The organism is Snodgrassella sp. ESL0323, assembly GCF_013346865.1.
Taxonomy (GTDB): domain Bacteria; phylum Pseudomonadota; class Gammaproteobacteria; order Burkholderiales; family Neisseriaceae; genus Snodgrassella; species Snodgrassella alvi.
In genome coordinates this window covers 57,672-115,342 of sequence record NZ_JAAEDT010000015.1, presented here as the reverse complement: position 1 = coordinate 115,342, position 57,671 = coordinate 57,672, and the positions used below count along the sequence as shown (strand labels likewise).

Genomic DNA, 57,671 nt, shown 5'->3' with positions numbered 1-57,671 from the left:
AAAATGGACGACCGCAGTCTGCAGATTATTGCTGACATTGTGAAAAAACGTCCTGATCTGATTATTCTGACTGATGACGTATACGGTACATTTGCTGAGAACTTTGAATCTCTGTTTACTCTGTGCCCGTACAACACTATTTTAGTGTACTCTTTCTCTAAATACTTCGGTGCTACCGGTTGGCGCTTGGGTGTGATTGCCATGGCCAAAGAAAATGTACTGGACAAGAAAATTGCTGAGCTGCCTGAAGAAGAACGTCAGGTATTGCACAAACGTTATCTGTCTATTACTCCGGAACCGGAAAAACTGAAACTGATCGACCGTATGGTTGCTGATAGCCGTGCTGTTGCTCTGAACCACACAGCTGGTTTGTCTACACCACAACAGGTGCAGATGGTACTGTTCTCTCTGGCCGAAATGATGGATACCAAGAAACAGTATAAAGATGCTCTGATGGCTCTGATTCGCAACCGCAGTGCTGCCATGTACAAACAGCTGGGTATTAAACATGAGTTTAATGAAAACAGTGTGGATTACTACACTCTGGTTGATATGGAAGATACTGCACGTCAGCTGTATGGTGATGAGTTTGCTGAATGGGTTGTTAAAACCAAAAACCCGAATGAACTGCTGTTCAGAATTGCGGATGAATCCGGTGTAGTATTGTTACCGGGTAAAGGTTTTGCCGTACGTCACCCATCCGGTCGTGTTTCATTAGCCAATCTGAATGAATATCAGTACAAAGCTATTGGTGCATCTCTGCATAAACTGGCTTGTGAATATCATGAAGAATTTAAAGCCAGCAAGTAATTAATTTTACCCTAGCTTAAATCAGCGCCGCACTGTTTGTGCGGCGCTATTATATTTGCTTTGGCTATATCATAAATCAAAAATCTGATAAATGGAGATCCTTTTATAATTGGATATCTACCGGAAAAAACCGTATAGTTTAACCGGTTCATTCTGATTTTATTGTATATGGAGGAGAATAAAATTGCGGGTACATTTTATTATTCATCAGGATTATGAAGAAGCTGCAGCTTGTGAAGAATGGGCAATCAGTAGAGATTATCAGATTTCGCATTCACGCGTTTATCTTGGCGACAAATTACCCGAATCTGCAGCTGGTTTCGATATGCTGATTATTATGGGGGGGCCGCAATCACCAGTTACGACAATTGAGGAATGCCCTTATTTTGATACTAATGCAGAGCAAAGTCTGATTCTCAGTGCCATTAATAATGGTAAGGCTGTGCTTGGTATTTGTTTAGGTGCCCAATTAATCGGGCAGGCTTTAAACGGAATGTATGAACACAGTCCTAATAAAGAAATTGGTTATTTTCCAATTTATCTAACTCATGCAGGTATGGCGGATGAACTTATCTCTCATTTTGATAAAGAAATGCTAGTGGCACATTGGCATGGTGATATGCCGGGTCTGACCGAACAGGCACAAGTGCTTGCCTATAGTAAAGGTTGTCCGTGTCAGATTATCCGTTATGCACCGTTGGTATACGGTTTTCAGTGTCATCTGGAGCTGAATGCAAAAGCTATTGATAAATTAATTGCAGCTTCTGCATCTGAATTAGAGAAAGCAGCTGATTATCCTTTTATTCAGTCAGCAGAGGAAATCAGATATTTTGATTATTCTGTTATGAACCAGCAGCTTTTTATTTTTATGGATAAACTGATGCGGCTATATCAAAATAATATTGAATAGCTTAGCAGGAAGGTATGATTTAACGGTGAAAGAATCGGGAAACAGCTGTTTCAGCCTGAGCTTTAAGTGCCGGTGTGATGGCTTTTTGCAGTTGTCTGCATACCATGGTAATAACCGCAATATCATCAGTAAATCCTATTGGTCCGAGTAAATCGGGAATCAGATCTATAGGACTGAGAAAATAGAGCAGGGCACCCAATATCAGCATTTTACTGCGTAGCGGTGTTTCTGCTGATTTAAAAAGCAGATATAAGGTGTATAGCTGCACCATTACGGGCTTACCCAGAATTAAGGCATTTTTACTAAGCTTTGTGAAAAAGCTTTTTTCATTGAACTGATTATGTCCGATATTGACATTTTTATGTAACCAACTCATCGCTATATGCTTTCATTTGCAGATTATATCTGTATGGTTTATTTTAAAGCAGCGGGTGCAAGAACGACTTTTAGCCGTGCCTGATGGCGCTGTTGATAAAAACGGACATCAAACCACCAAAAAGCTGATTTTTTCACTGACCAGAATTGCTGCGGTAACCAGATGCCGTTGAGCAAATAAGCGCAGAACTGACCTATCCATGGTTGATGACCTACCCATATCTGTGTAGAAGAAGCAGCGTTCTGTTGTTGCAGAAAAGTAGCGAGATTAAGCGGATGGCTGTTAGGATTCAGTAATTTATTAATAGTCAAAGGCTGTTTAAGAAATTCTGCAGTTTGCTGTGCTCTTACTGCTTCTGAGCAGAAAACTTGAAAGTTATTCGGTAAATGCTGATGCAACCATTGAGCACTGGACTTTGCCTGCTGCTGACCTTTAATTGTTAATCTTCGTGCCATATCATTGCGGCTATCTTCAGCCTCGGCATGACGCCATAAAATTAAATCCATATCTTACTCCTTTGGATTATGGTTTCAGAGTGCAGTTAGCTGTTATGCTTATGCTACAATTATTTGGTTTGCCGACTTCTTTCTGATAGTAGTAGCATCAGTAGTGTTCTGGCAATGTGGCAGAGGCTATCTTTGTATTTTTTAATCATGCATTAACATTGAAAGACAGGTGTGAATCGATTTTTTGTAGAAAGGAAACTGCAAGATAAAAAAAACGGGCAGTTGGCTGAGCGCTTTCAAGTCTATATACAGTTAATGCGTATAGACCGGCCGATTGGTACGTTATTGCTGTTATGGCCAACCTGGTGGGCTTTATGGATTGCTGCAGACGGGTATCCGGACTGGTTAATCGTGCTGCTGTTTACAATCGGCACTTTTTTAATGCGCAGTGCCGGTTGCGTGATTAATGATTATGCAGACCGCGATTTTGACGGTGCTGTTGATCGTACCTGTCAGCGACCTTTTGCTTTAAAAAAGGTAAGTAAAAAAGAAGCGCTCATACTGACATTACTACTGTGTATTTTGTCTACATTCTGTTTGCTGCCTATGAATCGGCTTACCTGGCTGATGAGTATTCCCGCACTATTTCTAGCCATGACATATCCGTTTACTAAACGTTTTTTTCCTTTACCGCAATTATATCTTGGTCTGGCATTTTCGTTTGGGATACCTATGGCGTTTGCAGCGATAACTAATCATGTGCCGATGATTGCGTGGATTTTACTGGCTGCCAATACATTGTGGACTTTAGCTTATGACACTATATATGCCATGGCAGATAAGGAAGATGATTTAAAAATCGGCATTCATACATCTGCAATTACTTTTGGTAATCACGATATTACTGCTGTTATGTTGTGTCATGCAGGGTTTGATCTGCTGATGATTCTGGCTGGCTGGCAGATTCACGCAACTATCTGGTACTGGCTGGCACTGGTAATTGTATCTGTTTTGCAGTATTGTCAATGGCTCAATATTCGTACAAGAGACCGCAAAATATGCTTTATCATGTTTGTTCGTAATAACCGGATTGGTCTTATCCTGTTTATTGGATTGCTTCTGCATTACTGGATAGGCAAATCATGAGCAATGAAAACATTATCGGGTAGAAATAAGAGATAATTTTTGTAATTTGATTGTATTGAAATAAATTGTATCTGATTCAGCAAAGTAAATTAGTCCCCTTTCCGGATTAGCCGGCTGTACAGTGCAGTTTGATAGGAATTGAATATGAGCATGAGTTTAATTGGGGATATTTTACCGGTTTCACATGTGGTTCTTGATTTAAATGTAAGTAGTAAGAAACGTCTGTTTGAAGAAGCCGGTCAATTATTATCCGAAGAGGCAGGTTTGTCGCAGGAAGATGTTTTTAATTGTTTGTTTGCACGCGAAAAGCTGGGTTCTACCGCATTAGGTAAGGGTGTGGCCATTCCGCATGGGCGTACCGGTGCAGTAAAAGATACGGTAGGTGCGTTTTTCCGTCTGCAGACACCCATCGCATTTGATGCTCCGGATGAGCAACCCGTCAGTCTGGTATTTATACTATTGGTACCGGAAAATGCATCAACCAAGCATTTGAATGTTTTATCGGAACTGGCCGGAAAATTTTCACAAAAATCTGTACGCAATGCATTATTGTCTGCTACCAGTGCCGAAAGTGTGCGTGAAATACTGATAGCAGAACAGGTATAAGGAAACATTACTATGCCCAGTATTTCGGTACGGCGCTTATATCATGACAATCAGACAAAACTGAAACTTGCATGGTCTGCCGGCACAGCCGGTGCGGATAACCGTATCAGTATTGACGCCGATAAGCCGGTACTGGCGCTGGTAGGACATCTGAATTTTATTCATCCCAATCAGGTGCAGGTAATCGGGATTGCAGAAGTCGAGTATCTGAATAAAATTGAAGCCGGTGAAATCAAAACCACGCTTAATGAATTGTTCGATTTGACTATGTCACTGATCATAGTCGCAAATGATTTACCTGTGCCCTATATGCTGCGTGATTATTGTCATACGCATAATGTACCTTTGCTGACATCCAAAACAGAAAGCCCTTTTCTGATGGATGTTTTGCGAATTTATCTGCAGAGGGTGCTGGCAGCTTCTACAGTTAAATACGGCGTATTTCTGGATGTATTTGAAGTTGGTGTGCTGATAACCGGTCAGTCAGGTCTGGGTAAAAGCGAACTGGCGCTGGAGCTGATATCACGCGGACATGGTCTGGTGGCAGATGATGCGGTGGAGTTATACCGTATCGGGCCGGAAACACTTGAAGGCCGCTGTCCGGCTATGCTGAAGGATTTTCTTGAAGTGCGCGGTCTTGGTGTTTTGAATATACGGGCAATTTTCGGTGAAACTGCTGTGCGACCCAAAAAGCAGTTACAGCTGATAATCAATCTGGTGCTGGCCGATGATACCCATATGCAAAGGATTGACCGTCTGAGTATAAAAAGTGAAACTGAAAGCATTCTCAATGTATCTATTCGCAGTGTTACTCTGCCAGTAGCAGTGGGTCGAAATCTGGCTGTATTGGTAGAGGCTGCTGTGAGTAATTTTATTTTACAAATGCGTGGTCAGGACAGTACCAAGCAATTTCTGGATCGTCATAATTCAATGCTGAAAGAGGATGCGGTGAATCATGAGGATAGTATTGATTAGCGGATTATCCGGTTCCGGAAAATCCATTGCTTTACGTTTACTGGAAGATGTCGGCTTTGTCTGCGTTGATAATTTACCGGTAAAGCTGTTGCCCGGTCTGATTGAACACTATGCAGTCAGTCATGTAGCGCAACTTGGCGTAAGCGTAGATATCCGTTCACGCTTCAACCCTGCAGATGTATTGGAACTGGTCACACAGTTACGTACTTTGGGGCATCAGGTAGATTTGCTGTTTTTAACTTCTTCTGTAGCCGTTTTACTGCGCCGGTTTTCAGAAACACGCCGCAGCCATCCATTGGCACGTGAACATAAAACATTAAGTGAGAGTGTTTCTGCTGAACAGCAATACATGTTTACTTTGCAAAGCCACGCTTATGTAATAGATACTTCATTACTGAATGTCTCGCAATTGCGCCGTCAGATTCAGCAATGGTTGCACTTGCCGGTAGCGCCAATGCGTGTTGTTCTGGAGTCTTTTGGTTATAAATTTGGTGTACCTGCCGGTCTTGATTTCGTTTTTGATGTGCGTTTTTTACCTAATCCCTATTATGATTTCCACTTACGTCCGTATAGTGGTCTGGATGAACCTGTAAGGACATTTTTTTCCGGACAGCCGGTTATGGCAGAAATGATAGATGATTTATCCGGTTTTCTATTGCGCTGGTTACCGCAAATGGAAAAAGAAAGTCGCAGTTATGTTAATATTGGCATCGGCTGTACTGGTGGTCATCATCGTTCTGTTTATATTGTAGAAGCACTGGCAAACAAGTTAAATGCTTATTCAGTATTGATTCGGCACAGACAGTTAGAATTAAGTAATCATTCTGAAAAAACGGTATAATACGCATTATGCGTTATTCAGGCAGCCTGATGTCAGGCTGCCTGAATGTTTTCAGTTTTGATATTTTTGATTTCAGACAAGGACAATTTATGGCTATTCAGTGGTATCCCGGGCATATGAACAAAGCCAAAAAAGTCATTGCCGAACGGATAAAGAGCGTGGATATGGTAATTGAAGTGCTGGATGCCCGCCTGCCTGCTTCCAGTGCCAATCCTTTGCTGGCAAAACTGTCCGGGAATAAACCAAAATTAAAAATTCTGAATAAGCAGGACTTAGCTGATCCCGAGCGCACAGAGTTGTGGCTGGCTGATTACCGTTCCCAGTCCAATACTAATGTCTTGGCACTGGATGCATCAGAAAAGCAGGCTGCTAACAGAATTATTGCGGCCAGCCGTGCACTGGTTCCTAATCGCCACGGTTTGGACAGACCACTGAGAGTGCTTATTTGCGGTATTCCCAATGTAGGTAAATCTACCTTAATTAATGGCATGCTGGGTAAACGCAGTGCTAAAACCGGTAATGAACCGGGTATTACTAAGGCTGAACAGCGACTGATACTGGCTGATGATTTCTGGTTATACGACACGCCCGGAATGTTATGGCCGAAAATTATAGTTGAGGAAGCCGGTTATAATTTAGCTGCCAGTGGTGCCGTGGGTCGTAATGCCCTGGATGAAGAGGTGGTAGCACTGGAATTATTGGATTATCTGCGCCGGCATTATTTGCCGTTACTACAGCAACGCTATCAGGCTGACCTGAGCGAAAGCCCGCACTGGCTTGATGATCAATGGTTAGAATGGGTAGGTAAAAAGCGTGGTGCATTATTAAGTGGCGGGCGCATTGATTACCAGAAAGCTGCTGAACGCTTGCTGACCGATTTTCGTGACGGACTAATCGGTCGTATTACATTGGAAACGCCCAATCAGTGGGCAGTTTGGTTGAAAAAAGGTCAGCAGCATGAAGCACAGCTTAAGGCAGAACGGGCAGCCAGAAAAGCTGCGCGCAAAGGTTAATCTTTATAGATTATTTAAAACGGATTTCAATTTAAGTATAGAAATATATGACTATGAATCAATCTGTTTCTATCGAAGCATTAATTGAAGCTGCATTGCTGACCCAGAGTGAGGCATTAAGTGAAAAAATTTTGTCTGCACTTACTGATCCGCCTTTATCATCAGATGAGTTAACCAGCATACTGGAAGCACTGCAAATACGCTGGCAGGAAAGGGCACTTAATCTGGTGCATAGTGCCGAGGGCTGGCGCTTTCAGGTTATTCATGCTGCCTATCCCCGTTTGGCCAGTCTGGATGTTCAGCGCACCCCCCGTTATTCCCGGGCTGTACTGGAAACACTGGCCATCATTGCCTACCAGCAGCCGGTAACGCGAAGTGATATTGAGGCTATCCGTGGTGTTGCTGTCTCAAGTAATGTTTTACAAACATTACAGGATCGAGGCTGGATAGAAATTATCGGACAGCGTGATAGCCTGGGAAGACCAAATTTATGGGCTACCACAGCTGGCTTTCTGAGTGATTTGCAGCTGGAAGATTTAAGCCAGTTACCACCATTAACTGAATTGGGTGAGCTTGTCTTACCTGATTTAAATGAACCTGCCGTAGATCAGTCTACCGCAGAAGAACTGTCTGAAGACAGATAGGAGTATATGAATGAATCAAGCCAAGAAAAAATTAACTAAACGTCAAATACGCGACGGAGTAGCCAGTAAAAGCAATAAACATGTTTCTGGGCGACACTCCGGTAATAAGACCAAATCAGCTCTCAGACAGCAAAATAATACTGGTGGTAAAGCGGATAGTTCTGTAATTACAGCTAATACAAAAACGAAAGTACAGCGTGCCAAAAAACTGGTGCAGCGTACGCCTAATCAAGAAATTCAGCAACGGGCAAGGATGCTGAAAGACCAGCGTATCAGTTTGGAAAAAATGGAACCTGTGAGACTGCAAAAAGCACTTGCCGCTTCTGGTGCCGGTTCAAGACGGGAAATGGAGCAGTGGATTAGCCAGGGGCTGGTACGTGTTAACGGTAAAGTGGCTCAATTGGGAGACAAAATCACGCCGGATGATGAAGTCAGTGTGCGTGGTTCTGCTATTAATATCAAATGGCCGGATCGTTTGCCGCGCATTATGGTTTATTACAAACAGGAAGGTGAAATTGTCAGCCGTGATGATCCGCAGCGACGGGTTAGTGTATTTGATCGCTTGCCTCAAACTGCCAGCAGTCGCTGGGTAGCCATTGGTCGTCTGGATATCAATACATGTGGGCTATTGATATTAACCACTTCCGGCGAGCTAGTTAACCGGTTTGCTCATCCGAGTTTTGAAGTAGAACGCGAATATGCTGTCCGTGTTCTGGGTGAACTGAGTGAAGAACAGAAACAGAGTTTGCTCAATGGTGTTGAACTGGAAGATGGTATTGCTCAGGCTCAGCATCTGTGGGAACAGGGTGGTGAAGGAGCGAATAAATGGTATAACATCATCATTAAAGAGGGTCGCAATCGTGAGGTAAGGCGTTTGTTTGAAAGTCAGGGGTTGACTGTAAGCCGTCTGGTTCGCGTGCGATTTGGACCAATTGCCTTACCTAATAGACTGAAACGTGGTCAGTATTACGAACTGAATGAATTTGAAGTAGCCAATATTATGAAATGGGCTGGTTTATATCAGTCTGAGTCTTCAAAGAAACGGTAAATATAGAGCTTTTTTAGTTGATATATCGCTCAATTATATGTTATATCTAATTAATCAGTGTATATTTTTTTTTACATTAAGTTGAATATGGGTTGATTTGTGTCAATAAATAGTGTCTTTTTTTACACAACCTGATTAAATGCTTTGTGTTCTTTTGCTAATCGGCGCAATATATATTGCAAATTAATTATTGCATTATTTGCTTGGTTGTCCACATTCAAGAAAATGGAGTCATAATGATTTCACCAATGAAAGTGCCTGAAATTGAACATCGCACATTTGAATTGACACATTACGATGGTATAAAACGCACGGTATATTGTACTGATGTAGAAACAGAGTTTCCTGATGGCTGTCTGATTACTTCAAGAACAGATCTGAAGGGAATTATCACTCATGCAAATGAAGTGTTTGTACACATGAGTGGCTGGTCGCGCGATGAACTGATGGGTGCCGAGCACTATATTTTACGCCATCCTGATATGCCCAAAGTAGCTTATAAAGATTTGTGGGATACTGTAGAGCAAGGAAAAAAATGGCATGGTTATGTAAAAAACCTGCGTAAAGATGGTGGTTTTTACTGGGTTTACGCTACGATAGTACCTAATATCCGTGATGGTGTTATTGAAGGCTATACCTCTGTACGACGTAAACCTTCCCGCAGTAAAGTATTAGAAATGCAGACATTATATGAAGGTCTCATGAAAGAAGAGCGGGGTAACTCATGACTATCAATTTTTTAATTGCCCCAGATTTTCCTCCTGAATACTATGCCGGATGGCATTTTCTTAATACTCGCCTGCAACGGCTGATTGATGCTCCAGTGCATTTATCTATGGCCAGCAATTCTGAAGAAGAACAGCAGGAAATTGACAATGATAATGTTGATATTATCTATGCCAATCCGTTCAATGCTTCCAAGCTTATTCGCGAACTTGGTTATTTGCCGGTAGTAAAGCCTGTCAATCGTTTTGATGAGATGGTTATTGCCAGTAGTGCTGACAGTGATATTAAGTCACTTGCAGATATCAAGCCCGGTATGTCAATTCTGTGTACCGAGAATTATGATGTTAAATTAATTGCTTTGCGACTGTTGGAAGCCGTAGATATAGAAGAAAAAGATTTAACATGGATTAAAAGTGAATCTTTTGCAGCTGTTGCACGCGGACTGATACAGAATCAGGGTAATATTGGTTTATTTATGTCCTCTGCTTATCATAAACTGACCTCTATTACACGTAGTCGCTTAAACCTGTTAATTGAAAGTAAAATCAAAGATTTGTATCATTTGATTTTATTGCATCCGCGTAATGCAGAAATGCTGGAAAACTTACAGAATGCATTTAGTACCATGCATGATACTCCGGCTGGTGAAATGCTGCTGGAGGACTTGGGTTTAAATGAAGGCTTTGAAGTATTGAAAAAAGAAGATGTTGAATTATTAATCGATCTGATTGAAACATTACGCGATTAAAGCTTTCAAAAGCAATTTTATTTTATAATTGTTGACGCAACTTGTTTATAAAACGAGTTGCGTTGTTTTTTGATTTAAGTAATTGTAATTTGTGTGGGCTGTATTATTTTGCAAACTAAAAGTACTGTACCAAAATTATTTTTGGCGCCTATGCAGGGTTTAATAGATGCGCCAATGCGCGATCTGTTAACACGCATTGGCGGATTTGATGTTTGTGTTACTGAATTTGTGCGCATAACTCATACCATTCATGGTCGCTCTATCTGGCTGAAATATATGCCTGAACTGGCAAATAATAATCAAACTCAGGCCGGTACTGCTGTAGCCGTACAGATATTAGGAAGCGATGCAGAAAATATGGCACTGAATGCTCAAAAAGTGGTTGAACTGGGTGCTACACATATTGATTTAAATTTTGGTTGCCCGGCTCCTACTGTTAACCAGCATCAGGGTGGTGCAGTTCTCTTGCAGTATCCGGATAAAATTGAACAAATAGTAGCCAAAGTACGCAAAAGCCTGTCAGATAAAATTATGCTGAGTGCCAAAATGCGTCTGGGTTATGAAAATAAAGATCTGGCTCTAGATTGTGCACAGGCCATAGAACAGGGTGGTGCAGAGCAGCTAACCGTACATGCACGTACAAAAATCGAAGGATACCGGCCTCCCGCTCATTGGGAATGGATAGGACGTATTAATCAAGCAGTTTGTATTCCGGTTATTGCCAATGGTGATGTATTTACACTGGCTGATTATCAGAAAATCCGTGCTGTTAGTAATTGTACAGATGTTATGCTGGGGCGCGGGGCAATTCAATGTCCGGATCTGGCGCGGCAAATTGCTGCCTATAATCATGGGCAAGTAATATCTGCTCTATCATGGCAAGAAATTCTGCCGTGGATTAATGATTTTTTTAATAGTTGCTGTGATAAAGCCGCCGAGGGTTCTGCTTATCCGGTATCCAGACTAAAGCAATGGCTGGGCATGCTTAAATTAAATTACCCTGAAGCAGGAAAGTTATTTACCCAGCTGCGTACTTTAACAGCCGTTAATCAAATCAGTCAGGTTCTTAATCAGCAATTAGAAGAAAGCCAAAATATTGTATGAGTTATAAAATTATACAATCTGCCAGTAATAATGAACTGAAGCATTTGTCCAAATTAATTGCTCAGTCTCATTACCGTCGTCAGCATCAGCTTGCTGTACTGGAAGGTGTTCATCTGGTTGAAACATTTATTCAGGCTGGATATTTAATTCAGACATTATATTTACCGCAACAGCGTATTCATGACCCGGAAATTTCTGATTTACTTGCAACAATTCCGGCACATCAGGTTGTACTGGTTGCGAACAATCTACTGGATAAAATCAGTGATTTAGTTAATTCAAGAGAACCTGTAGCAATAGTGAAGCTACCGGAGGTTGTATCTGCATCAGATATTCAGGATGTTATTCTTTTAGAAAGAGTACAGGATCCCGGTAATACCGGTACCATTTTACGCAGTGCTCTGGCTGCCGGTGTTCATAATATTGTACTGAGCAAAGATAGTGTTGATGTCTGGTCGCCTAAAGTATTACGTGCAGCAATGGGCGCGCATGCCTATTTGAATATACAGACTGTTTCCGATTTAACAGCATGGTGTACAGATTATGCCTATCCGTTGTATGCTACGGTATTGAGTCCTGAGTCTCATAGTCTTTATACATTAAATCTGAACGAACCTGCCGGCTGGATATTCGGCAATGAAGGAAGCGGACTGAGTGCAAAAATGCTACAAGCTGCTTCCAGACGCGTAATTATTCCCATGACTGGTCAGACTGAATCACTTAACGTGGCTATGGCTGCAACTATTTGTTTATTTGAACAACAGCGGCAGCGGCTTTTGGTAAACACCCTACCAAACAATTAATATTTTTATTTTTCAGGTCTGATTTGCAGATACCGGAATGAAACTAGGGCAGTTATCAGCAGCAAACCCGGCGGACAAATGCTCTGTTTGATGTTATCCTGCTAATCTTGCAGAACGTAGATATATAAGATATTTCAAGCATGAATAAACGTATTGTAACGATTGTTGCTGCCTTAGTGGCGGTTGTATTACTGATTTTACTGGGTTTGCCATACTATCTGGGTATTAAAGCCCAGCAAAGTCTTGACGAACAGCGTGCTTTACTAGCCAAAAATTCTTTTCTACTGATTGAAAAGCAGAACTATGAACGCGGCTGGTTTAGCTCAACAGAGACTATGCAGATTCGCTTTAAACCCAGTTTTTTTGCCGGTGTACAGCAACAGTTACCGGATAATGTACGCACGGTACTGCAACAACCGATTACTTTGGTTAATCATGTACATCATGGATTATTTGCCGGCAGTATTCGTCCTGTACGGGCTCATGTAGAAACTGAGCTACAGTTCACGCCTCAGGCAAAACAGATTCTTGATCGTTTTTTTGGTCAGAATGCGCCACTACAGCTTGAAAATACTATTAATCTAAGTGGAAGCGGACAAATGCACGTTGTAATTCCGAAATTCAATTATGAAGAATTATCCGGAATTAAAATCAATTGGCAGGGGCTGGATTCTACAATTGATTATGCTAAAGATTTTAATAGTTATGATAGTCATACCGTCAGTCCTGGTCTGGATGTGATTCTGGCGACTAAAGGACATACGTCTTATCAGGATTTAAAGCTGAATAGCCATACAGAACATGGTAAAACATCACTGGCTTTAGGTAATAGTGATCTGAGTATCAAAAACATTACATTTATCTGGAATGATGTATCAGATAACAGTATCCGTTTAGATCAATTGGTTAATCTGGTAACCAATTTGCAGATAGGTGCATTTATTAGTCCGGCTGGTAGCAGTATTCCTGCCAAAATTAACATTCAGGATCTGAAACTGGCTACTTCTACTCAGGAAAAAGATCAGTGGATTAATAGCAATGGTAAATTTGGTTTTGCTAAATTAGAGTATGGCAATGATGTTTATGGTCCGCTGGATATTGATGCATCTGCCGAACATCTGGATGCAGCCAGTCTAGTAGCGATTAATAATAAAATTACTCAGTTATCCACTCAGAATCTGAATAATGAGCAACTTCGCGCAGCAATTGTATCTGCTGTACGTAATGAGGGGCAGGGATTGTTTACTCATGACCCGCTTATTAAACTGAACAGTTTTAAATTGCAAATGCCGCAGGGCTTAATAGATATACATGGCAGCCTTGGTTTCAAAAACCTGCTTGCCTCTGATATGCAGCAGTTTGGATTAATGCTGAACAAAACTGAATCAGAGATGGACTTTGCCATTCCTCAGGCAATAATGGAAAATTTTGCTATCAGTCAGGCACGTGCCTTTTTTACTGTGGATGCCAGTGCTGGAGGTCCGGAAGCTCTTGAAGATATTGACCAGACAATCCGCTTGATGATTGATAGTGCAGTTAAATCCATGCAAACCAAAGGCTATATACAAATCAACAATGGAGTTATTAAAACTCATCTGAAATTAATGGGTGGTAAGCTTTATCTGAATGGCAAAATGTGGAATAACGAATCAGAATCTGAGCCGGATTATGCTGAATTACCGGCAGCGTCTGAAACTGCTTCTGTATCTCAAGCTACCGCTAATCACTAACTACCATTAGTATAAAACCTCTTAATCTTGCTGATTAAGAGGTTTTTATTAATTTATATATCTAATCTTAGTATAGATAATTATTGACCTCTCAAAAATAAAGCATCCAAATCCTGCAAGCGAAGTTTTACCCATGTTGGGCGACCATGATTACACTGATTAGCACGTTCTGTATTTTCCATATCGCGCAGTAATGCATTCATCTCCGGTAAAGTTAATTTACGTCCCGCACGTACTGAACCGTGACAGGCTAAAGTGGAAAGAATGCGGTTTTCCCGTTCCCTGATGACTTCGCTACTGCCAATTTTCATTAAATCATCCAAAACTTCTTGTACCAGCATCTTAATATCGCTTTTTACCAACATAGCGGGTACGGTATGCACCACCAATTGCTGATGATTTTCAACCGAAATATCCAGACCATAATCTTGTAAAGTAGCGGCATATTCATTTGCCAGGGCAATTTCTTCATGGCTGGCATTAAAGCGGATTGGAATCAGTAATGTCTGACTATTTACTTTACCCGTTGCATCGCGCTGTTGCTTCATTTTTTCATAATTTACCCGTTCGGCACTAGCATGCATATCGACCAGAATAAGTGCGTCTTCTGCTTGTGCCAGAATATAGATATCAAGTAGCTGGGCAATAGCATATCCCAGTGGGGGAATTATCGTTTCATTTACCTGTACTGATTGATAAGTAGAATTTATACCGCGTACTTGCTCCAAGTTGGCCAGTTCATTATCAACTTCTGCTGATTGTGGGATACTGATTGTATTGTTTTCAAGTACTGGTTCTGATTTATATAATTCAGCATAAGTATTCAGAGCACTCTGTGATTCTTTTAAACTCAGATTGCGCTGAACTGGTGTATGGCTTCGCTGATATGGTGCCGGAGAGTGTATTGCAGTATTGATTTTATTAGAACCAAATACTTGTTGAACTTCAGCCGGCTGTTTTTGCATAATATCTTTGAGTGCTGTTTCCGGCTGAGATACAGAGGTGGTATGGCTGGCATTCGTAGAAGCCAGACATTTATTCAAAGTATGAAATACAAGCTGATGTACAGCCTGACCTTGGCGGAAACGCACTTCAGTTTTGGTTGGATGGACATTTGCATCAACTTCGGTAGGAGGCAAGGTAAGAAACAGGATAAATGCAGGTGTTAAAGCCTGATGTAAAACATCGTTATATGCCTGTTTAACTGCATGCAGAATAATTTTATCCCGTACAAATCGTTGATTGACAAAAATATATTGCTGGCTGGTTTTGCCATGTGTAAAAGTAGGTTTACCAATAAGTCCGTGTAAACGCATTTCATTGAGTTTTTCATCAACACTCAGGCTGGCAGCGGTAAAATCTGTTCCCATAATGGCTGAGCAGCGCTCTTGCAGGGATTGCGCAGGCAATGAAAGTATATTTTTATTATTATGTTGTAAACTGAATGCTACTTCAGGATGAGCCAGTGCCAGACGTTCTACCATGGTACGGCAATGGGCAAACTCAGTTGCAGGAGATTTAAGAAACTGACGCCTTGCCGGTGTGTTGAAAAAAAGTTCAACTACATCAACAGTTGTTCCAATGGAATGTGCAGCTGGTTTAACATCACTGAGTTTGCCGTCTTCTGCATAAATCTGAGTTGCGTGATTATCCATATCTGTACGGCTGGTTAGAGTCAGGCGGCTGACTGAGGCAATACTGGCCAGACCTTCACCACGAAAACCCATGCTTACTACTTTTTCCAGATCTTCCAGAGAACTGATTTTACTTGTTGCATGGCGATGTAAAGCTAGCGGAATATCTGTCTTATCTATGCCCTGGCCATCATCAGTAACCGACAATCGTTTGATACCGCCGGTTTCCAGCTGAATATCAATATGGCTGGCTCCCGCATCCAGACTGTTTTCAATTATTTCTTTCAGTGCATTGGCCGGACGTTCAATCACTTCTCCGGCAGCTATCTGGTTAATTAAATGATCGGGTAATACATGTATCTGACTCATAACATGCCTGTAATATCGTTATTAACAGCAGAAAAGAATATTTAATTTTGCTTTGAAGCTGCAAATCTGTGGCGCAGTATTTCTATAACAGCCGGCAATAGAGAAACAGCAATGATAATAATCAGTGCCAGAGAAAGATTCTGTTTAATGAATGGCAGATTACCAAAAAAATACCCGGCATAAGAAAACAGCACAACCCAGAGGATAGCACCAATACAGTTATAGCGTATAAAATGACCATAATGCATATGTCCCATTCCGGCTACAAATGGTGCAAATGTACGCACTATTGGGACAAAACGGGCAATGATAATCGTTTTTCCGCCATGCTTTGCATAAAATTCCTGTGTTTTGTGTAAATAAATTTGTTTGAATATTTTTGAATGCGGATTTGCAAACAGATGGGCACCAAATTTTTTTCCGATTGAAAAATTTACGGCATCACCGATGATAGCGGCAGCCAGTAACAACACAACCATAAAATGCACATTCATTTCGCCTATAGCAGCGATTCCACCAGCTGCAAACAACAAGGAATCCCCAGGCAGAAACGGAGTAACTACTAATCCGGTTTCACAAAAAATCAAAGCAAACAGAATTACATAAATCCATATTCCATATTGAGTCACAATAAATTGCAGGTGCTGATCAATATGTAAAATGAAATCTATCAGAGTTGAGATTATATTCATGAAAGATAGCAAAGAAATAAATGGTGGTATTTTAACGCAAAGCATTCGGAAACAGCAGGTATATGCATGCTAAAATTAAAATCATAATCATCAGCCCTTCCTTTCAGGCTGATTCTGACTAATTTACACTGATGAATATGCTATGAGCCAATATGTATACTCAATGCTGCGCGTAAGTAAAACCGTGCCGCCACAAAAACAGATTATCAAGGATATTTCTTTATCTTTTTTGCCCGGTGCCAAAATTGGTTTGCTGGGACTCAATGGTGCTGGGAAATCCACTGTTTTAAAAATTATGGCCGGAGTAGATACCGAATTTGAAGGTGAAGCCATTCCAATGAGTGGTATCAAAATCGGCTATTTACCACAGGAGCCCCAGCTTGATGCTGATAAAACAGTAAGAGAAGAAGTGGAATCCGGTTTGGGGGATGTGGCTGGCGCACAGAAAAAACTGGAAGAAGTATATGCAGCTTATGCAGAGCCGGATGCTGATTTTGATGCGCTGGCTGAAGAGCAGGCACGGCTGGAAGCTATTATCGCGGCAGGGGCCGGAGATAATTTAGAACATCAGCTTGAAATTGCTGCTGATGCACTGCGGTTACCAGAATGGGATGCACGGATTGGTAATTTGTCCGGTGGGGAAAGACGCAGGGTTGCATTATGTAAATTGCTATTAAGTAAGCCGGATATGCTGTTACTGGATGAACCGACTAATCACCTTGATGCAGAATCAGTAGAATGGCTGGAACAGTTTCTGGTTCGTTTTCCGGGTACAGTAGTAGCTGTTACGCATGATCGCTATTTTCTGGATAATGCTGCAGAGTGGATTCTGGAATTAGACCGTGGGCATGGTATTCCATGGAAAGGTAACTATAGTTCATGGCTGGAACAAAAAGAAGCCCGACTTGAGAACGAAGCTAAAACCGAGGCCGCAAGAATTAAAGCCATGAAGCAAGAGCTTGAGTGGGTAAGACAGAATGCGCGCGGGCGTCAGGCTAAATCTAAAGCCCGTCTGGCGCGTTTTGAAGAAATGAGTAATTACGAATATCAGAAACGTAATGAAACTCAGGAAATATTTATTCCGGTAGCCGAGCGTCTAGGTAATGAGGTGATTGAGTTTGAGCGTGTCTGTAAAAGTTTTGGTGACAAATTACTCATTGATGATTTAAGTTTTAAAATTCCGCCTGGTGCCATTGTTGGTATTATCGGTCCAAACGGAGCCGGTAAATCTACATTATTCAAACTGATTACCGGACAGGAACAGCCGGATACGGGTGAGGTAAAGATTGGTCAGACAGTAAAATTATCAATTGTTGATCAAAGCCGTAACGGTCTGCATGATGATAAAAACGTGTTTGATGAAATTGCAGAAGGGCGTGATATTTTACAGGTAGGACAATTTGAAATTCCTGCGCGAGCCTATCTGGGCAGATTCAACTTTAAAGGCAGTGACCAGAGTAAAATTGTAGGAAAACTATCCGGAGGTGAGCGCGGACGTCTGCATCTGGCCAAAACTTTAATTTCCGGTGGTAATGTATTGCTGCTGGATGAACCATCAAATGATCTGGATGTGGAAACTCTGCGTGCACTTGAAGAGGCATTACTGGAATTTGCCGGCAGCGTACTCGTCGTTTCACATGATCGCTGGTTTCTTGACCGGATTGCCACACATATTCTGGCTGCTGAAGGTGAATCAAAATGGGTATTTTTTGATGGCAATTATCAGGAGTATGAAGCTGATAAAAAACGTCGTCTGGGAGAAGAAGGTGCAAAACCTAAACGTATTCGCTATAAACCGGTAATTCGCTAGTTTATCTGGCCGGACAGATTAATTTCAGATGCCATATATTTGTCCGGCTAATATTTCTCTTTTTAAAATAAATCTTCTTGATACAGAATTTTTCAATAATTATTCAATATTTGAAATACTTGAAAAAAACTGGTTTAGCACCATTTTAACATCCAATTTAATTGCATATTTCCAGGAAAGATTGAGGCATTACATGGCTGAAGTTTATGATTCTGCTCCGTTACAGCCAACCACGATGGCAATGTTGCCTTTGCGTGATGTTGTCGTTTACCCGCATATGGTATTGCCCCTTTTTGTAGGACGTGAAAAATCCATAGCGGCTCTGGATGCTGCCATGGAGCATGATGAACCGGTATTTTTGCTGGCACAGAAAAACGCAGATACTGATGAGCCACATGCTGAAGACATGTATGACATGGGCACAGTAGCCAGTATTCTGCAAGTGCTTAAATTACCTGATGGTACGGTTAAAGTACTTGTGGAGGGTCTGTACCGGGCTAAGGTACAGTATATTGATGAAAGCGGGTCGTATGTTGAGGCTCATATAGAAAAATGTACGGATGCCATTGAAGAGGATAAACACGATGATGAGGCATTACGTCGTACATTATTATCCCAGTTTGAACAGCTGGCAAAATTGAATAAAAAAATTCCGGCAGAAGTCATTACTACTATTAACGGTATCGATACTCTTAGCCGTCTGGCTGATACTATTGCTGCCCACTTGCAGCTGAAACTTGATCAGCGTCAGCAAATCCTTGCTATGACCAATGTGACTGCGCGTCTGGAACATTTACTTCATTTGCTTGAGTCTGAGCTGGATATCCTTCAGGTAGAAAAACGTATTCGCGGGCGAGTAAAGCGGCAAATGGAAAAATCGCAGCGCGAATATTATCTGAATGAGCAGGTAAAAGCGATTCAGAAAGAGCTGGGTGAAGAAGATGATGATCTGACTAATCTTGAAGCGCAGATTCGCCAGGCAGGTATGAGCAAAGAGGCAGAAGAAAAATGTCTGTCTGAATTCAAAAAATTGCGCATGATGCCTCCGATGTCGGCTGAATCAACAGTTGTTCGTAATTATATAGATACGCTGCTTGAATTACCGTGGAAAAAGAAATCTAAGGTAAGCAAAGATATTGTCAAAGCCGATATGATTCTGAATGCCGACCACTATGGTCTCGAAAAAGTTAAAGAACGCATTCTTGAATATCTTGCAGTACAAAAACGCATGAATCAGCTTAAGGGTCCTATTTTATGTCTGGTCGGCCCTCCAGGTGTAGGTAAAACATCACTGGGTGAATCCATTGCTAAAGCGACCGGACGAAAATATGTTCGTATGGCGTTAGGTGGTGTACATGATGAGAGTGAAATCCGCGGCCATCGTCGAACTTATATCGGCTCAATGCCCGGTAAAATTCTGCAAAACATGGCCAAGGTTGGTGTTAAAAACCCACTATTTTTACTCGATGAAATTGATAAATTAGGTAATGATTTCAGGGGTGATCCTGCTAGTGCTTTACTTGAAGTGCTTGATCCTGAACAAAACCATTCTTTTTCTGATCATTATGCAGAGGTTGAATTTGATTTATCAGATGTGATGTTTATTGCTACCTCTAATAGTATGAATATTCCGTCTCCGCTATTAGACCGTATGGAAATTATTCGTCTTTCCGGTTATACCGAAGACGAAAAAATCAATATTGCCATGAAATATCTGGTAGCCAAACAGATCAAGCAAAATGGTGTACGCGACGGTGAAATCTGCATTGAGGAATCAGCTGTACGCGATATTATCCGTTATTACACCCGTGAAGCCGGTGTACGTTCACTTGATCGTGAAATAGCCAAAATTTGCCGTAAAGTAGTAATGAAGCAAGCGGTTGCAGCAGAAAATACCAGTAAAGGTAAAAAAGCTAAAGCTAAACCAGAAACGATTGTCATTAATGCAGATAATTTACATGACTATCTTGGTGTCCGCCGCTTTGATTATGGAGTAGCGGAAAATGAAAACCGTATTGGTCAGGTAACAGGACTAGCCTGGACAGAAGTGGGTGGTGAACTTTTAACTATTGAAGCCAGCAGATTTCGTGGTAAAGGCAATATTCTGCGTACCGGTAAGCTGGGTGATGTGATGCAGGAATCTGTCAGCGCTGCGTGGAGTGTTGTTCGTTCACGGGCTGAAAGTCTGGGTATCGAGCCTGATTTTTATGAAAAAAATGATATTCACGTTCATGTTCCTGAAGGTGCTACGCCGAAAGATGGTCCGAGTGCAGGCAGTGCTATTACTTTAGCTTTGGTTTCTGCTTTTACCGGTATACCGGTGCGTGCGGATGTAGCTATGACTGGTGAAATTACTCTGCGAGGAGAAATTCTGCCAATTGGCGGGCTGAAAGAAAAGCTGCTGGCTGCTTTACGTGGCGGAATAAAGCATGTGCTGATTCCGAAAGACAATGTTAAAGATCTGGAAGAAATTCCGGCAAACATCTGTGAACAGCTGACTATTCACCCGGTACAGTGGATAGATGAAGTACTTAATCTGGGGCTGGCTTATCCGCCCAGCCCGTGGCAGAGTACACCTGAAGAAAATTTGATGGCTAATTCAGCGTCTAAGTCAACTCCAAAAACTGTAAAACATTAAGTATGCAGCCATTCACCAACACTAATTGGTGAATGGCATTGTTTTTGGCATGATTTAACTCAATGTAGATGTGTCGGCGCTTGACATAAAGAATTTGGGCTTGTTATAAAGTAATCGTAATGTATTGTTCAGTTTTTGCCATAAAGGAAATGGGCGGAAACTGGAAATCATATGAACATAACAACAGAAAGGGACTTTATTGTGAATAAGTCTGAATTGATTGAAGCTATTGCTCAGGAAGCCGATTTATCTAAAGCTTCTGCAGCAAAGGCTCTGGACGGTATGATTAGCTCTGTTACTAAAGCACTGAAAAGTGGTGATACTGTAACTTTAGTGGGTTTCGGTACATTTTATGTGGGCGAACGTGCTGCACGTGCCGGACGTAACCCGAAAACTGGCGAGCCATTGCAAATCAAAGCAGCCAAAACTCCTAAGTTCCGTGCAGGTAAAGCACTGAAAGATGCTCTTTGATTTAAATTTTGCAATTAGACTGGGCGGGAATTCTCCCGCCTTTTTTATTGTTTGTCGTTTTTGTGCATTATGATTGTAATCACCATGGTTTAGCTTAACAAAAACCGCTACAATACTATTTATGTCTGTTTCAAAAAGTTAACTGGATCCCATGTTTCACATTGTAGAAAAATATAAAACCCCGGCTCAGATTATTCTGGGTGTAATTTGTCTGAGTTTTGTGTTTGCAGGCGGCTATTCACTGGCTGTTCCCGGTTCTGATTATGTCAGCAAAATAGGTGATATTAAAATCAAAGCAGATGATGTCAACGATTTCCAGCGGAGGTTACAGAATGCTTCTGGTAATCCGGTAAATAAACAGCTTGCTTATCAAACTCTGATTGACCAGGCTTATATTCAGCAGGGTGCCTATGATATGAATATTAGTGTGCCAATCAGCCAGATAAAACAGGTAATTGCATCTGATCCAAGTTTTCAGGAAAACGGAAAATTTGTTGAAGCCAAATATCGCGAGTTTTTACAACAGTCAGGAATGACAGAAGAAGCTCTGATAGACGGTATGCGTAAACAGTACGCTATGCAGACTATGTTAAATCTTATGAAGGCCGGTAATGTCGTGAGTGATGTGCAGGCCAGACAAATGATTAATTTATTGCAGGCTTCACGCCAATTACAGACAGTAACTTTTCCGGCAACAAATTTTGCCAGTCGGGTTGCTGTTGATGATAGTAAACTGAAAGCATATTACGAAGCGAATAAAAAGCAGTATTTTATGCCACAGGCAGTGAAGTATGAGTTTGTAGAACTCTCTGCTGCAGAGCTCGGAGCTAAAGAAAAAGTCAGTGAAGCTGAATTACAGGAAGCATATAATCAGATTCCGGCTTCTGCATCAGCACCAAAACCCTCATTGGAAAGTGTGAAAACACAATTAACTCAAGAGCTCCAGATTCGTAAAGGTGCTGCAGCAATTGCGAAAATGAAAGAAACTGTCAGCGACCTGGCATTTAATAATCCTAAAACACTGCAGCCAATTAGTGACAAACTTGGTTTACAAATCCATAAGGCTGATCAGGAATGGGTAACACGCGATATGGCCACTGCCAATGGTATGCCTAAAGCATTACAAGATGCATTGTTTGGAAATGAAGTGCTGATAAAGCGTAACAACTCTGAACCGGTTGATCTGGGTAATGGTACTTACTGGGTAGTACGCGCTGTAGATGTACGCACAGAACATCAGGCAACTTTTGCAGAAGTAAAAGCTCAGGTACAACAGGATTATGTTGCAGCAGAAGCTAAAAAGCTTGCTACAAATTCTGCTAAACAGGCTTTAGATAATCTGAATAAAGGTAATACCGCTAATCTGGAATGGTCGCCAAGTGCTGATCTGACTCCGCAGCAAGCCATGGCTATTATGTCTAAGGGTGATTTTCAGCTTTGGATGAAAGCTAAACCAGCAAATAATAAACCCGCATATATTTTAATTACTGAACAACAAAATCCTATATTAGTTAAAATAACTGCGATTAAACCACCTCAGGATATAAATAATGTTTTGCCTCAGGCTAAACAGATAATCAGCCAGAGCCTGGCACAGAATCTGGCTTTTTCTAATCTGCAATGGTTAAAAAACCGCTATAAACTCAAACAGGGTGCTCAAAAGTTGGATACAGTTGACGAGCAATAAATTTCTATTGACCTTATAAATTTTATAAGGTCAATATTTTTTGAAACATGTATTGTCTTGTATTCAATATGTATGGATTTACCGTTTGCAGTTGAAGGATTTTTGTGTTGTATACCAGTTATCATGCCATTACAGGTGAAACTCTATTTACCCGTGAAAGTCTGACCAGAGCTGAATTCGATTTACAGTATCAGCAGCTGACCAGTAAACAAAGTAATTTTGCCTGTGAAAATGTGCAAACACGTACTCATTATCTTTTAGAGTTTGCTCAGCGACTGGAACAAGCACAAACTGAACTGGCCTATCAGATTTGTATTGAAGTAGGGCGCTGTTTGCGTGAATGTGAAGCAGAAATCAGTAAGTCTATTGCTTTGATTCGTTATTATGCGCATTTAGCGCCCGAGCTGCTTGCCCATAAAACTATTGCCACGCAGGCAAGCCTGAGTCAGGTTCGCTTTGAGCCTTTAGGAACAGTATTGGCAGTAATGCCATGGAATTATCCGGTATGGCAGATTTTGCGCTTTGCTATTCCCGCTTTATGTGCCGGAAATGCCTGTCTGGTAAAACCGGCACCCTCTGTAGGCAAAATTAGCCAGATGCTGTTTGAATTGATAGGGGATGATTTACCTTTACAACTTGTCTGGCTCAGTAATGATGATATTGAATATGCTATTGCTCAAACGCAGGCACTGGCTTTTACCGGTTCAACCGAAACCGGGCGATATCTGGCAGCACTGGCCGGCCGCCATTTACGCAAATGTGTTATGGAGCTGGGCGGAAGTAATGCGTTCATTGTATTAAATGATGCGGATATTGAGCAGGCTGCTGCAGATGCTTGTTATTCACGCTTTCGCGACGCCGGTCAGTCATGTAATGCAGCCAAACGGCTGATTATAAATAATGACATTGCTGATGAATTTCTGGCTGTTTTTATGCAATACTGCCGGAAACTGCAAATGGGAGAGCCATGGCTGCCGTCAACAACTTTGGCACCACTGCATCGCAATGATTTACGTTCATTGGTTCATGCGCAGATTCAGGATGCACTTACCCATGGTGCACAATGTTTACTTGGCGGTAAAATCCCGGAAAATGTACAAGGCTGGTTTTATCCGGCTACTATTCTGGATAAAGTCAATCCGGATTGTCGTGTATATCATGAAGAAGTATTCGGACCAGTAGCGATTATTTTGCGAGCCAGTGATAATCATCATGCATTAACGCTGGCAAATGATAATCCTTTTGGTCTGGGTGCCAGTATTTATACGCATAACACTTCTCAGGCATGGAAATTCGCAGAACATTTAAATGTGGGTAGTGTATTTATTAACCGACATACGAGTAGTGATTTACGCCTGCCTTTTGGCGGAGTAAAAGATTCCGGATTCGGACGCGAATTGTCAGAATTTGGAATTTATGAGTTTGTTAATGTGAAAACCTACTGGCAAAAATAATTGATACATTCATATAATCAATAATTTATTTGAAAAAGAATGTAATATCTATAGATATAATTTTTATTGCATAAAATAATGAATCTACTTAGTAAAAAGGGACAGAAACTATGTATGTAGCCAGACGCTTTTACTGGTTCGTACTTGCCATAATACTTTTTTTGATTGTTATAACAGTTGTATGGCAGATAAAGTCCCAAGCGCATAAAACTGTCAATACAGATATAAACCAACAGGTTGTGAATAAGCAGCCAAAGGTTCAATATCATCAGAATTCTCACCAATCAAAAAACGATCAGGTTAATGAACAGATTCTTTCCGAACCTGAAAAAAACAAATACGCTGCTGAATATGCTTTACCCATAGATCAGTTACAACAATTAATTCCGGCTATGAAAGAAGGCGTATTACAGCTATCGTATCCGGATGGTAAAAAGAAGCTACAAGGCAACTATAAAAATGGTAAACCAGTCGGACAATGGCATAGCTGGTATCCAAATGGCCGGCTTGCGATTGAAATAAGCTGGAAATATGGTTTACCGAATGGCAAAACACGCAGCTGGTATGAAAATGGCCATAAACGCGGAGAAATTTATTTCGTTAACGGAAAAGCAGAAGGGCGTTGGCAGCGCTGGTACGCTAACGGGCAGATAAAACAGGATATGACTGTACATCAAGGCGTGGTAAAAACGATGACTACCTGGGATAACAGCGGACATCTGATTTCTGATGTTGCAATTATAGATAATAAAGTCAGCGGTGTTGTTCTAACCTGGTATGATTCAGGTGCCAAAAAAAGTGAATCTGTATTTGAAAAGAACGAACTAGTACGTAAAACCGAATGGGATGAAGACGGACTAATTGTTGACCTTGATGATAATTAATAATATATATTATTTAAAATAAATATTTTTATGTGATGCACAGCGTGGATTAAAAGCAGCCTGACAAAACGGACACTGATATTGCTGATACTGTTTATAGGTTAAGAGGGTTTTGCAATTTCCACACATAACCGGTTGGCTATTTTCAGTTGTCATGGCTACAAATGTATGATTACACATCAAATCATGGCATTTAAAGCAGGCATAGTATTGTTTACACTGGGCACATTGAAGGGCAGCGATATCATTTTCATTATGATAGTGTACACAGCGACCACAAGAGTCGGTTTGAATTCCTAAAATCATTGTTTTCAACTTTTCAGATAATATTTATTATAGCTGAACATAAATGTTTTTAAAGATAACTGTCTTTATATATCGAATGAATTAAAAATTTTATTTTATAAAAAACCGAATCCCGTTTCAGGATTCGGTTTTGTGAATACATGATATGAAAAGTTACATACGTTCAATCAGAGCTTTACCAAAATCAGAGCAGGAGACTTCTTTTGCACCTTCCATCATACGGGCAAAATCATAGGTGACAATTTTGTCGGCAATGGCTTTTTCAATTGAGGTAATAACCAAATCTGCAGCTTCTTTCCAGCCTAAATGACGTAACATCATTTCGGCAGACAGAATAATAGATCCCGGATTAACTTTATCCTGACCAGCATATTTAGGTGCAGTACCATGTGTTGCTTCAAATACGGCATATTCATCAGAGATATTGGCTCCCGGAGCAATACCGATACCACCAACCTGAGCGGCCAAAGCATCTGAAATGTAGTCACCATTCAGATTCAGTGTCGTAATCACATCATATTCAGCCGGACGCAGCAAAATCTGCTGCAGGAATGCATCAGCAATACAATCTTTAATGACGATATTTTTACCGGTTTTCGGATTTTTAAATTCGCACCATGGTCCATCACCAATTAAAGTTGCGCCAAATTCATTTTTAGCCACTTCATAAGACCAGTCACGGAATCCGCCTTCGGTGAATTTCATGATGTTACCTTTATGAACAATGGTAACACTGTCTCGGTCATTATCAATAGCATAACGTATAGCTGCGCGGGTCAGGCGTTGTGAACCCTCTTTAGAAACAGGCTTGATACCAATGCTGGATGTTTCAGGGAAGCGGATTTTGGTAACACCCATTTCACCTTGCAGGAAATTGATAATTTTTTTAGCATCTGCTGTTTCTGCAAACCATTCAATACCTGCGTAAATATCTTCAGTGTTCTCACGGAAAATAACCATGTTAACTTTACTAGGATCTTTAAGCGGAGAAGGTACGCCTTTGAAATACTGTACAGGACGCACACACTGATATAAATCCAGTTGCTGACGAATGGCAACATTTAGTGAACGAATACCGCCGCCTACCGGTGTAGTCATCGGTCCTTTGATTGCTACTTTATATTCTTTAATGGCTTCCAGTGTTTCTTCCGGTAACCATACATTTTCACCATAAACTTTAGTGGCTTTTTCACCGGCATAAACTTCCATCCAGACAATTTTTCTGGAGCCGTTATAGGCTTTCGCTACTGCTGCATCAATAACGTCTTTCATCACTGGCGTAATATCAACACCAATACCATCCCCTTCAATAAAAGGAATGATTGGATCATTCGGAATAGCTTGGCCAGAAACGATTTTATGACCTTCTGTCGGCACTTTAATGTGACTCATGGTAACTCCTGTGATGTTACTTTTTCTGATAAAGGGCTACTTACTCCCGCTTGCAGCCTGACAGCCTCATTATCCTTTATTTTGTTAACTTAAGCCAGAAAAATGTAGTGCGATGTAGTCGGAAATTGTTTTAGGGAGATATCATCAGAATGCTTTTTCAGAAGCCCATAAATCAGGCTGATATTCATGCTGATAGAAATGGCTGATACCCAGACCAATCAGCCGGAATTGTTCGCCATTCTCCGGTAACCGTTTGAGTAAATCCTGCCCGGCAGCAATCAAAGCTTCAGCATCAGGTAAAGGAGAAGAGTAGGTCTGCGAACGTGTATGAATCTGAAAATCAGCAGTTTTTAATTTTAAAGTTACACAATTTCCCTGCAACTGTTTCTGCTGCATTGTTTCTACCAATGTCTGTGCCAGGTCAGGCAGATGGCGGGCGATTTCAATCAGATTTTCATTTTTGATAAGTGTAATTTCCGTAGATATCTGTTGGCGGTTACGTTCAGGAGTAACTTCGCGGTCATCACGCCCCTGAGCTAGATCAAACAGCCGGTATCCCCAGCGACCAAAATGATGCACTAAAACAGATAAATTTACCTGACTTAAATCTCCGACTGTTTTCCAGCCTAAGGCATTCATTTTCTGCTCTGTTACTTTACCGACTCCGGGAATTTTACCTAATGGTAATTTCTGCAAAAAATTCATCACTTGCGAAGGTGCAATAACAAACTGACCGTTTGGCTTGCGCCAGTCAGAAGCAATTTTAGCCAGAAATTTGTTAGGAGCAATACCGGCGGAGGCGGTTAAACCGGTTTCAGACAGAATAGATGCGCGTATTTCACTGGCAATATCCCGGGCATAAGGTAGATTGCCCTGATAATTAGTGACATCGAGGTAAGCCTCATCCAAAGATAAGGGTTCAATTTGATGTGTATAGCGGCTAAAGATACAGTGAATATGCTGTGATACTGCACGGTATTTATTGAAATCAGGAGTAATATAAATTGCCTGAGGGCATAATCGCTTAGCTGTAGATACAGCCATAGCAGAATGTAATCCATATTTGCGAGCCGCATAAGAGGCAGCACAAATTACTGACCTTGGTCCATCCCATGCTACAACAACAGGTTTGTTTTGAAGTTCGGGACGATCGCGCAACTCTACTGACGCATAAAATGCGTCCATATCAATATGAATGATTTTCCGATCCGGCATGTTTATACTTTATTTATTAAATATGTAGGATCAGACACCAGTAATATAAAAAATAATACTGATGTCCAGACTAATAATGACGAATTAATGCAGGCTATAACCGTTAAGATACTTAATACGTTCATTAGTCATTAGTGTATCACATTCCAGCCGTATTAGTTCCGCCTGAGCGGGCGAGCCAGCTTTAGCCGCTTTTGCCTGACACTGACTGGTTTTCTGGGCTATCCATTTCTGTTCTTCCTGCTGCAAGGTATTACGAACAGTATCGTTCAGATTATGCCATTTCGCATTAATAACACTATTGGCATTGCGGTTATTATCCCGTGCCTGCTGCAACTGATCAGCAGTTATATCATTTTGGATAACATGATTGTTATCAGCCTGATTATTACTCTCTGTTGCTAAAGAATGACCGTTAAGAATATCACTAGCCTTTTGAGCTTCCGGGCTGAGGCGATCTAATGGTAAAACCTGGGCATTGGGATTAGTAATCAGCTTGATAGCATCTGCACGATTGTACATATGCCCGGCAATCATAACTGTATCCTTGATACCATAGGGTAATAGTGCATTACCTAAAACAGTACTTAAAGTCTGAATACCAGTCTGATCAAATTTACTGGCGGAATTGGTTACAGATGCTGCATTAGCATTTGTATTGTCTGAAACAGGTGCATATTGGATAGGTTTAGAAAAAACATTATCATGCAGAGTAACTTCATTACCTTGCAATTGCTGATTCAGATGGGCAATAAAATCGGTTTTACCAAATAACAACGGAGCATTTGTCTGAATTTGCTGCCAAATATTATTGGGAACGGTAATTTTTAGCTCACTGCTGCAAACAGGATTACCATTATTGTCTTTATCCAGCTTGCCATCAGATACGGCTACAGATAATTCGTGGCTGGCATTGATTACTTTATCTGCATCTACAAACTGACGGCTGTCATTTTGAGCGAACTGATGAACATTATTATTGATACCTGTCTGCAGGGTTTGCTGAATTTGACTGCGAAGCTGCTCACTATTGCAGCTTAGCTTTGCTTTAGATGTTTCTGAATCATCCCTTGAACAGGCTGCCAGAGAAATAATGCCGATGATGCTGTATACAAGTATGCTTCTTTTCATGATTGTTTCCTATATTGATAATGGATAAAAGACAACTTGATTACAAATAATGCATCTTTATTATGCTGCGCATGTAATTATTAATCATTTGATTTTACTAAAAAATACAAAAAGCCTGAAATATCTCTCAGGCTTTAGAAACAATATGTTTGATTTAACGCAAACTATCCAGTATAGAGTATATCGGGCTTAAAATTGCTTCCCCCAAACGCAGAGAACGCTGGCCGTTCCAGCCAAAATCGTCATCCGGCCATTGATTATTGTCTTTAAATGGCATTTCAAGTGTATAAGCTAAACATTTGAAGGTTTCGCCAATGTATGCAGTAGCAATATTCAGATTGGCTTTGCCCGGTTCATCTTTTTCATAACCATATTTATCCTGAAAATCCGGGCTTGCTACCAGAAAGGCCTGTTTGAACATTTCCTGTAACGAATGCAGCCTGTCATCGAAGGAAGGAATTCCCTCATTACCTGAAAGAAATACATAAGGAATAGATTCATCGCCATGAATATCCAGGAATAAATCCACTCCTGTTTCATGCATTTTTTCACGTACCAGATAAACTTCCGGACTGTTTTGCATGCTGGGCTGTAACCATTCGCGATTGAGATTTGCTCCGGCAGCATTAGTACGCAAATTACCGAGTACGGATCCATCAGGGTTCATATTCGGAACAATATAAAATGTAGCCTGATCCAGCAAAGCACGTGCTGTCGGATCCTGATGATCTAATAACCTGCCTAACAGACCTTCAATAAACCATTCAGCCATAGTTTCGCCAGGATGCTGACGCGCAATTACCCAGATTTTCAAATCGCTGGCAACCTGATTGCCAATTGTCAGCAGATTAATATCGCGTCCCTGAATAGTGCTGCCTAAATCTTCTATCTGGCATAAGCCGCTGCTCTGGCTGTCACCTAGTAAATTCAGATGCTGTTCATATGAATAAGGTTCGAAGTAGGCATAGTAAACACTATTGGATAACGGAGTATGAGAAATAGTTAATATGTCGTTTTCGAAAGATGTAGGAACACGAAACCAGTTGATGCGATCATAAGAGCACATTGCCTGATAATCTTCCCAACCCTCCGGATAAGCAGATTCAGTTGTATTAATGAAGTTCAGGCAAATATTCTGATAGGCAACACCCTGTACACGGAAATAAAACCATTGCCGAAATTCGGCCGCATTGTCTTTAGGTAATTTGAGCTGGATATTAGCCGGATCACTGGCATCGACAATTTCAATATTACCACCATCAAACTGTGTGCTGATTTTTAGCATACAACTACTTTCATTGAAATAAACAACTGAGTTAAAGATATTGTAGTCTTTCTGGCAGTGACTTTCTATGTTTGTCAGACAAAATTTATGGCAGGATAATATAGTATTGCTTTGCTAATAAATAATTTCTGTACCGCTTAAAATTTTTTATGAGTTTAAAATTTAATTTGAACATTAAAATATCTGCTTAAGGTGTGAATATTTAAAAATCCGTTAATTTATTAGCACTTTGCCCGGAATGATATATTTACTGAAAGCTTTGTAAGCTCTAATGTTTGAAAATTAAAAGCTTTTCTGAATAATTATAAATTCTTGGGCGCACTGCAGTACATTCCGCTAAAATAAGCAGTTATTTCTGGTTTTCTGGTATTGATTTATCAGAATGTTGCTGTCTGAATTAATTTGAATTATTGGCTTACATGAACAATATACGCAATTTCTCTATTATCGCCCATATTGACCATGGGAAGTCGACACTGGCTGATCGTTTTATTCAGTATTGTGGCGGTCTTGAAAATCGGGAAATGAGTGCACAGGTACTCGATTCCATGGATATTGAAAAAGAGCGCGGTATTACAATTAAAGCTCAAACTGCAGCTTTACAGTATAAAGCCCGTGACGGGCAGGTTTATCAGCTTAATCTGATTGACACCCCAGGACATGTAGACTTTTCCTATGAGGTATCCCGTTCTCTTTCTGCCTGTGAAGGTGCATTACTGGTGGTAGATGCATCACAGGGTGTAGAAGCTCAGACTGTAGCCAATTGCTATACAGCTATTGACCTGGGGGTAGAGGTTTTGCCCGTTCTGAATAAGATTGATTTACCTTCAGCAGAGCCTGAACGGGTCATAGAAGAAATAGAAGATATTATCGGAATTGAGGCCATTGATGCTGTACGCTGTTCTGCTAAAAGCGGCATCGGTATTGAGGATGTACTGGAAGAGATTGTAAAAAAAGTACCGGCACCTAATGGTAAAAATGATGCACCTTTAAAAGCGTTAATTATTGATTCATGGTTTGATAATTACGTTGGTGTAGTTATGCTGATACGCATGGTCGACGGAACGGTACGTCTGAAAGATAAAGTTCGTTTCATGGCCACAGGAGCCGAAACACAGGTAGAACAATTAGGTATATTTACGCCTAAATCTGTGCAGAAGCAGGAATTAAAAGCCGGTGATGTAGGCTTTTTAATTACTGGTGTCAAAGAGCTTGGTTCGGCTAAAGTAGGTGATACGATTACCCAGGCGCGGGAGCCGGCCAGCGAACCTTTACCCGGTTTTAAAGAAGTGCAACCGCAGGTGTTTGCCGGGTTGTACCCTGTTGAGAGTCACGATTACGATGCATTACGTGAAGCACTGGAAAAATTACAGCTCAATGATGCTGCACTGAAATTTGAACCGGAAGTTTCACAGGCACTGGGATTTGGTTTTCGCTGTGGTTTTCTTGGTCTGCTGCATCTGGAAATTGTCCAGGAAAGGCTTGAACGAGAATTTAATATGGATCTGATTACCACTGCTCCAACGGTGGTATATGAAATACTGATGAAAAGCGGAGAACGCTTAGAGATTGAAAACCCGTCTAAATTACCTGATATCGGTACACTTGAAGCAATTTATGAGCCTATTATCACGGCAACTATATTATTGCCGCAGGAATATGTCGGTGCAGTAATGACATTGTGTAATCAGAAACGCGGTGTTCAGAGAAATATGCAATACATGGGCCGGCAGGTAATGCTGACTTATGAAATGCCAATGAATGAAGTTGTGATGGATTTCTTTGATAAGCTGAAATCAACTTCACGCGGCTATGCTTCGCTTGATTATGAATTTCTCGAATTCAGAGCTGCAGATCTGGTTAAACTGGATATTCTGGTTAACAGTGAAAAAGTTGATGCGCTCAGTCTGATTGTTCATCGCAGTAATTCTGTTCATCGCGGCAGAGAGCTGGTAGCTAAAATGCGTGAGCTGATCCCGAGACAAATGTTTGATATTGCTGTTCAGGCGGCAATTGGCGGTAAAATTATTGCGCGTGAAAACGTAAAAGCTCTGCGCAAAAATGTGCTGGCTAAATGTTATGGCGGCGATATTACCCGTAAGAAAAAATTATTGGAAAAACAAAAAGCCGGTAAAAAACGTATGAAACAGGTGGGTAATGTGGAAATTCCACAATCTGCCTTTCTGGCGATTTTACAGGTTGGAGATTAATAAATGTCAAACACAATGATTATTGGCGCAGCAATCCTACTGGTGCTGGGGATACTACTATTTTTGAAAAGCTCGAAAAAGCGTGAAGAAAATGGTGAATGGAGCGGAGCATTACAGTGGGGGTATTTGCTGATTCTGGTAGGTGCATTTGGTGTATTGTCATACAAAATGAGCTTTACCGCAGTTCTGCTGATTTTTGTATTGTTAACAGGAATAGCCTGGATTATCCATCGTAGCCTGAAGAAAAAAAATCCGGGGCATGTAGATAACAATCATTTTACTGATTACATGAGTGGTTTTTTTCCAATTATTCTGGTGGTATTTGTTCTGCGCACTTTCTTAGCTGAACCTTTTCAGATTCCTTCCAGTTCTATGCGTCCGGGTCTGATCACCGGTGATTTTATTCTGGTAAATAAATTTACTTACGGTATCCGTTTACCAATTCTGAATAATGTACTTATTCCGGTCAACAAAGTAGAACGTGGTGATGTGATTGTATTCAACTATCCCCGAGATACACGAATAAATTATATTAAACGGGTAATCGGTCTACCGGGTGATGTTATTACATACAAGGATAAAACCCTGTCAATCAATGGTAAAGTAATCTCTGATATTGATGAGCAGAAAATTTATAATTATTCGGAACAGCTTCCTCAGTATGGAAATATCAATATGCAGGCTCAGCAGGTAACCGAGCAGCTTGGCAATAAATCAATTCAGATACTGAAAATGCCTCAGCAACCCCCAGTTATTCTGCAAGCAGTACATACTGATTTTCCAGATCGGGAATTGTGTAACTATGAGACTGATGGCAGTGGGTTTAGTTGTACCGTTCCTGCAGGAAAATACTTTATGATGGGTGACAATCGTGACAATAGTGAAGATAGCCGGTACTGGGGATTTGTAGACGATAAGCTTGTTGTAGGCAAAGCCTTTCTGATATGGCTGAATATGGGTGATTTGAAACGAATCGGTACGAAGATTCAGTAATATCTGATATCAGGCGCAAGATTTTTTTCTTGCGCTTTGTTTATATAATTATGGTTATTCATTATCAAAGACGGTTAAATGAGAAAAACTGATGTACGCCATGAAAATGCTTTGAAATATGTACAACAAAAGCTTGGCTATCAATTTAAGCAGTCTGATTTATTACTGCAGGCTTTAACTCACCGCAGTTACAGTGCATTACATAATGAACGTTTTGAATTTGTTGGTGATTCAATTTTAAATTATTCTGTAGCTAAAATGCTGTTTAATGCATTTCCGCGCCTGACAGAGGGTGAGCTTTCACGAATGAGGGCGAATCTGGTTAATCAGGAAACACTGGCTCAGATTGCAACTGAACTAAAAATCGGAGATGCTTTATTGCTGGGTATTGGTGAGTTAAAAAGCGGTGGCTTCCGACGGCCATCTATACTGGCCGATGCTATGGAAGCATTATTTGCCGCAGTGAGCTTTGATGCAGATTTTAATACTGCTGAGACTGTTGTAAGACATTTATATGCAAACCGCATCCGTAATATTAATCCTCAGAATAGCGGAAAAGATGCAAAAACACGTCTGCAGGAAGCCTTGCAGGCACGACATATGCCATTGCCAAAATATCGGATTGTAGATCAGATTGGTGATGTTCATGATTTACAATTTGTAGTGCAATGTGATTTAGGAGAAACCGGCTTTCAGACTGAAGCAGCCGGACACAGCCGGCGTGAAGCAGAACAACAAACCGCACAAACAGCTCTTGTTTGGTTAGAAAAGCAGTTTCCGGCAGCTAAACCTAGAAAAAATAAATAAGTTACAATATTTTGAAGGTGGCATATTGTTATTACTTATTGTCTTACAATAAAGGGGAAATAATGGGAAAAACAAAGTCAATTTCTAAAATACTGAATGAATTACCCGAGTGTGTTAGCCTGATTGCGGATAAACCGGACTATCTTGATTGTCAGAAAAAAGAAATCGGTAAAAATATTACAGCTTTTGAAGCATATAAAATGATGACTTCACGTCAGCCTGAATGGCTAAGAATATTATTTAAAATCAGAGATAATATAGTTAGACCTGCTGGCATACGTACTATAGAGGGATTTACCTATCTGGATGAAGAGAGGATTCAATCCGGTGAAACAAACGCAGCCCATTTTTTTACTATTACTGAAAATACTGCTGATAAACTTACTTTAGAGATTAAAGATTCTCATTTAGATGTTTGTCTTTGCCTGCGTATTACTGATAATACCCAGCAGCCGGATAAAAAAATGCTGTATCTGATCGCTTCAGTAAAAAATCATAATTTCTGGGGACGGTTATATATGATGCCAGTTAGTAAACTTCATCCGTTTATTGTAAATAAACTTTTTGAAAATATTGTTTAATCACTCTGAGGTCTTTCGTTACTTAGTATTTATAAAGTATTTGTTCAGTAAGAATGACTCCTTTTCTCTAAAATCGTTCGAATAAAACTGTATATATTCAGGTAATTTAGTAGTTTATAATTGGTATCTGCAATGTGTTATTTAGCAGAATTCATTTTATTTGTTTTGAAATAATTCAGCTTATTATCGACCATTTTATGGTTATTTGTATCATTTAAGAAAGAATGTATGTCTGAAGTATCCAGTTACAATTATCCACCTCAGTCAGAAAATTTTCGCTGCGGTTTTGTTGCAATTGTTGGCCGGCCTAATGTGGGAAAATCCACATTAATGAACCACCTTATTGGTCAGAAAATCAGTATCACCAGTAAAAAAGCTCAGACTACTCGTCATAAAGTTAATGGTATTTATACCGATAATGAAGCACAGCTGATATTTGTAGATACCCCTGGTTTTCAGACTTATCATCGCAATGCACTTAATGACCGCCTCAATCAGAATGTTACTGAGGCAGTTGCCGGTGTGGATGTTATTGTATTTGTGATTGAAGCATTGCGCTTTTCGGATGCAGACAGAGAAGTACTGCAACAATTACCTGCACATATTCCGGTAGTGCTGGTAATTAATAAGGTCGATAAGGCTAAGGCAAAAGACCAAAGTGTACTGCAGAACTTTATTGATGAAGTACAGCAGGCATATAAATTCACTCAGGTTGCTCTGGTGAGTGCAAAGCACGGACTGGGCGTGGCTCAGCTTGTGCATGTTCTCAAGCCCATGCTGCCAATAGGTATTCCGCTCTATCCTGAAGATATGGTGACAGACAAATCGGCAAGATTTCTTGCTATGGAAATTGTGCGGGAGAAACTGTTTCGTTATCTTGGTGAAGAATTACCATACGCTATGAATGTCGAAGTAGAACAGTTTACCGAGGAAGACGGACTTTACCGGATTTATATTGCAGTTCTGGTAGATAAGGAAAGCCAAAAGGGCATTTTAATTGGTAAAGGCGGGGAAAAACTGAAAAAGATATCTACTGAAGCCAGACTGGATATGGAAAAATTGTTTGAAACAAAAGTTTTTTTAAAGGTTTGGGTAAAAGTAAAATCCGGCTGGGCTGATGATATTCGCTTTTTGCGTGAATTAGGAATGTGAGGTAAGAGTCTGGCACTCTTAGACTTAATATGTATTAATTTTTATTCTGGTATCAGCATTACAGATATCTAAAATTATTATTTTTAGAAACAAGCTCTGACTAATTATGATTTTGTACAGGGTAAGTGAACCAAATATTGATGGGTTTAATTTAGATAGAAAATATCTATTAATTTTTCCAATAATGATTTAAAAAAATTAGAAAGTATTGCGGTGCTGAGAAGTAGCTGAGCGATTAACCGAAGATGAATACATGTTTAAAAAATTAGTATTTTTCAAAAATAAAAATATATTGTTTTATTTCGTTTCAAGGTAAATATGAACAATACGGATCACAGCATAAATGTAGTAAATACAATTTTATCAGCATAAAGATTAAAATGGTTAATATTCTATAAGAAAGGATAAGGATGAAAATTAGTGATATCTCAATGTTTATATATTTAGCTTTTTTTCTTGTTCTTATAACTTATATATTTTCATTGATGCTTAAAAAAAGAACAGATTTGAAAGAAGATTTATCTAAAATAAAAGAACATGGTGAATCAATATTATTTGAGAATAATTTAAACAAAATAGTTGATGGATTGAAAAATAAAGAACTAGGGCTTGAGATAATAGATAAAATCAAATCAGAAATAGAGAATTTAAATAAAAAAATTAATGGTTTTTCATATAATGTTGCTTATACATTAAAAACAATAGAGAAGTCACTTAAAGAACAAATTTCAAGATTACAAAAAACGTCATTGATAAATTTGTATATGGGTACAACATTAACATGTTGTTCACTTGTATTTTTATTTGGTAGTGTAAATAATTCTACGCTAGAAAATAACCTATATAGTAATGAGACGCCGTTAGATTATATTTCATATATTTTGGTATTTTTTTTACCAAAAATCTCTTTAACAATATTTATTCAATTATTTGCTTTTTTCTTTTTACGTTTGTACAAAAGTAATCTTAATGATATTAAATATTATCAAAATGAGTTAGTGACCTTCTACTATAAAAAAACATCAATTCAAATGGCCTATATATCTAAAAATGAAAAATCTATTGAATTGTTGATCGCAGAACTATCAAAAATAGAAAAAAGCACTTTAATACCTAAAGGGTATACATCGACAGAGATAGAAAATGAAAAATTAGCGATGTCATCAATAAAAGAAAATGAATCAATAATCAATTTATTAAAAGATTTTTTAAAAAGTAGATCATAATTATTGTTGTATGCAAGCAATCCAACGACAGATAGTTTTGAGAAATACTTAGAAGGTTGACGATGTAGACACAAAATTTTGATTATACAAGAAGGAAAGCTCGCTTATGAAAATTATATAGATGATCAAATCGCTGAAAGCCTTGGATTGCTGAGAGTCAAGACTGGTATATATTAACCTATATCATCAAACATTTACATAATGCATATGTTAAAAATTTAAATTGATAGTAAATCTATTGCAAATACCGAGTTAAAAAGTTGCACCACAAACATTGATTCCTAAATTTGCCTTTAATAAATCAATGTTAAAATAGTTAATTAGGTTAAAGCTATGCCTGCTCATTCTGTTAATATATAATCTGATATGCTTAACGCTTATTTATCTTAGATGTAGCCATGGCGGCTAACTAAACATCAGATAGCACAAATTAATTTATGCTTCTCAATATTCTGGATTTTGTTCATAAAAACATTCAGCAGACAGTAAAGGCTGGAGATACAGTCATTGATGCTACTGCTGGTAACGGGCATGATACTTTGTTTCTGGCCTCTTGCGTCGGTGCCCAGGGTAAAGTAGTTGCATTTGATATACAGGCAAGTGCATTAGAAGCTACCAGTAACAGACTGGCAAAAGCCGGTTATAGTGAGCGGGTACAGTTAATTCATGCCGGACATGAACATCTGAGTGAGTATATTCAGAGTAAGGTTAGTGCCATCATATTTAACCTTGGATATTTACCTGGCGGAGATAAAAACTGTACAACCCAAGCCAATACCACTCTTAAGGCAATGCAAAGCGGATTAAACCTTCTTACCGATAATGGTGTATTGGCTGCAGTTTTATATCCGGGTCATGAGCAGGGAAAAATTGAAGCGGAAACAATACAAACATGGGCGCGAAGCTTACCGCAACAGCAGATAGCAGTGTTGAAATATGCTTTTATTAACCGGATAAATGATGCACCTTTTGCATTAATATTGCAAAAACATTCATAAATCATAGCTCTAGAAACCAAAGGGAAATAGATGAAACGTAAGGAATTTATCAATCTGGCTGCAACAGTGTTACAGCGGCTGGATGCCATTTTGCCACCATTGGCTCAGGAACCTGACTGGACTGCAGTTGCTTACCGCTGGCATAAATTAGGTAATAAGGGTATTCTGGAAAGTTTACCGCATCCGCATACTTTTTCTCTGGACTGTCTGGCAGCTGTTGATGAGCAGCGCCGACAACTGGTACGTAATACAGAACAGTTTCTTGCCGGCAGACCGGCAAATAATGTATTAATGACAGGAGCACGTGGTACCGGAAAATCATCATTGGTTAAGGCGTTACTGCATCAGTATGCAGATCAGGGATTGCGTCTGATTGAGGTTGATAAAAGTGATTTGTTAACATTACCTGCTTTACTTTCTTTACTAAGCGCCAGACCGGAAAAATACATTCTGTTCTGTGATGATTTATCTTTTGAAGACGGCGACGATGCTTACAAAGCATTAAAAACTACCCTTGATGGCGGATTATCTCAGCGATGTGACAATGTATTGGTATATGCTACATCCAATCGCCGGCATTTAATGCCTGAGTATATGGCAGACAATGTGGCTCATACAGGCAATGGCGGAGAAGTTCATCCTCAGGAAGCCGTCGAAGAAAAAGTATCTTTATCGGATCGTTTTGGTTTATGGCTAAGCTTTTACCCATTTGATCAGAATGCATATTTACAGGCTGTACAGAACTGGCTGGAAGAAGCTGGCCTGAATCTGGATGAAACAGCAAGACGTGCAGCATTAAATTGGAGCCAGAGCCGTGGTAGTCGCTCAGGAAGAGTAGCATGGCAGTTTGTATGCGACTGGGCAGGAAGAAATCCACAGGATAGAATTATATAACTAAATCAGTTGTTTATTCTGTATTCGGTTTTTTGATTAACTGCTGGGTAACTCGATCTTAACGGAAACAAATCATGTCTGTATTATTTAGCGAACGATTAATGATATTACTTCCCATATTGTTATGTATCGGAAGCATCGGTTTTATTATTTATTCTTTTTTTGCTAATAAAAAAAATCCAGTAAAGACACTATTTGGAAAATTAATGACTATCTGTATGATTGTTATCGGATTCGCGGGCATAGTTGCAGGTGTATCATTATTTTTTAGAAATTATCCTGTTGATCAGAAAATTAAAACTATAAATGTAAAAAATACGGCAGTAACAGTCTCTCCTCCTGTTAGCGGTGACAAAATTTATCTGCGAATATTCAAACAGGAGGGAATACTGGAAATATGGTATAAGCATAAAAATAACAATTATCAGCTATACAGGACATGGGATATCTGTACATACTCAGGCGGTCTGGGACCTAAAAAGGCCGAAGGTGATGGCAAAAGTCCGGAAGGATTTTACGCAACTGAGAAAAATCTATTAAAACCAAATAGTAATTATCATCTTGCTTTTAACATTGGCTACCCGAATGCCTATGACCGCGCCAATGGATACACAGGAAGCTTTATCATGATTCATGGAAACTGTGTGTCCATCGGTTGCTATGCTATGACTGACAAGGGAATAGAACAAATCTACGCTGTTGTTAATCAGGCTATAAACAGCGGACAGAAGCGAATACCCATTCATATTTTTCCATTCAGAATGACAGCATCAAATATGCAAAAATTTCAAAAGTCAGCTTATATGCCTTTCTGGAGCGAATTGAAGCCTGCTTATGATATTTTTCAGTCTGAGCACAGAGTAGCTGATATTACTGTGCACAATAAGCATTATGTTATTAAATAAACAGAAGCAGTAAGGTAACTATCTGATATCTTGATATTTAAAATAAATATTGATTGTGTTTGCATATTTTATTGAACAAACAGTTATTTTTTAATTTACCCAAATGTAAAACGACTTCCGATATCAAATTTTTAATATCAGAAGTCATTTTTATTGTTTAGTAATAGACAATTTCTGCTCAATAATGATGTATAGGCTTATTTAACTATTTACTGATTTCTACAACCAAAACATTACCTTTATCTTTCAGGAAGTATTCATCCTCCTGAGGAGCTCGTAATGACAACATTTTATTGTCGCCAATTTCCATTGTATCCCCGGGATTCATAGTTGCTCCGCTCTGACGCAGATACAATAAAATATCACTAAACATATCGAAATAGTAAGAACCTTCATTATGGTTATTTGCTAATACAGCAAAATCAGGCAATCCAAATACATCAGCACCGTAAGTGCGCATCCAGACACCTTTAACGTCTTCTAAAATATATTTAACAAATCCGCAGAAAAATAACGGTAAACAATCGCATAAACTCTTTGCACTGTCTTCATCACTAAGGAACTCATTTAAAACCTTTATAGGCAATGAGGAATGAGCGTCTTCATTAATAACTGCTAATGCGTTAAATTCTTCAAAACATGCCGCCAGACGGGATAAAGCTAAATATTGTTCTAATACATCTTCATCATGTCCTGTATAGTACAAAATTACATGACTATCATTTTTACGAACTTGATTTTTGACATCCTGACTATAATGTGCTGGCTCAACACACGTTTCCAATGCATCAGCAGGAAAAGGTGCATTGAATCCGATTAGTTTAACTACGTGTTTTCCCCAGCTTATTAAAGCAAAAACGCCTTGTTCAAGCTCTCCGACAGGGGTTTCGTATTTGACATTTGTTATTGAAGAATCCAGATATTTTAATTTATCTATTAATTTATCTTTATCAAAATCAAGAGAGCCTTTAAATACAACACTTAATCCTATTGATTGTTTATTATTTGTATTTTCAGCTACCGTAGTATCTTTAGATTTTTTACCAAATAAACGAGCAAACAGTGACATTTAAATTCCTATTCTTATTAAGTTAATTACCAGTCAAAAATTTATTTAACATATATACTAATTTAAATAATTTTATCTAATATTTCAATAAATAACTTTTTTAAATTAAGAAATTTTGACTTTAAATCAACAAAGAATTAATTCCCGAATTCTTAGTGATAGTAATTTACGCAATAGAATAGAAATACAGTTGAAAAGTATATCTTAATTATCAAATAAATCAGACTGAATTTTCGGCGGAGCAACCTGTACGCTACGTTCACCGCAATCAAAGCGAATATTAAGATACTGGCCAGTTTTTAATTTGTTGGCATCGCGGATTACCTGCCCGCGCTGATTAGTGACCACGCTATAACCTCTGGCGAGAATCTGTAGAGGAGAGACTGCCTGTAACACAGATGTCTGTTGCTGCAGCCGTTGTTGTGCGCGCATAAAAATATTTTGCCAGATCTGATGTAATTGTTGTTTCCGGTATTCAAGTGCCTGTAGTGCATGAATAGTTTGCGGTCGTGTGTTTTCCAAACTGCGTTGTTGCTGTATTAGATTTTGCCGATGCTGCCTAATTTGACGCTGCATGCCAATTTGTAACAGACGTGCTAAATCCCTTAGTTGCTGCTGCTGTTGCTGCCAGTTTTGCTGCGGGTGCTTTAACTGACGAGCAAGCCAGTCCAGTTTTTGTGAAGCATCATAATAACGTTGTTCCAGTAATTGGTGTATACGCTTTTGCCATTGAATAACACTATGTCTTAATTGCGCCATATCAGGGCTAACCAGTTCGGCAGCTGCTGTCGGTGTTGGGGCGCGAACATCTGCGGCAAAATCGGTCAGGGTAAAGTCAGTTTCATGACCAACACCACTTACAGTGGGAATTGTACTGTCGGCTACCGTTCGTACGACGATTTCTTCATTATAAGACCACAAATCCTCAATGCTGCCGCCTCCACGGCAAATTATCAGTACATCAGCCAGTGCCTGCTGATTGGCACTGGTAATAGCAGCAGCAATCTGACGTTCACTCCCTGCACCCTGTACGGCTGTCGGGTAAACAATCACACGGATACCGCTATGGCGCCGGCGCAGGGTTGTCACAACATCGCGTAAAGCTGCTGCGGCCAGACTAGTCACTACACCGACCACTTTAGGATGAACAGGTAGCGGACGTTTGCGTTCCTTTGAAAATAAACCTTCGGCAGTTAACTGCTGTTTCAGCCGCTCATACGCTTCATATAACTGTCCTAACCCTTTGTAACGCACTGCATTAATGGTAATCTGAAATTCACCCCGTGCTTCGTAAATACTGATTTTTCCGGCTACTTCTATATGATCACCTTCCTGTAAGGGCTGGCTCAGCTGCTGTGCCACACCTTTAAACAGTACACATCTGACTTGTGCACGGGCATCTTTTAAAGAAAAATAGAAATGACCGCTGGCTGCACGGGTAAGATTAGAAACTTCACCACCAACCCATAAATCAATCAGATTGTCTTCAAGCAATTGACGGGCATAAGCATTGAGTTCAGATACACTTAAAGCAGCCGGAGCAAAGAAATCAGACATAATGGATACCATATTCAGAGCGGTTTTATTCTGTAGATATTATACGGCGTTTTTTTATCATAGTTCAGTTCTGCATATACAGCATGGTATAGTGCAGCTTTGTTATTAATAGGCAGAGTTATGGGCTGGTTAGCCGGTTTAATACAAAAGCACTGGCAGCATCCGCGTATAGCGCTGGTATTGTTACTGTGGCCGCTTGCACGATTATTTCAAAGTATTGCTTTGTTACGGCGCTGGCTGTACAAATCGGGCATTTTGCCGACTAAAAAACTGCCTTGTCCGGTAGTGGTAATCGGCAACATTCATGTTGGCGGTGTTGGTAAAACACCTTTAGTCGCTGCGCTGGTACAGACCTTACAGCAACGGCAGATAAGGGTAGGTATCATCAGCCGCGGCTATGGGCGTTTAAGTAAAGAAACGGTTATTCTGAATGCCCAATCTACCGCGGCAGAAGCCGGAGATGAGCCATTAATGCTGTATCAGCAAACTCAGGCACCGGTTGCAGTTGCTTCTACTCGTGAAGCTGCCGGCAGAGCATTGTTAAATGCATATCCGGATTTGCAGCTTTTATTAAGTGATGATGGTTTACAACATTATGCACTTTGCCGGGATATGGAAGTTATAGTATTTCCGGCCGCAGATATCGGAAAAAAACTGGATATATTGCCTAATGGCCCATTACGCGAACCGGTTGAGCGCTTACAGGGAGCAGATGCGGTAGTATTCAGTCAGGGTGATGCGAATTCTGTTCGGCAGGCACAGCAACTAAATTTAATAAAAACACAATGGTGTGGTTTTAGTCAATTGAACTATGGCGATTTCTATTGTTTAAATCAGCCGCAACAGACTGCAAAAGCCCATGAATTTTCAGAAAAAAAATGCGCGGCAATTGCAGGTATCGGACAACCGCAACGTTTTTTTCAGGCATTACAGATACTGGGTATTCATCTGAAAGAAACCATTGCGCTGAATGATCACGCAACTATTCAACCCGAAGATTGGCCTGATGCAGAAATAATATTTATTACAGAAAAAGATGCAGTCAAATTGAAAAAACCTTTGCAATATAATATTTGGGTCTTACCACTTTCAGCACAAATCTGCCCGGATTTAGCTGAATTGATCCAGTTAAAATTAGGCTTAGACCGTACTAAATAAAATAAATACTTTTCTGCAATGAAAAAGATGCCATAGACTCCGGCTGCTGGTAAAATTTCAATAAATTGTCAGTATATCGTTGGAAGACGATACAAACTGACTACGATTTCAGGTTCTGTATTAAGCAGCCTCTATATTGCCATTTTAATATATGGTAAAGTCATTCAAAGACGATATTTATAAATTATTAACTGGTATTACTGCATTCAAGAAACCTGCTAAATCAACAACCATAAACTTCGCTTGCCACTTTTGCGAAACTAAGGATTAAAAATGAATCAAAAATATCTGGATATACTGGTATGCCCCGAGTGTAAAGGAAAACTGCAATGGCATGCACAGCAGCAGGAACTGTGGTGTAAAGCATCACGGTTGGCTTATCCGGTAAAAGATGGTATTCCCTATATGCTGGTAAATGAAGCTCGTAATTTAACTGATGAAGAATGTACGGCGACACATGAGTAATTTTGTTGTTCTGATTCCGGCACGACTATCCTCCAGTCGTTTACCCAATAAGGCTTTAGCTGATATACATGGTAAACCGATGGTAGTGAGGGTAGCTGAGCGTGCACTTGCCAGCAAAGCCAGAAGAGTAGTTGTGGCAACAGATCATGCTGATATTCAGACTGCGTGTCAGGTTCATGGAATTGAAGCTGTTTTAACAGCTCCGGAGCATGAAAGCGGGACAACACGTCTGGCTGAAGCAGCCGACATTCTGAATCTCGCTGGAAAAGACTGTGTTGTAAATGTTCAGGGTGATGAACCTTTGATTGAACCTGAGCTGATTAATGCTGTAGCTGAACAATTACAGCAAAGTTCAGCACCAATGGCCACAGCAGCACATCTATTAACTGATTACACAGATTTTACAGATGCCAATTGTGTTAAAGTTGTATTAAACAACAAAAATAATGCCTTGTACTTTAGCCGTGCGGCTATTCCATGGCCGCGTGAATTAATGCGCAGCGGCGCTGAGGTCATGCCGGCAGATATTCCGGTATATCGTCATATAGGCATTTATGGTTATCGGGTACAGTTTTTGCAGCAATATGCAGATTTGACTCCATCACCATTAGAACAGGCTGAATCACTTGAGCAGCTGCGCGTACTGTGGCATGGTTACAATATTGCGGTACAAATTACACCCCATGCTCCGGCTGCGGGTGTGGATACAGCTGCCGATCTGGAGCGTGTACGCACGAACTGGACAGAAGTAAAAAAATAAATATTAGTAATAATATTAAATCAAATCACAGATATATTCAGGAGTTGAAATGAAAGTTTTATTATTAGGTGCACCGGGTGCCGGAAAAGGCACACAGGCACAGTTTATTACTGCTGCGTTTAACATACCGCAGATTTCTACCGGAGACATGCTGCGTGCAGCAGTAAAAGCCGGCACACCTTTGGGCATTGAAGCCAAAAAAATTATGGATGCGGGCGGGCTGGTTCGTGACGATATTATTATAGGTCTGGTAAAAGAGCGTATTGCCCAGCCGGATTGTGCTAATGGTTTCTTATTTGATGGTTTCCCGCGTACGCTGGCTCAGGCTGAAGCAATGGAAAAAGCGGGTGTGCATTTGGATGCGGTAGTAGAGATTGCCGTACCCGATGATGTCATTATTGAACGTCTGTCCGGTCGCCGTGTCCATCTTGCTTCAGGCAGAACTTATCATCTTGTTTACAATCCACCTAGAGTCAACAATATTGATGATGAAACTGGTGAACCACTGATTCAGCGTGATGATGATCAGGAAGAAACCATCAAAAAACGTTTACAGGTTTATCACGAGCAAACAGAAGTACTGATTGATTTCTATGGTAAACAGAATGATGCCAACGCACCGGACTATATCCGTGTAGACGGAACCCAACCAGTAGAAGCAGTAAAAACTCAGGTTCTGGCCGCATTAAAACTTTGATGGCAGAATCCGGCTGTCTGTTCTCATAAGATTACAGACAGCTTTTTGTTTTATGATAAATGATTAACAGTATTTCAGAATAGAGCCGGATTGTATATCCAGTTTCGGAGCAAGGTATGAAAGTTACCAAAACCGTATTGACTGTATTGCTTCTTGGTGTTTGTGCTTGTGCACTGGCACGTAAGGAAACTTTATATAACGAGCATTATATTGGCCCTGATGAAAATCAGCCTTGGGTAGAGCAGGCTGTACCTATGCCTGCGTATCCGGTCGGTAATGAGCAATGGGCAGATATTTATATCAGCCAGACTTATCAGGGTCGGCCAAAATTAATGCTGAACAGTATTCAAATCAATACAGACCGTACTATCCATTATATTCTGAACCAGCAATCAGATCAGGGGATTAATAACCTAACTGCTGAAGCTATTCATTGCCCGACACGGCGCATGAAAGTGTTTGGATATGGTGACGATGTTAATAAACGCTGGATACAGCCGCGCAATAGTCAATGGAAAGTAATCGGTACCAGCCTAAATCAACTGGATAAAGTGCGTTCGGTGCTGTATCAGACTTTCTGTGAAGACGGATTACCCCGTAATCAGCAGGAATTAATGAAGCGTATTACCACACGTGCCATGCGCTAGTAGGAAATATCGTGGAATGGTTAAGTGATTCTCATATCTGGTGGTTATTAATTATCGGATTCAGTGCCGGTTTAATGGATGCAGCTGTCGGTGGTGGCGGATTGTTACAGATTCCTGGGCTGTTTGGCGCATTGCCACAGAAAACCATCACACCGGTTGTTCTAGGGGTAAATAAATTTGCTTCTGCTTGTGGTACTTTAGTAGCAGCTGTGCAATATACCAGACGTATACCAGTACCATGGGCAATGCTGTTACCTGCTGCCGTACTTGCATTTGCTTTTTCATATATGGGTGCTCATGTTGTGGAATATCTGCCCACAGCGTGGATGAAACCGTCCATTCTGGTTATTTTAATCATTATGGCGATTTATACCTTTTTGAAAAAGGATCTGGGACAGGTTCAGCGCCAAAGCCGGCTGACCCGACGTGAGTATATTATCGGACTGTTAATGGGCGCCTTAATCGGTTTATATGATGGTATATTCGGTCCCGGTACAGGCAGCTTACTGGCTTTTATATTTGTTCGCTTTTTTGCCTTTGACTTTATTACCGCAACAGCATCTTCTAAAGTTATTAATCTCACAACAAATTTTGCCGCACTGATATTTTTTATTCCACATCAGTATGTCGTATGGCATTGGGCAATTCCACTGGCTATTGCCAATCTGAGCGGAGGGATCATCGGTGCCAGATTAGCAATGCGTGGCGGCAGCAAATTATTGCGTAAAGGTTTTATTATTCTTCTGTGTATTATGATTGGTAAATTTGGCTACGATCTACTGTAATTTCTGATTGCAGCAGCATTGGTTTATACCGGGCTGCGCTTGCGCCGGAAAAAATCCTGTAATAATTGGGTGGATTCATTAGCCAGAACACCACCAATGATTGCAGTGTGTTTATTTAACTGCTGATTAGTAAATAAATTAATCACACTGCCGGCTGCCCCGGTTTTTGTTTCACTAGCTCCATAAATTACCCTTCTTATTCGTGCCTGTATTAATGCGCTTGCACACATAGCGCACGGTTCCAGAGTAATATAAACATCACAATTTTCCAGACGGTAATTTCCCAATGCTTTACTTGCTGCCGTTAATGCCTGAATTTCTGCATGATGGCTAATATTGCAATCAGCGATACAGCGATTGTAGCCATAACCAACCAGAGTGTTTTCACAGACAACAACAGCACCAACCGGCACTTCATTCAGTATAGAAGCCTGATGCGCTGCATCCAGAGCCTGATGCATCCATTGCTGCATAACTTTTTCAGACGGAAAGACAGCTACTGGCGGATGCAGTTTAAGCTGCTGGCGCCAGTAATCTTTTTCTTCAGATGTAAACGATTGAACTGAGCGATCTTCTACTAGAGCAATAAATTGCCATAAAAGACTGTCTGTACAGCCTGTACTGATGCTTTTAAATTGTAAAAACGCCGTTAACGCTCCGCGAAGATGTAAATCTTCTAAGCAATGTATATTAAGTTGTTTAAGAATAGCTATGGTTTTAGGTGCCAGCGGAGGCGTTGTTAACAGCGTGCTCATAAGCAAAGGTATAATTTGTAAATAATTGAAAATACAATATATATAAATTCTATAAAATTAGTATTAAAGTACCACCTTAGGTTCAAATTCGAATTTTGATTTTTGGCTAATTTCATTTAAAATCAACTTGTTCAAAATTATTCAAAAATTGATTCAAAATTATGTAAATAAATGATATAATCAACCTGTATTTACAAGTAAGGTGTTTTTCAGGTGTGAAGCAATTTTTAGCTGCAATTTAGCGGTTCAAAATACTACTAAAAACGGCTCTAAACTTATTGTGCTCAAACTGCACCATGCATTGTTAATGTAAATAATTTTTATTAAATCATTATATAAGGAGAATGATGAAAAAAGGTAAATGGCGAGTTATCGCTTCAGATGCCCGTAATCGGAATTTGTATTTAATTAACAACGAAAGGAACTTATGGTCGGATTAATAGGTAAAGCATCATTTATTGAATCAGGTGGTAGACCTTCTCAAATACCTATTTCAATAGATCTTTATAAGTTAGCAGCAGACAGTAATCTTTCTGTCCCTGCATATTTACAGCAAGAGTATGGTCAGAAAGCTGATAAAAATTATGCTAATGGCAGCGTTTTTTCACAAGTTATGGCATCCTTAAATATCCCTATTGATGCAAAGGGAAGAGGTTTTCGAGGTATGGCACTTGGAGATGTTTTAGACGGAACATTTCAAGCATCAATAACTCAGGACGCAAAAACAGCTTGTGCAATTTTAGCACCTGCTGCGATTTTGTCAATAGTAGAAGAAAATCCTGCCGAAGACCGTACTGATACGTTTAGTATGTTTGAAAAGTTGATTGCAATAGACGAATCTATTTCAAGTGACACTTTTGCAATACCAATTTTTGATTTGTCAAATGCAGATAAACGACAAGCTTCTGCTATTGGTCAGTCAGCAATCTCTTATGTAGGGCGATTAACGATTTCTCGGAAATCACACACAATTCCAACTTTTTCTTATGGCTTAAAAGCCTCAGATGAGGCTTTAAAAGCATGCTCCATTAATGCTATAACAATTCACCTAAGAAGTCTTCGTAAGTCACTAGCTTCTAATTTAGTGCGCCAACAGCTAAATTCTTTGATTAATGGTGATAGAGATATGGATATCAAACCATTACCTGTTGTTCCTATCAATAAATATGATAGCGAAGCTGGTAATGGTGTGTTAACCCATAAAGCTTATATGAAGTGGTTATGGAATGATAGGGGAATCTATCAGGTAGATTATGTTCTGTGTAATGAAGATGATTACTTCAGAATTATCGAGCGTAAAGGTTGTCCTAATATAAGTTTAGAACAAATGGCTTACGCAACTAAACCTATCAATAAGAATATTTTTGAACCTCAAATATTTATTCTTAATGAAGGTGTTGTTCCGCCTGGTACTTTAGTAGGGATTGATTCACGGTATGCTATTGCACGACTTAAATACTCTTGGGCTAATTTTGATGCGGTTGAAGAGATGGTTATGCTAAATGGTAAAGCACAGCATTTTTACGAGAGACAAGTTGTATATCGTCATGATGATCAGGCATTTAAAGTAACTACTCTAAACTAATTTAACAGGCTGCTTCGGCAGCCTGCTGGGGAATTTAATGGCAAGATCACCTAAAAAATGTAAGGTCTGACTGAATATGTTGAACAGATTGATGGCGTAGAGGAGACTAATACAGTAAAACAACCTGAAACCTCTGATAATGCAGAGGAATCAGATACTAATCACCAAGAACTAAATAATCAGAAACCAACAAAGGATACTAAAATTAAAACTGACACAGAAAAAGTGATTTTAAAACTACCCGAGTTTATCCAAGTTCGCGTAACTCATGGTTATGACTTACTCCATCCTTATTTATGCAGAAATCATAATACAGGTTAATTTTTATTTTCCATTTTATAATGCAATTTCCGTAAATCACTCAGACATCTTAAAAGAATCTCAAGTTCCTGCATGCTGACATTATTTTTTTTCAGCATTTCTAACATTTTTGTGGAATATTTTGAATCAATAGGATTATCAAATACTTGGTTGAGTGGCTCCCAGCTCAGATTAAAGGATTCCGCTATAAGAAGCATAAGTTTCCGATTAGGTTGTCTGCTGTAAGATCTATCTGAACTTTCATATTTGACACCAGAACTTCTGGATAATCCTAAAATCTCCCAGAATTCTTCAGCAGATAAACCCAGAAGATTAACCCGAAGATTACAGATAAACGACTTCCATTGTTTAGAGTCTTGCGGGATAAGTAGATTTACACCTAAGTCTTTAAGAGTCCGTTGAGCTCTCATAGCTAATATTGTGTTGTCTTTAGTTTTGTTTTTGTTAGTCATTCTCACTTGTTCTTGGGAAAATTAATTAAAATTTGATTTTATCGTATTAATTAGGAAATAAAAACCGAAGCTTATTACCTTAGTTTAATAGTTACAATGTAATCAGGGTATTAGCAATAGCTTAAGTCGTGTCTTCTCATGCGTTACGATAATTATCTGATAAAAACCTGTAGGAATAATAAAGTCCAAGGCTAGCATCTGCCGTTCTATATCACAGGCTGTGAAAATTTCACCTAGTAACATAAAACGCATGTAAGCAAAAAAGTTTTAGTCAGTTCTATCTGAATCACTATACTTAATACATTCGCTGTACCACCTGAAAGAACCTTAGTATTGTGACCATCAATTTCCGCTCACCAGTAGGGCAGATTAGGCTACCGCTCTTCAGGTTTTCAAGAAATGCAAGTTTTGACAGCAACTCTTGCTTTTTGTTTGTATGCACACTAAAGGTTAATTCAAGGAATTTTATATCTTGCAGTATAGATTTATCAATTCACTCAACTGTACAAACGAGCTTAAACAACACTGAGTTACTAAGCTTCGTTAATATTACCAGACATATTATTTTGTGTTTGCTCGGAAATTGCCTGAACAATAGCCGCCCGGTGTATCTCATCACTATAATCTTCACATTGTTCGGGATTGATACCCAATTTAATAAATAAAGCATTATCTTTTTCAACTTGAGGATTAGATGTGGTAAGCAATTTATCTCCATAAAATATAGAGTTTGCTCCTGCTAAAAAAGCCAGTGCCTGCATTTGCTCATTCATTTGTTCTCGCCCTGCGGATAATCGCACATGTGATTTAGGCATCATAATACGGGCCACTGCAAGCATTCTGATGAAATCAAACGGTTCAATATCCTGTTCATTCGCTAAAGGTGTGCCTTTAACCTTGACCAGATTGTTGATGGGAACACTTTCCGGATGTTCATCTAAATTAGCCAGTTGAATTAATAAACTGGCTCTGTCTTTTAAAGATTCACCCATTCCAAGAATTCCGCCTGAGCAAATTTTAATGCCTGCTTCTCGGACATAAGCCAATGTTTGCAAACGTTCCGCGTAGGTACGGGTAGTAATGATGTTTCCGTAAAATTCGGGTGAAGTATCTAAATTATGATTATAGAAATCTAATCCGGCCTCAGATAACGCATGAGCCTGATCCTGTGACAATTTGCCCAGAGTCATACAGGTTTCCATGCCCAGTGCTTTAACACCTTTTACCATCTCCAGAACATACGGCATATCTCTGGCAGTGGGATGCTTCCAGGCAGCACCCATACAGAAACGTGTTGAACCGATTGCTTTTGCAGCCTTGGCTTTTTCAATTACTTTTTGAACTTCAAGTAATTTTTCTTTTTCCAGACCGGTATCATAATGAACTGATTGCGGACAATATTTACAGTCTTCCGGACAAGCACCGGTTTTTATGGATAGTAAAGTTGATACTTGCACTTTATTGGCATCAAAAAATTGTCGGTGTATTGTTTGTGCTTTAAATATCAGATCATTAAATGGCAGTTGAAATAATTTGATAACCTCTGGTAGTGACCAATCATGACGAATAATGCTTAACGACATAAAAGTTTCCTTTAAATAACAGGCATAAAATTTACATCGCATGATAATACTTAACTTAATAAAGTCAATCTCTCCGTAAATCAAGTTTATATTTAAACAAATTAAAATCTGATTTTTTTACTGCATAAGTAAAGTGTATGATTACTATCTGGCTAGAAATTCAGATAGTTTTTGAAAAGGGAATTTAATATGCAATGTTGTGTAATTATTACTGGTCATAGTCGGGGTTTGGGGCGGGCTCTCACAGAATATTACCTGACCAAAGAAGTTAAAGTTGTCGGTCTATCACGGCATGGCTGGGATAATCCGCCGGAAAAATTACTGGAATATTCAATTGATTTTTCTGATGCTGATGCTATGGCGACATTAATCCGGTCAGCCAGCTGGCAAAGTGGTCTTGAAAATAAAAATGAAATTATTCTGATAAACAACGCTGGTATGGTAGAACCGAATTCAATAATAGGCCAGCAGGATTGTGATGCAATTATTAAAGCGGTAACTGTAAATATTACTGCACCATTACTATTAACTAATGCGGTGATTGCCGCTGCTCCGAAAGCTGAAATTCGCATTGCGCATATCAGTAGTGGTGCCGGACGGCATCCGGTAGCAGGCTGGAGCGTATATGGAGCTACTAAGGCGGCACTGGATCAGCATGCAGCAGTAGTAGCGGCTGAACAACATCCACATGTACGTATTGCCAGTATTGCTCCCGGCGTTGTTGATACCAATATGCAGCAAAATATCCGTTCTGCCGATGCTGATAAATTTCCCCTGGTACAAAATTTTATTGGCTTAAAGGATAAAAATCAGTTGCAAAGTGCTGAAGATACTGCAAAAAGAATTGCGGATATGATTGCTGCAGATGATTATGGCCGGCAAATTCTGCGCGATGTACGGGAACAGAACGGGGTTTGATATAATAAACCCTTTTTGCTTTGGCTGATAACTATATGACCGGCATTACTTACCAGCAACAATTATCTGATAAACAGCACTATCTGGAGCAACTATTTGCAGACTGTGCTTTTCCGCCAATACAGATTTTCACTTCTCCGCCTTCTCATTACCGGATGCGTGCGGAATTTCGTATCTGGCATGAAGGAAATAGCTGTAGTTATGCTATGTTTACCCCGGGAGAAAAAGCCAGTTCCAGTAATGTATGTAAAATACGTGATTTTGCCATAGCTCATGAAAATATTAACTCATTGATGCCTGTTTTACTGAGCAAAATACAGGCCAGAGAAGAGTTAAAAACACGCTTATTTCAAGTTGAATTTTTAACAACACTGGCTGGCGATACGCTGATTACTCTGATTTATCATAAAAAACTGGATGATGTCTGGGCTCAGTTGGCTAAATCGCTGGCCACCGAACTGAACATTCAGATCTTGGGACGCAGCCGTGGGCAAAAGGTAGTTCTGGAACGCGATTATGTTATTGAACGCTTAAAAGTTCATAATGAAATCTTTGAGTATAAACAGTTTGAAGGTGGTTTTACTCAGCCGAATGCAGAAGTTTGTCAGTCGATGCTGGGTTGGGCTGTTGATGTTGCTCAATTGATCAATGGCGGAGATCTACTGGAGCTTTATTGTGGCAATGGTAATTTTACTTTGCCGCTGTCCCGCCAATTTCACAAAGTTCTGGCTACAGAAGTATCAAAAACTTCTGTACAGGCAGCGCATTGGAATATTGATAATAATCATATCAATAATATTGCATTAGCCCGACTTTCGGCAGAAGAATTTACAGAAGCATTTACAGGCATCCGAACTTTCCGGCGATTAACAAGCGAGCAGATTAATCTGGCTGATTATCAGTTCAGTACGGTTTTTGTAGACCCTCCGAGAGCCGGTATTGATTATGACACTCTTAGGTTGTTACAGAAATTTGATAACATTATTTATGTATCCTGTAATCCGGTCACTTTGCACGAAAATCTGCAAACATTATTAGCTACTCATAGCGTTAAACAGGCCGCTATGTTTGATCAGTTTCCTTTCACACCACATATTGAATCTGGTGTCTGGCTAAAGAGACGCTGATTAAATTTAATTTATAAATAGCACTTTGCCTAAAGGATAAAAAACTGCCTGATAAAATTTATCAGGCAGTTTTTTTATCAAAAGAACAAATTAATTTTTCTCTTCATTCTGAACTTTTTGACGTAAACGCAGTCCAAGCTCACGCAATTGTTTTTCGTCGACATGATTTGGTGCATCTACCAGTAAATCCTGCGAACGCTGAGTTTTCGGGAATGCGATAACATCACGAATTGAGTCAGCACCAGCCATCAGGGTTACCAGTCGGTCCAGACCAAACGCCAGACCTCCATGCGGAGGAGCACCGAATTTCAGGTTGTTCAGCAGAAAACCGAATTTATTCTGTTGCTCTTCCGGAGTGATTTTCAGCGCAGCAAATACTTTCTCTTGAATATCTGCACGATGAATACGAATAGAGCCACCACCGATTTCCCAGCCATTTAGCACCATATCATAAGCACGGGCAATACACTGATCCGGTGCAGATACCAGTAAATCCTCATGACCGGCCTTAGGTGCAGTAAAAGGATGATGCATAGCAGACCAGCGATGTTCTTCTTCATCATATTCGAACATCGGGAAATCAACTACCCATAATGGACGCCATTCGTCAGCAAAATAGCCGTTAGCAGCACCATGCTCGTGACCAATTTTAACGCGCAGCGCGCCAATAGCTTCGTTAACCACTTTGGCTTTATCAGCACCGAAGAAAATGATATCGCCATTTTGTGCGCCAGTTTTCTCAATAATAGTCTTCAAAGCACGATCAGAAAGGAATTTCACAATCGGAGATTGCAAACCGCTATCTTCTGTATTGTTTACTTTGCTAACGTCATTTACTTTGATATACGCCAGACCTTTTGCACCATAGATACCAACAAATTCTGTATAGGTATCTATTTCTTTGCGGCTTAAGTTAGCGCCATTAGGGACACGTAAGGCAACAACACGGCCGTTTTTCATATCAGCGGCCGCACGAAATACTTTAAACTCTTCCGTTTTCATCAAATCGGTTAATTCGGTAAATTGCAGATTTACACGCAAATCCGGTTTATCCGAACCATACAAGAACATAGCCTCATGCCAGCTCATGCGCGGGAAAACAGGTAGGTCTACAGCCAGAGCTTCCTGAAAAACTAGCTTAACCATGTTTTCAGTGATATCCATGATTTCGTTTTCACTTAAAAACGAAGTTTCAAGATCTATCTGAGTAAATTCTGGCTGACGATCAGCACGCAGGTCTTCATCACGGAAACATTTTACAATCTGGTAATAACGGTCAAATCCTGCCACCATCAATAGCTGTTTGAATAGCTGCGGAGACTGCGGTAACGCAAAGAATTCACCTGGAAATACACGGCTGGGTACCAGATAGTCCCGTGCACCTTCCGGAGTAGAGCGGGTTAACATCGGTGTTTCGATGTCTATAAATCCCTGACTATCCAGATAGCGGCGAACAGCCATAGCAACACGATAGCGTAGTCGCAGATTATTTTGCATTACCGGGCGGCGCAAATCGATTACGCGGTTAGTCAGACGTACATTTTCACTGATGCTTTCGTCATCAATTAAAAATGGCGGGGTGGCAGCAGTATTGAGTATGTCAATTTCTTTGGCTAATAGTTCAATACCGCCGGAAATCATTTTATCGTTTTTGGTACCTTCAGGACGTGCACGAACACGACCGGTAATACTCAGTACATATTCGTTACGGGCAGAGTCAGCCAGAGTAAAAGCTTCAGGTGTATCCGGGTCAATCACTACCTGTACGATACCTTCCCGGTCGCGCAGGTCAATAAATATTACACCGCCATGATCGCGGCGGCGATGTACCCAGCCTTTTACGGTAACAGTCTGGTCGAGATATTGCTCATTAATTAAGCCACAATAGTTGGTTCGCATTTTGATGCCTTTGTTACTATGATTACGGTTAATTGTGTCATTCAGGATTATCATTTCCGGCCAATCATGCATTAATGCGGTTTGGCTGGTTTGTGTAAAGAGAAAATAGCCTGTAATGACTGGTTGTGCGGTGGTTCATCCGGCTGCACCATACCCAGTGAAATAACATATTTCAGTGCATCATCCACGCTCATATCAATTTCGCGGACATCTTTACTGTTAACCATAATATAGTAACCACCTGTCGGATTAGGGGTAGTGGGCACATATACTGAAATATAATTATCTGACGAAGTTTCTTCAGGGTGGTGTGGCAAGGCGGATGCTAGTTTATCCGGTATGTGACCTGATACGAATCCGATAGTCCAGATATCTGGCTGAGGAAAGGGTACCAGTACGGGGGTTTTAAACGACTGCCGGGAATCAGACAATAGAGATTCAGAAACTTTTTTAACTCCGGAATAAATACTTTTTACGACAGGAATGCGTCCCCACAACGCATCCCAGGCAGCGAATATTTTGCGTCCGAGCATATTTGCTGCCAGTAAACCAGTGAAAAATACGACAATAATAGCAAACAGTAAGCCTAAACCATGAATCTTGAATCCCAATATTGCCTGAGGCTGCCAGTGAGCAGGCAGAATATTGACAAGCTGATCTGCCATGCCAATGATATAACTGATTACCCAGATTGTTACAATAATAGGTAACCATACCAGCACGCCAGTGAGCATGTATTTCTTTAATGATTTTTTCAGTTTTCCGCCCTCGGCAGGCTGTTTTGCCATAGTGTGATTAAGTCCTTTTAATTAAAGCTGGCTTAAAATTATCAAACTTTATATTATACCCATATTTGTTTGTTTTCACAGCGGCATTACTGAGATTAATTAAATTTAATTCAACAGTACAGATACTGATAATTCAGATCGGCAAAATAACTGTATATTTTCAAAATAACATATTGGAATTTCATTTTATCCGGATTTAACAATTTTAATAGGACTGAATAAAACCCGTTAATTGAGTATTAAATTTTTCATCTGCCTGATTTAATTTTATGCATGATTATCTGTTCTGTTATTATCATCTCAGATTTCTATAAATCTAGTATTAAAAGCTTTACGGCCAAAAAATTACAATAACATTTTTAATTTAATTCAGTATAATGTGGTTATGATAATTACAAATAAATATTTATCTGAAATTAACAGCAGCTTGTATGTCAAAAACTCT

At 39.9% G+C, this 57,671-nt stretch carries 55 protein-coding genes (2 of these 55 cut by a window edge); 39 read left to right on the top strand and 16 right to left on the bottom strand.

Annotated elements, in window-relative coordinates; genetic code table 11:
• Positions 1-810, top strand: the 3' portion of a protein-coding gene (locus GY065_RS05990; protein WP_025330768.1) for a bifunctional aspartate transaminase/aspartate 4-decarboxylase. Its footprint begins 783 nt before the window's first position; the window shows 810 of its 1,593 coding nt (coding positions 784-1,593); its start codon lies beyond the left edge, outside the window; the stop codon is at positions 808-810.
• A gap of 184 nt (positions 811-994) precedes the next feature.
• A complete protein-coding gene (locus GY065_RS05985; RefSeq protein ID WP_174833434.1) occupies positions 995-1,720 on the top strand; it encodes a glutamine amidotransferase in 726 nt (241 codons plus the stop codon).
• 19 nt (positions 1,721-1,739) lie between these two features.
• Here GY065_RS05985 and GY065_RS05980 read toward each other — a convergent pair whose 3' ends face one another.
• Positions 1,740-2,096, bottom strand: coding sequence for a YkvA family protein (locus GY065_RS05980; RefSeq protein WP_078475639.1), 357 nt, complete (start codon positions 2,094-2,096; stop codon positions 1,740-1,742).
• A gap of 38 nt (positions 2,097-2,134) precedes the next feature.
• Positions 2,135-2,602 (bottom strand): histidine phosphatase family protein, encoded by a 468-nt coding sequence (locus tag GY065_RS05975; protein WP_100115702.1) that lies wholly within the window; start codon positions 2,600-2,602, stop codon positions 2,135-2,137.
• Positions 2,603-2,857: 255 nt separating this feature from the next.
• Here GY065_RS05975 and ubiA point away from each other — a divergent pair, with 255 nt between their 5' ends.
• The 12 genes from ubiA to GY065_RS05915 all read left to right on the top strand — a co-directional run bounded on the left by ubiA (position 2,858) and on the right by GY065_RS05915 (position 13,926).
• Positions 2,858-3,688: a 4-hydroxybenzoate octaprenyltransferase gene (ubiA, locus tag GY065_RS05970; protein WP_174833511.1), complete on the top strand. Its 831-nt coding sequence runs from the start codon at positions 2,858-2,860 to the stop codon at positions 3,686-3,688.
• Positions 3,689-3,838: 150 nt separating this feature from the next.
• Positions 3,839-4,294 carry a PTS IIA-like nitrogen regulatory protein PtsN gene (ptsN, locus tag GY065_RS05965; RefSeq protein WP_025330763.1) on the top strand — a complete coding sequence of 152 codons (456 nt, stop codon included), beginning with the start codon at positions 3,839-3,841 and terminating at the stop codon, positions 4,292-4,294.
• 12 nt (positions 4,295-4,306) lie between these two features.
• Positions 4,307-5,269, top strand: a complete 963-nt coding sequence (hprK, locus tag GY065_RS05960; protein ID WP_025330762.1) for an HPr(Ser) kinase/phosphatase — start codon at positions 4,307-4,309, stop codon at positions 5,267-5,269.
• Positions 5,250-6,110, top strand: a complete 861-nt coding sequence (gene rapZ / locus GY065_RS05955; protein WP_174833433.1) for an RNase adapter RapZ — start codon at positions 5,250-5,252, stop codon at positions 6,108-6,110. Before hprK ends, rapZ begins: the two co-directional genes overlap by 20 nt.
• 89 nt (positions 6,111-6,199) lie before the next feature.
• Positions 6,200-7,123, top strand: coding sequence for a ribosome biogenesis GTPase YlqF (ylqF, locus tag GY065_RS05950; protein ID WP_174833510.1), 924 nt, complete (start codon positions 6,200-6,202; stop codon positions 7,121-7,123).
• A 53-nt stretch (positions 7,124-7,176) separates the two neighbouring features.
• Complete coding sequence (locus GY065_RS05945; RefSeq protein WP_037476284.1) at positions 7,177-7,767, top strand: SMC-Scp complex subunit ScpB; 591 nt, start codon at positions 7,177-7,179, stop codon at positions 7,765-7,767.
• 10 nt (positions 7,768-7,777) lie between these two features.
• Positions 7,778-8,815, top strand: coding sequence for a pseudouridine synthase (locus GY065_RS05940; protein ID WP_174833432.1), 1,038 nt, complete (start codon positions 7,778-7,780; stop codon positions 8,813-8,815).
• Positions 8,816-9,051: 236 nt separating this feature from the next.
• On the top strand, positions 9,052-9,543 hold the full coding sequence (locus tag GY065_RS05935; RefSeq protein ID WP_232346093.1) for a PAS domain-containing protein: 492 nt from the start codon (positions 9,052-9,054) through the stop codon (positions 9,541-9,543).
• Complete coding sequence (locus GY065_RS05930; RefSeq protein ID WP_037476292.1) at positions 9,540-10,289, top strand: PhnD/SsuA/transferrin family substrate-binding protein; 750 nt, start codon at positions 9,540-9,542, stop codon at positions 10,287-10,289. The genes GY065_RS05935 and GY065_RS05930 overlap by 4 nt, the downstream gene beginning before the upstream one ends.
• A gap of 150 nt (positions 10,290-10,439) precedes the next feature.
• Entirely contained in the window at positions 10,440-11,393 is a 954-nt protein-coding gene (locus tag GY065_RS05925) for a tRNA-dihydrouridine synthase (protein WP_174833431.1), read from the top strand.
• Complete coding sequence (locus tag GY065_RS05920) at positions 11,390-12,196, top strand: RNA methyltransferase (protein WP_025330755.1); 807 nt, start codon at positions 11,390-11,392, stop codon at positions 12,194-12,196. The genes GY065_RS05925 and GY065_RS05920 overlap by 4 nt, the downstream gene beginning before the upstream one ends.
• Positions 12,197-12,336: 140 nt before the next feature.
• A complete protein-coding gene (locus tag GY065_RS05915; protein WP_174833430.1) occupies positions 12,337-13,926 on the top strand; it encodes a YdgA family protein in 1,590 nt (529 codons plus the stop codon).
• A gap of 80 nt (positions 13,927-14,006) precedes the next feature.
• On the opposite strand, the gene mutL is transcribed toward GY065_RS05915, so the two are convergent.
• Positions 14,007-15,929, bottom strand: coding sequence for a DNA mismatch repair endonuclease MutL (mutL, locus tag GY065_RS05910; RefSeq protein WP_174833429.1), 1,923 nt, complete (start codon positions 15,927-15,929; stop codon positions 14,007-14,009).
• 41 nt (positions 15,930-15,970) lie between these two features.
• A complete protein-coding gene (locus GY065_RS05905) occupies positions 15,971-16,615 on the bottom strand; it encodes a DedA family protein (RefSeq protein ID WP_084554406.1) in 645 nt (214 codons plus the stop codon).
• A 148-nt stretch (positions 16,616-16,763) separates the two neighbouring features.
• Between GY065_RS05905 and ettA the strand changes: the two genes are divergently transcribed.
• The 6 genes from ettA to GY065_RS05875 all read left to right on the top strand — a co-directional run bounded on the left by ettA (position 16,764) and on the right by GY065_RS05875 (position 25,565).
• Positions 16,764-18,431, top strand: a complete 1,668-nt coding sequence (ettA, locus tag GY065_RS05900; protein ID WP_174833428.1) for an energy-dependent translational throttle protein EttA — start codon at positions 16,764-16,766, stop codon at positions 18,429-18,431.
• Positions 18,432-18,624: 193 nt separating this feature from the next.
• Positions 18,625-21,069: an endopeptidase La gene (gene lon, locus GY065_RS05895; RefSeq protein WP_371731942.1), complete on the top strand. Its 2,445-nt coding sequence runs from the start codon at positions 18,625-18,627 to the stop codon at positions 21,067-21,069.
• A 201-nt stretch (positions 21,070-21,270) separates the two neighbouring features.
• The gene (locus tag GY065_RS05890; RefSeq protein WP_037476399.1) at positions 21,271-21,540 is read left to right on the top strand and encodes an HU family DNA-binding protein; all 270 of its coding nucleotides are present in this window, start codon (positions 21,271-21,273) and stop codon (positions 21,538-21,540) included.
• Between the two features lie 151 nt (positions 21,541-21,691).
• Positions 21,692-23,227, top strand: a complete 1,536-nt coding sequence (locus tag GY065_RS05885; RefSeq protein ID WP_174833427.1) for a peptidylprolyl isomerase — start codon at positions 21,692-21,694, stop codon at positions 23,225-23,227.
• A 107-nt stretch (positions 23,228-23,334) separates the two neighbouring features.
• Entirely contained in the window at positions 23,335-24,681 is a 1,347-nt protein-coding gene (locus tag GY065_RS05880) for an aldehyde dehydrogenase family protein (protein WP_174833426.1), read from the top strand.
• A 239-nt stretch (positions 24,682-24,920) separates the two neighbouring features.
• Positions 24,921-25,565, top strand: coding sequence for a toxin-antitoxin system YwqK family antitoxin (locus GY065_RS05875; RefSeq protein WP_174833425.1), 645 nt, complete (start codon positions 24,921-24,923; stop codon positions 25,563-25,565).
• A gap of 9 nt (positions 25,566-25,574) precedes the next feature.
• Here GY065_RS05875 and GY065_RS05870 read toward each other — a convergent pair whose 3' ends face one another.
• From GY065_RS05870 to GY065_RS05850, 5 genes are all read right to left on the bottom strand, one after another.
• Positions 25,575-25,871, bottom strand: a complete 297-nt coding sequence (locus GY065_RS05870; protein WP_174833424.1) for a CHY zinc finger protein — start codon at positions 25,869-25,871, stop codon at positions 25,575-25,577.
• Between the two features lie 153 nt (positions 25,872-26,024).
• Positions 26,025-27,263, bottom strand: a complete 1,239-nt coding sequence (icd, locus tag GY065_RS05865; RefSeq protein ID WP_078475624.1) for an NADP-dependent isocitrate dehydrogenase — start codon at positions 27,261-27,263, stop codon at positions 26,025-26,027.
• 144 nt (positions 27,264-27,407) lie between these two features.
• The gene (gene dinB / locus GY065_RS05860; RefSeq protein ID WP_174833423.1) at positions 27,408-28,478 is read right to left on the bottom strand and encodes a DNA polymerase IV; all 1,071 of its coding nucleotides are present in this window, start codon (positions 28,476-28,478) and stop codon (positions 27,408-27,410) included.
• Between the two features lie 84 nt (positions 28,479-28,562).
• A complete protein-coding gene (locus GY065_RS05855; RefSeq protein WP_174833422.1) occupies positions 28,563-29,609 on the bottom strand; it encodes a lysozyme inhibitor LprI family protein in 1,047 nt (348 codons plus the stop codon).
• Positions 29,610-29,763: 154 nt separating this feature from the next.
• A complete protein-coding gene (locus GY065_RS05850; RefSeq protein WP_174833421.1) occupies positions 29,764-30,894 on the bottom strand; it encodes a carboxypeptidase family protein in 1,131 nt (376 codons plus the stop codon).
• 419 nt (positions 30,895-31,313) lie between these two features.
• Between GY065_RS05850 and lepA the strand changes: the two genes are divergently transcribed.
• From lepA to GY065_RS05805, 9 genes are all read left to right on the top strand, one after another.
• Entirely contained in the window at positions 31,314-33,104 is a 1,791-nt protein-coding gene (gene lepA / locus GY065_RS05845; protein ID WP_174833420.1) for a translation elongation factor 4, read from the top strand.
• 3 nt (positions 33,105-33,107) lie between these two features.
• On the top strand, positions 33,108-34,097 hold the full coding sequence (gene lepB, locus GY065_RS05840; protein ID WP_174833419.1) for a signal peptidase I: 990 nt from the start codon (positions 33,108-33,110) through the stop codon (positions 34,095-34,097).
• 78 nt (positions 34,098-34,175) lie between these two features.
• Positions 34,176-34,904: a ribonuclease III gene (rnc, locus tag GY065_RS05835; protein ID WP_174833418.1), complete on the top strand. Its 729-nt coding sequence runs from the start codon at positions 34,176-34,178 to the stop codon at positions 34,902-34,904.
• Positions 34,905-34,966: 62 nt separating this feature from the next.
• Positions 34,967-35,485 carry a DUF2867 domain-containing protein gene (locus GY065_RS05830; protein ID WP_174833417.1) on the top strand — a complete coding sequence of 173 codons (519 nt, stop codon included), beginning with the start codon at positions 34,967-34,969 and terminating at the stop codon, positions 35,483-35,485.
• A 228-nt stretch (positions 35,486-35,713) separates the two neighbouring features.
• Positions 35,714-36,637: a GTPase Era gene (gene era, locus GY065_RS05825; protein WP_025330737.1), complete on the top strand. Its 924-nt coding sequence runs from the start codon at positions 35,714-35,716 to the stop codon at positions 36,635-36,637.
• Positions 36,638-37,047: 410 nt separating this feature from the next.
• Entirely contained in the window at positions 37,048-37,863 is an 816-nt protein-coding gene (locus tag GY065_RS05820; RefSeq protein WP_174833416.1) for a hypothetical protein, read from the top strand.
• Between the two features lie 437 nt (positions 37,864-38,300).
• Entirely contained in the window at positions 38,301-38,861 is a 561-nt protein-coding gene (locus GY065_RS05815) for a class I SAM-dependent methyltransferase (RefSeq protein ID WP_037476330.1), read from the top strand.
• Positions 38,862-38,891: 30 nt separating this feature from the next.
• Positions 38,892-39,755 (top strand): ATP-binding protein, encoded by an 864-nt coding sequence (locus GY065_RS05810; RefSeq protein ID WP_037476332.1) that lies wholly within the window; start codon positions 38,892-38,894, stop codon positions 39,753-39,755.
• A 74-nt stretch (positions 39,756-39,829) separates the two neighbouring features.
• Positions 39,830-40,660: a murein L,D-transpeptidase family protein gene (locus tag GY065_RS05805; protein WP_202984039.1), complete on the top strand. Its 831-nt coding sequence runs from the start codon at positions 39,830-39,832 to the stop codon at positions 40,658-40,660.
• A gap of 205 nt (positions 40,661-40,865) precedes the next feature.
• Here GY065_RS05805 and GY065_RS05800 read toward each other — a convergent pair whose 3' ends face one another.
• Positions 40,866-41,729 (bottom strand): DUF4261 domain-containing protein, encoded by an 864-nt coding sequence (locus GY065_RS05800; RefSeq protein WP_174833415.1) that lies wholly within the window; start codon positions 41,727-41,729, stop codon positions 40,866-40,868.
• Between the two features lie 204 nt (positions 41,730-41,933).
• Positions 41,934-43,286, bottom strand: a complete 1,353-nt coding sequence (gene xseA / locus GY065_RS05795; RefSeq protein ID WP_037476335.1) for an exodeoxyribonuclease VII large subunit — start codon at positions 43,284-43,286, stop codon at positions 41,934-41,936.
• A 120-nt stretch (positions 43,287-43,406) separates the two neighbouring features.
• On the opposite strand from xseA, the gene lpxK reads away from it, so the two are divergent.
• From lpxK to GY065_RS05765, 6 genes are all read left to right on the top strand, one after another.
• The gene (gene lpxK, locus GY065_RS05790) at positions 43,407-44,444 is read left to right on the top strand and encodes a tetraacyldisaccharide 4'-kinase (RefSeq protein ID WP_174833414.1); all 1,038 of its coding nucleotides are present in this window, start codon (positions 43,407-43,409) and stop codon (positions 44,442-44,444) included.
• A 273-nt stretch (positions 44,445-44,717) separates the two neighbouring features.
• Positions 44,718-44,909, top strand: coding sequence for a Trm112 family protein (locus GY065_RS05785; protein ID WP_025330730.1), 192 nt, complete (start codon positions 44,718-44,720; stop codon positions 44,907-44,909).
• Positions 44,902-45,669 carry a 3-deoxy-manno-octulosonate cytidylyltransferase gene (gene kdsB, locus GY065_RS05780; RefSeq protein WP_174833413.1) on the top strand — a complete coding sequence of 256 codons (768 nt, stop codon included), beginning with the start codon at positions 44,902-44,904 and terminating at the stop codon, positions 45,667-45,669. The genes GY065_RS05785 and kdsB overlap by 8 nt, the downstream gene beginning before the upstream one ends.
• Positions 45,670-45,718: 49 nt before the next feature.
• A complete protein-coding gene (adk, locus tag GY065_RS05775) occupies positions 45,719-46,366 on the top strand; it encodes an adenylate kinase (RefSeq protein WP_037394928.1) in 648 nt (215 codons plus the stop codon).
• A gap of 116 nt (positions 46,367-46,482) precedes the next feature.
• The gene (locus GY065_RS05770; protein WP_174833412.1) at positions 46,483-47,013 is read left to right on the top strand and encodes a CNP1-like family protein; all 531 of its coding nucleotides are present in this window, start codon (positions 46,483-46,485) and stop codon (positions 47,011-47,013) included.
• An 8-nt stretch (positions 47,014-47,021) separates the two neighbouring features.
• Entirely contained in the window at positions 47,022-47,798 is a 777-nt protein-coding gene (locus GY065_RS05765) for a TSUP family transporter (RefSeq protein ID WP_037476347.1), read from the top strand.
• 23 nt (positions 47,799-47,821) lie between these two features.
• On the opposite strand, the gene tadA is transcribed toward GY065_RS05765, so the two are convergent.
• Positions 47,822-48,544 carry a tRNA adenosine(34) deaminase TadA gene (gene tadA, locus GY065_RS05760; protein WP_174833506.1) on the bottom strand — a complete coding sequence of 241 codons (723 nt, stop codon included), beginning with the start codon at positions 48,542-48,544 and terminating at the stop codon, positions 47,822-47,824.
• A 436-nt stretch (positions 48,545-48,980) separates the two neighbouring features.
• On the opposite strand from tadA, the gene GY065_RS05755 reads away from it, so the two are divergent.
• Positions 48,981-50,138, top strand: a complete 1,158-nt coding sequence (locus GY065_RS05755; protein ID WP_174833411.1) for a hypothetical protein — start codon at positions 48,981-48,983, stop codon at positions 50,136-50,138.
• Between the two features lie 317 nt (positions 50,139-50,455).
• On the opposite strand, the gene GY065_RS05750 is transcribed toward GY065_RS05755, so the two are convergent.
• Both GY065_RS05750 and bioB read right to left on the bottom strand, forming a co-directional pair.
• The gene (locus GY065_RS05750) at positions 50,456-50,911 is read right to left on the bottom strand and encodes a hypothetical protein (protein ID WP_174833410.1); all 456 of its coding nucleotides are present in this window, start codon (positions 50,909-50,911) and stop codon (positions 50,456-50,458) included.
• Positions 50,912-51,444: 533 nt separating this feature from the next.
• Positions 51,445-52,494 (bottom strand): biotin synthase BioB, encoded by a 1,050-nt coding sequence (gene bioB / locus GY065_RS05745; RefSeq protein ID WP_174833409.1) that lies wholly within the window; start codon positions 52,492-52,494, stop codon positions 51,445-51,447.
• A 189-nt stretch (positions 52,495-52,683) separates the two neighbouring features.
• Between bioB and GY065_RS05740 the strand changes: the two genes are divergently transcribed.
• Both GY065_RS05740 and trmA read left to right on the top strand, forming a co-directional pair.
• Positions 52,684-53,412 carry an SDR family NAD(P)-dependent oxidoreductase gene (locus tag GY065_RS05740; protein WP_084563641.1) on the top strand — a complete coding sequence of 243 codons (729 nt, stop codon included), beginning with the start codon at positions 52,684-52,686 and terminating at the stop codon, positions 53,410-53,412.
• A gap of 35 nt (positions 53,413-53,447) precedes the next feature.
• Positions 53,448-54,539 (top strand): tRNA (uridine(54)-C5)-methyltransferase TrmA, encoded by a 1,092-nt coding sequence (trmA, locus tag GY065_RS05735; protein WP_174833408.1) that lies wholly within the window; start codon positions 53,448-53,450, stop codon positions 54,537-54,539.
• Between the two features lie 90 nt (positions 54,540-54,629).
• Here trmA and aspS read toward each other — a convergent pair whose 3' ends face one another.
• Both aspS and GY065_RS05725 read right to left on the bottom strand, forming a co-directional pair.
• Positions 54,630-56,438, bottom strand: coding sequence for an aspartate--tRNA ligase (aspS, locus tag GY065_RS05730; protein ID WP_174833407.1), 1,809 nt, complete (start codon positions 56,436-56,438; stop codon positions 54,630-54,632).
• A gap of 71 nt (positions 56,439-56,509) precedes the next feature.
• On the bottom strand, positions 56,510-57,226 hold the full coding sequence (locus GY065_RS05725) for a DUF502 domain-containing protein (RefSeq protein WP_174833406.1): 717 nt from the start codon (positions 57,224-57,226) through the stop codon (positions 56,510-56,512).
• Positions 57,227-57,657: 431 nt separating this feature from the next.
• Here GY065_RS05725 and GY065_RS05720 point away from each other — a divergent pair, with 431 nt between their 5' ends.
• Positions 57,658-57,671, top strand: the 5' portion of a protein-coding gene (locus tag GY065_RS05720; protein ID WP_174833405.1) for a ComEC/Rec2 family competence protein. Its footprint extends 1,168 nt past the window's final position; the window shows 14 of its 1,182 coding nt (coding positions 1-14); the start codon lies at positions 57,658-57,660; its stop codon lies beyond the right edge, outside the window.

Coding starts and splice junctions, on each gene's coding strand:
- GY065_RS05980 (WP_078475639.1), bottom strand. CDS start 2,096: ATGAGTTGGTTACATAAAAATGTCAATATCGGACATAATCAGTTCAAT.
- GY065_RS05975 (WP_100115702.1), bottom strand. CDS start 2,602: ATGGATTTAATTTTATGGCGTCATGCCGAGGCTGAAGATAGCCGCAAT.
- ubiA (WP_174833511.1), top strand. CDS start 2,858: ATGCGTATAGACCGGCCGATTGGTACGTTATTGCTGTTATGGCCAACC.
- ptsN (WP_025330763.1), top strand. CDS start 3,839: ATGAGTTTAATTGGGGATATTTTACCGGTTTCACATGTGGTTCTTGAT.
- hprK (WP_025330762.1), top strand. CDS start 4,307: ATGCCCAGTATTTCGGTACGGCGCTTATATCATGACAATCAGACAAAA.
- rapZ (WP_174833433.1), top strand. CDS start 5,250: ATGAGGATAGTATTGATTAGCGGATTATCCGGTTCCGGAAAATCCATT.
- ylqF (WP_174833510.1), top strand. CDS start 6,200: ATGGCTATTCAGTGGTATCCCGGGCATATGAACAAAGCCAAAAAAGTC.
- GY065_RS05945 (WP_037476284.1), top strand. CDS start 7,177: ATGAATCAATCTGTTTCTATCGAAGCATTAATTGAAGCTGCATTGCTG.
- GY065_RS05940 (WP_174833432.1), top strand. CDS start 7,778: ATGAATCAAGCCAAGAAAAAATTAACTAAACGTCAAATACGCGACGGA.
- GY065_RS05935 (WP_232346093.1), top strand. CDS start 9,052: ATGATTTCACCAATGAAAGTGCCTGAAATTGAACATCGCACATTTGAA.
- GY065_RS05930 (WP_037476292.1), top strand. CDS start 9,540: ATGACTATCAATTTTTTAATTGCCCCAGATTTTCCTCCTGAATACTAT.
- GY065_RS05925 (WP_174833431.1), top strand. CDS start 10,440: ATGCAGGGTTTAATAGATGCGCCAATGCGCGATCTGTTAACACGCATT.
- GY065_RS05920 (WP_025330755.1), top strand. CDS start 11,390: ATGAGTTATAAAATTATACAATCTGCCAGTAATAATGAACTGAAGCAT.
- GY065_RS05915 (WP_174833430.1), top strand. CDS start 12,337: ATGAATAAACGTATTGTAACGATTGTTGCTGCCTTAGTGGCGGTTGTA.
- mutL (WP_174833429.1), bottom strand. CDS start 15,929: ATGAGTCAGATACATGTATTACCCGATCATTTAATTAACCAGATAGCT.
- ettA (WP_174833428.1), top strand. CDS start 16,764: ATGAGCCAATATGTATACTCAATGCTGCGCGTAAGTAAAACCGTGCCG.
- lon (WP_371731942.1), top strand. CDS start 18,625: ATGGCTGAAGTTTATGATTCTGCTCCGTTACAGCCAACCACGATGGCA.
- GY065_RS05885 (WP_174833427.1), top strand. CDS start 21,692: ATGTTTCACATTGTAGAAAAATATAAAACCCCGGCTCAGATTATTCTG.
- GY065_RS05870 (WP_174833424.1), bottom strand. CDS start 25,871: ATGATTTTAGGAATTCAAACCGACTCTTGTGGTCGCTGTGTACACTAT.
- icd (WP_078475624.1), bottom strand. CDS start 27,263: ATGAGTCACATTAAAGTGCCGACAGAAGGTCATAAAATCGTTTCTGGC.
- dinB (WP_174833423.1), bottom strand. CDS start 28,478: ATGCCGGATCGGAAAATCATTCATATTGATATGGACGCATTTTATGCG.
- GY065_RS05855 (WP_174833422.1), bottom strand. CDS start 29,609: ATGAAAAGAAGCATACTTGTATACAGCATCATCGGCATTATTTCTCTG.
- GY065_RS05850 (WP_174833421.1), bottom strand. CDS start 30,894: ATGCTAAAAATCAGCACACAGTTTGATGGTGGTAATATTGAAATTGTC.
- lepA (WP_174833420.1), top strand. CDS start 31,314: ATGAACAATATACGCAATTTCTCTATTATCGCCCATATTGACCATGGG.
- lepB (WP_174833419.1), top strand. CDS start 33,108: ATGTCAAACACAATGATTATTGGCGCAGCAATCCTACTGGTGCTGGGG.
- rnc (WP_174833418.1), top strand. CDS start 34,176: ATGAGAAAAACTGATGTACGCCATGAAAATGCTTTGAAATATGTACAA.
- GY065_RS05830 (WP_174833417.1), top strand. CDS start 34,967: ATGGGAAAAACAAAGTCAATTTCTAAAATACTGAATGAATTACCCGAG.
- era (WP_025330737.1), top strand. CDS start 35,714: ATGTCTGAAGTATCCAGTTACAATTATCCACCTCAGTCAGAAAATTTT.
- GY065_RS05820 (WP_174833416.1), top strand. CDS start 37,048: ATGAAAATTAGTGATATCTCAATGTTTATATATTTAGCTTTTTTTCTT.
- GY065_RS05815 (WP_037476330.1), top strand. CDS start 38,301: ATGCTTCTCAATATTCTGGATTTTGTTCATAAAAACATTCAGCAGACA.
- GY065_RS05810 (WP_037476332.1), top strand. CDS start 38,892: ATGAAACGTAAGGAATTTATCAATCTGGCTGCAACAGTGTTACAGCGG.
- GY065_RS05805 (WP_202984039.1), top strand. CDS start 39,830: ATGTCTGTATTATTTAGCGAACGATTAATGATATTACTTCCCATATTG.
- GY065_RS05800 (WP_174833415.1), bottom strand. CDS start 41,729: ATGTCACTGTTTGCTCGTTTATTTGGTAAAAAATCTAAAGATACTACG.
- xseA (WP_037476335.1), bottom strand. CDS start 43,286: ATGTCTGATTTCTTTGCTCCGGCTGCTTTAAGTGTATCTGAACTCAAT.
- lpxK (WP_174833414.1), top strand. CDS start 43,407: ATGGGCTGGTTAGCCGGTTTAATACAAAAGCACTGGCAGCATCCGCGT.
- GY065_RS05785 (WP_025330730.1), top strand. CDS start 44,718: ATGAATCAAAAATATCTGGATATACTGGTATGCCCCGAGTGTAAAGGA.
- kdsB (WP_174833413.1), top strand. CDS start 44,902: ATGAGTAATTTTGTTGTTCTGATTCCGGCACGACTATCCTCCAGTCGT.
- adk (WP_037394928.1), top strand. CDS start 45,719: ATGAAAGTTTTATTATTAGGTGCACCGGGTGCCGGAAAAGGCACACAG.
- GY065_RS05770 (WP_174833412.1), top strand. CDS start 46,483: ATGAAAGTTACCAAAACCGTATTGACTGTATTGCTTCTTGGTGTTTGT.
- GY065_RS05755 (WP_174833411.1), top strand. CDS start 48,981: ATGGTCGGATTAATAGGTAAAGCATCATTTATTGAATCAGGTGGTAGA.
- GY065_RS05750 (WP_174833410.1), bottom strand. CDS start 50,911: ATGACTAACAAAAACAAAACTAAAGACAACACAATATTAGCTATGAGA.
- bioB (WP_174833409.1), bottom strand. CDS start 52,494: ATGTCGTTAAGCATTATTCGTCATGATTGGTCACTACCAGAGGTTATC.
- GY065_RS05740 (WP_084563641.1), top strand. CDS start 52,684: ATGCAATGTTGTGTAATTATTACTGGTCATAGTCGGGGTTTGGGGCGG.
- trmA (WP_174833408.1), top strand. CDS start 53,448: ATGACCGGCATTACTTACCAGCAACAATTATCTGATAAACAGCACTAT.
- aspS (WP_174833407.1), bottom strand. CDS start 56,438: ATGCGAACCAACTATTGTGGCTTAATTAATGAGCAATATCTCGACCAG.
- GY065_RS05725 (WP_174833406.1), bottom strand. CDS start 57,226: ATGGCAAAACAGCCTGCCGAGGGCGGAAAACTGAAAAAATCATTAAAG.